Origin of the sequence: Micromonospora sp. NPDC049175 (genome assembly GCF_043197345.1) — a bacterium.
Classification (GTDB): Bacteria; Actinomycetota; Actinomycetes; order Mycobacteriales; family Micromonosporaceae; genus Micromonospora.
Genome location: NZ_JBICSY010000008.1, coordinates 218,369 through 276,039 on the forward strand (window position 1 = coordinate 218,369; position 57,671 = coordinate 276,039).

General features: G+C 71.8%; 48 protein-coding genes (1 of these 48 cut by a window edge). 35 read left to right on the forward strand and 13 right to left on the reverse strand.

Annotated features, from left to right (window positions below; translation table 11 throughout):
- Positions 1–817: 817 nt before the first annotated feature.
- The gene (locus ACGFH8_RS28420; protein WP_393372934.1) at positions 818–1,414 is read right to left on the reverse strand and encodes a TetR family transcriptional regulator; all 597 of its coding nucleotides are present in this window, start codon (positions 1,412–1,414) and stop codon (positions 818–820) included.
- Between the two features lie 139 nt (positions 1,415–1,553).
- Here ACGFH8_RS28420 and proS point away from each other — a divergent pair, with 139 nt between their 5' ends.
- The 18 genes from proS to ACGFH8_RS28510 all read left to right on the forward strand — a co-directional run bounded on the left by proS (position 1,554) and on the right by ACGFH8_RS28510 (position 19,307).
- On the forward strand, positions 1,554–2,960 hold the full coding sequence (proS, locus tag ACGFH8_RS28425; RefSeq protein ID WP_393372937.1) for a proline--tRNA ligase: 1,407 nt from the start codon (positions 1,554–1,556) through the stop codon (positions 2,958–2,960).
- Position 2,961: 1 nt separating this feature from the next.
- The gene (locus ACGFH8_RS28430; protein WP_393372940.1) at positions 2,962–3,618 is read left to right on the forward strand and encodes a DUF402 domain-containing protein; all 657 of its coding nucleotides are present in this window, start codon (positions 2,962–2,964) and stop codon (positions 3,616–3,618) included.
- A 103-nt stretch (positions 3,619–3,721) separates the two neighbouring features.
- The gene (locus ACGFH8_RS28435; RefSeq protein ID WP_393372943.1) at positions 3,722–4,294 is read left to right on the forward strand and encodes a hypothetical protein; all 573 of its coding nucleotides are present in this window, start codon (positions 3,722–3,724) and stop codon (positions 4,292–4,294) included.
- Between the two features lie 111 nt (positions 4,295–4,405).
- Positions 4,406–8,212 carry a PKD domain-containing protein gene (locus tag ACGFH8_RS28440; RefSeq protein ID WP_393372945.1) on the forward strand — a complete coding sequence of 1,269 codons (3,807 nt, stop codon included), beginning with the start codon at positions 4,406–4,408 and terminating at the stop codon, positions 8,210–8,212.
- Positions 8,205–8,441 (forward strand): hypothetical protein, encoded by a 237-nt coding sequence (locus tag ACGFH8_RS28445; protein ID WP_393139936.1) that lies wholly within the window; start codon positions 8,205–8,207, stop codon positions 8,439–8,441. The genes ACGFH8_RS28440 and ACGFH8_RS28445 overlap by 8 nt, the downstream gene beginning before the upstream one ends.
- Positions 8,442–8,474: 33 nt before the next feature.
- A complete protein-coding gene (locus tag ACGFH8_RS28450) occupies positions 8,475–10,064 on the forward strand; it encodes a hypothetical protein (protein WP_393372948.1) in 1,590 nt (529 codons plus the stop codon).
- Positions 10,061–11,050, forward strand: a complete 990-nt coding sequence (locus ACGFH8_RS28455; protein ID WP_393372951.1) for a polyprenyl synthetase family protein — start codon at positions 10,061–10,063, stop codon at positions 11,048–11,050. The genes ACGFH8_RS28450 and ACGFH8_RS28455 overlap by 4 nt, the downstream gene beginning before the upstream one ends.
- Before the next feature lies 1 nt (position 11,051).
- On the forward strand, positions 11,052–13,124 hold the full coding sequence (locus ACGFH8_RS28460; RefSeq protein WP_393372954.1) for a geranylgeranyl reductase family protein: 2,073 nt from the start codon (positions 11,052–11,054) through the stop codon (positions 13,122–13,124).
- A 233-nt stretch (positions 13,125–13,357) separates the two neighbouring features.
- A complete protein-coding gene (gene rpsP / locus ACGFH8_RS28465) occupies positions 13,358–13,873 on the forward strand; it encodes a 30S ribosomal protein S16 (protein WP_393372957.1) in 516 nt (171 codons plus the stop codon).
- On the forward strand, positions 13,848–14,108 hold the full coding sequence (locus ACGFH8_RS28470; protein ID WP_172862164.1) for an RNA-binding protein: 261 nt from the start codon (positions 13,848–13,850) through the stop codon (positions 14,106–14,108). The genes rpsP and ACGFH8_RS28470 overlap by 26 nt, the downstream gene beginning before the upstream one ends.
- On the forward strand, positions 14,108–14,665 hold the full coding sequence (gene rimM / locus ACGFH8_RS28475) for a ribosome maturation factor RimM (protein ID WP_393372959.1): 558 nt from the start codon (positions 14,108–14,110) through the stop codon (positions 14,663–14,665). Before ACGFH8_RS28470 ends, rimM begins: the two co-directional genes overlap by 1 nt.
- A 10-nt stretch (positions 14,666–14,675) precedes the next feature.
- Positions 14,676–15,449: a tRNA (guanosine(37)-N1)-methyltransferase TrmD gene (gene trmD / locus ACGFH8_RS28480; protein WP_393372960.1), complete on the forward strand. Its 774-nt coding sequence runs from the start codon at positions 14,676–14,678 to the stop codon at positions 15,447–15,449.
- 143 nt (positions 15,450–15,592) lie between these two features.
- Entirely contained in the window at positions 15,593–15,949 is a 357-nt protein-coding gene (gene rplS / locus ACGFH8_RS28485) for a 50S ribosomal protein L19 (RefSeq protein ID WP_030487486.1), read from the forward strand.
- Between the two features lie 183 nt (positions 15,950–16,132).
- Positions 16,133–17,002: a signal peptidase I gene (gene lepB / locus ACGFH8_RS28490; RefSeq protein WP_393372963.1), complete on the forward strand. Its 870-nt coding sequence runs from the start codon at positions 16,133–16,135 to the stop codon at positions 17,000–17,002.
- Positions 17,003–17,012: 10 nt separating this feature from the next.
- Positions 17,013–17,648, forward strand: coding sequence for a signal peptidase I (gene lepB / locus ACGFH8_RS28495; protein ID WP_393372965.1), 636 nt, complete (start codon positions 17,013–17,015; stop codon positions 17,646–17,648).
- Between the two features lie 47 nt (positions 17,649–17,695).
- On the forward strand, positions 17,696–18,181 hold the full coding sequence (locus tag ACGFH8_RS28500; protein ID WP_393372967.1) for an NUDIX hydrolase: 486 nt from the start codon (positions 17,696–17,698) through the stop codon (positions 18,179–18,181).
- The gene (locus ACGFH8_RS28505; protein WP_393372970.1) at positions 18,175–18,987 is read left to right on the forward strand and encodes a ribonuclease HII; all 813 of its coding nucleotides are present in this window, start codon (positions 18,175–18,177) and stop codon (positions 18,985–18,987) included. Before ACGFH8_RS28500 ends, ACGFH8_RS28505 begins: the two co-directional genes overlap by 7 nt.
- The gene (locus ACGFH8_RS28510; RefSeq protein WP_007075222.1) at positions 18,984–19,307 is read left to right on the forward strand and encodes a DUF2469 domain-containing protein; all 324 of its coding nucleotides are present in this window, start codon (positions 18,984–18,986) and stop codon (positions 19,305–19,307) included. The genes ACGFH8_RS28505 and ACGFH8_RS28510 overlap by 4 nt, the downstream gene beginning before the upstream one ends.
- A 111-nt stretch (positions 19,308–19,418) precedes the next feature.
- Here the strand turns inward: ACGFH8_RS28510 and ACGFH8_RS28515 are convergent, their stop codons facing one another.
- The gene (locus tag ACGFH8_RS28515; protein WP_393372972.1) at positions 19,419–20,561 is read right to left on the reverse strand and encodes a sulfite oxidase; all 1,143 of its coding nucleotides are present in this window, start codon (positions 20,559–20,561) and stop codon (positions 19,419–19,421) included.
- Positions 20,562–20,816: 255 nt separating this feature from the next.
- Here ACGFH8_RS28515 and ACGFH8_RS28520 point away from each other — a divergent pair, with 255 nt between their 5' ends.
- Entirely contained in the window at positions 20,817–21,479 is a 663-nt protein-coding gene (locus tag ACGFH8_RS28520; protein ID WP_393372975.1) for a murein hydrolase activator EnvC family protein, read from the forward strand.
- Here ACGFH8_RS28520 and ACGFH8_RS28525 read toward each other — a convergent pair.
- Together ACGFH8_RS28525 and ACGFH8_RS28530 are read right to left on the reverse strand one after the other, a co-directional pair.
- On the reverse strand, positions 21,400–22,581 hold the full coding sequence (locus tag ACGFH8_RS28525; protein ID WP_393372977.1) for an aminotransferase class V-fold PLP-dependent enzyme: 1,182 nt from the start codon (positions 22,579–22,581) through the stop codon (positions 21,400–21,402). The genes ACGFH8_RS28520 and ACGFH8_RS28525 overlap by 80 nt on opposite strands.
- Before the next feature lie 85 nt (positions 22,582–22,666).
- Positions 22,667–23,653 carry a tyrosine recombinase XerC gene (locus ACGFH8_RS28530; RefSeq protein WP_393372980.1) on the reverse strand — a complete coding sequence of 329 codons (987 nt, stop codon included), beginning with the start codon at positions 23,651–23,653 and terminating at the stop codon, positions 22,667–22,669.
- A 1,288-nt stretch (positions 23,654–24,941) separates the two neighbouring features.
- On the opposite strand from ACGFH8_RS28530, the gene ACGFH8_RS28535 reads away from it, so the two are divergent.
- Positions 24,942–27,125, forward strand: coding sequence for a hypothetical protein (locus tag ACGFH8_RS28535; protein WP_393372983.1), 2,184 nt, complete (start codon positions 24,942–24,944; stop codon positions 27,123–27,125).
- 1,150 nt (positions 27,126–28,275) lie between these two features.
- Here ACGFH8_RS28535 and ACGFH8_RS28540 read toward each other — a convergent pair.
- The 3 genes from ACGFH8_RS28540 to ACGFH8_RS28550 are packed head-to-tail and all read right to left on the reverse strand — an operon-like array spanning position 28,276 to position 31,375.
- A complete protein-coding gene (locus ACGFH8_RS28540; protein WP_393372986.1) occupies positions 28,276–29,466 on the reverse strand; it encodes a DNA-processing protein DprA in 1,191 nt (396 codons plus the stop codon).
- Entirely contained in the window at positions 29,463–30,983 is a 1,521-nt protein-coding gene (locus ACGFH8_RS28545) for a YifB family Mg chelatase-like AAA ATPase (protein ID WP_393372988.1), read from the reverse strand. The genes ACGFH8_RS28540 and ACGFH8_RS28545 overlap by 4 nt, the downstream gene beginning before the upstream one ends.
- Positions 30,984–31,015: 32 nt before the next feature.
- On the reverse strand, positions 31,016–31,375 hold the full coding sequence (locus ACGFH8_RS28550) for a YraN family protein (protein ID WP_393237946.1): 360 nt from the start codon (positions 31,373–31,375) through the stop codon (positions 31,016–31,018).
- A gap of 348 nt (positions 31,376–31,723) precedes the next feature.
- On the opposite strand from ACGFH8_RS28550, the gene ACGFH8_RS28555 reads away from it, so the two are divergent.
- From ACGFH8_RS28555 to frr, 5 genes are all read left to right on the forward strand, one after another.
- Complete coding sequence (locus tag ACGFH8_RS28555; RefSeq protein WP_393372991.1) at positions 31,724–32,791, forward strand: hypothetical protein; 1,068 nt, start codon at positions 31,724–31,726, stop codon at positions 32,789–32,791.
- 500 nt (positions 32,792–33,291) lie between these two features.
- On the forward strand, positions 33,292–34,218 hold the full coding sequence (gene rpsB / locus ACGFH8_RS28560; RefSeq protein WP_393372993.1) for a 30S ribosomal protein S2: 927 nt from the start codon (positions 33,292–33,294) through the stop codon (positions 34,216–34,218).
- Positions 34,219–34,353: 135 nt separating this feature from the next.
- Positions 34,354–35,181, forward strand: coding sequence for a translation elongation factor Ts (tsf, locus tag ACGFH8_RS28565; protein ID WP_357801546.1), 828 nt, complete (start codon positions 34,354–34,356; stop codon positions 35,179–35,181).
- Positions 35,182–35,342: 161 nt separating this feature from the next.
- Complete coding sequence (gene pyrH / locus ACGFH8_RS28570) at positions 35,343–36,110, forward strand: UMP kinase (RefSeq protein WP_088946657.1); 768 nt, start codon at positions 35,343–35,345, stop codon at positions 36,108–36,110.
- Between the two features lie 83 nt (positions 36,111–36,193).
- Positions 36,194–36,751: a ribosome recycling factor gene (gene frr / locus ACGFH8_RS28575; RefSeq protein ID WP_393372996.1), complete on the forward strand. Its 558-nt coding sequence runs from the start codon at positions 36,194–36,196 to the stop codon at positions 36,749–36,751.
- 82 nt (positions 36,752–36,833) lie between these two features.
- On the opposite strand, the gene ACGFH8_RS28580 is transcribed toward frr, so the two are convergent.
- Positions 36,834–37,277, reverse strand: coding sequence for a hypothetical protein (locus ACGFH8_RS28580; protein WP_393372999.1), 444 nt, complete (start codon positions 37,275–37,277; stop codon positions 36,834–36,836).
- A 441-nt stretch (positions 37,278–37,718) separates the two neighbouring features.
- On the opposite strand from ACGFH8_RS28580, the gene ACGFH8_RS28585 reads away from it, so the two are divergent.
- From ACGFH8_RS28585 to ACGFH8_RS28595, 3 genes are all read left to right on the forward strand, one after another.
- Complete coding sequence (locus tag ACGFH8_RS28585) at positions 37,719–39,134, forward strand: phosphatidate cytidylyltransferase (protein ID WP_393373003.1); 1,416 nt, start codon at positions 37,719–37,721, stop codon at positions 39,132–39,134.
- Between the two features lie 104 nt (positions 39,135–39,238).
- Positions 39,239–40,396: a 23S rRNA (adenine(2503)-C(2))-methyltransferase RlmN gene (gene rlmN, locus ACGFH8_RS28590; protein WP_393373008.1), complete on the forward strand. Its 1,158-nt coding sequence runs from the start codon at positions 39,239–39,241 to the stop codon at positions 40,394–40,396.
- Between the two features lie 31 nt (positions 40,397–40,427).
- Positions 40,428–41,711 (forward strand): DivIVA domain-containing protein, encoded by a 1,284-nt coding sequence (locus ACGFH8_RS28595; RefSeq protein WP_393373011.1) that lies wholly within the window; start codon positions 40,428–40,430, stop codon positions 41,709–41,711.
- Between the two features lie 77 nt (positions 41,712–41,788).
- Here ACGFH8_RS28595 and ACGFH8_RS28600 read toward each other — a convergent pair whose 3' ends face one another.
- Complete coding sequence (locus tag ACGFH8_RS28600; protein WP_124776315.1) at positions 41,789–42,010, reverse strand: DUF2631 domain-containing protein; 222 nt, start codon at positions 42,008–42,010, stop codon at positions 41,789–41,791.
- A 290-nt stretch (positions 42,011–42,300) separates the two neighbouring features.
- Here ACGFH8_RS28600 and ACGFH8_RS28605 point away from each other — a divergent pair, with 290 nt between their 5' ends.
- Positions 42,301–43,881, forward strand: a complete 1,581-nt coding sequence (locus ACGFH8_RS28605) for a Rieske 2Fe-2S domain-containing protein (protein WP_393373014.1) — start codon at positions 42,301–42,303, stop codon at positions 43,879–43,881.
- A gap of 142 nt (positions 43,882–44,023) precedes the next feature.
- On the opposite strand, the gene ACGFH8_RS28610 is transcribed toward ACGFH8_RS28605, so the two are convergent.
- The 3 genes from ACGFH8_RS28610 to ACGFH8_RS28620 are packed head-to-tail and all read right to left on the reverse strand — an operon-like array spanning position 44,024 to position 48,236.
- Complete coding sequence (locus ACGFH8_RS28610) at positions 44,024–45,619, reverse strand: phytoene desaturase family protein (RefSeq protein ID WP_393373017.1); 1,596 nt, start codon at positions 45,617–45,619, stop codon at positions 44,024–44,026.
- Positions 45,620–45,679: 60 nt separating this feature from the next.
- A complete protein-coding gene (locus ACGFH8_RS28615) occupies positions 45,680–47,545 on the reverse strand; it encodes an ATP-binding protein (RefSeq protein WP_393373020.1) in 1,866 nt (621 codons plus the stop codon).
- Positions 47,535–48,236 (reverse strand): response regulator transcription factor, encoded by a 702-nt coding sequence (locus tag ACGFH8_RS28620; protein ID WP_393373021.1) that lies wholly within the window; start codon positions 48,234–48,236, stop codon positions 47,535–47,537. The genes ACGFH8_RS28615 and ACGFH8_RS28620 overlap by 11 nt, the downstream gene beginning before the upstream one ends.
- A gap of 113 nt (positions 48,237–48,349) precedes the next feature.
- Here ACGFH8_RS28620 and ACGFH8_RS28625 point away from each other — a divergent pair, with 113 nt between their 5' ends.
- From ACGFH8_RS28625 to ACGFH8_RS28640, 4 genes are read left to right on the forward strand one after another with little or no spacing between them, the layout of a single operon-like run.
- Positions 48,350–48,961 carry a hypothetical protein gene (locus tag ACGFH8_RS28625; RefSeq protein ID WP_393373024.1) on the forward strand — a complete coding sequence of 204 codons (612 nt, stop codon included), beginning with the start codon at positions 48,350–48,352 and terminating at the stop codon, positions 48,959–48,961.
- Positions 48,948–50,075 (forward strand): efflux RND transporter periplasmic adaptor subunit, encoded by a 1,128-nt coding sequence (locus ACGFH8_RS28630; protein ID WP_393373027.1) that lies wholly within the window; start codon positions 48,948–48,950, stop codon positions 50,073–50,075. Before ACGFH8_RS28625 ends, ACGFH8_RS28630 begins: the two co-directional genes overlap by 14 nt.
- A complete protein-coding gene (locus ACGFH8_RS28635) occupies positions 50,072–50,764 on the forward strand; it encodes an ABC transporter ATP-binding protein (RefSeq protein WP_393373029.1) in 693 nt (230 codons plus the stop codon). Before ACGFH8_RS28630 ends, ACGFH8_RS28635 begins: the two co-directional genes overlap by 4 nt.
- The gene (locus tag ACGFH8_RS28640) at positions 50,761–51,972 is read left to right on the forward strand and encodes an ABC transporter permease (protein WP_393373032.1); all 1,212 of its coding nucleotides are present in this window, start codon (positions 50,761–50,763) and stop codon (positions 51,970–51,972) included. Before ACGFH8_RS28635 ends, ACGFH8_RS28640 begins: the two co-directional genes overlap by 4 nt.
- Here the strand turns inward: ACGFH8_RS28640 and ACGFH8_RS28645 are convergent.
- A complete protein-coding gene (locus ACGFH8_RS28645; protein ID WP_393373035.1) occupies positions 51,940–52,803 on the reverse strand; it encodes a YhjD/YihY/BrkB family envelope integrity protein in 864 nt (287 codons plus the stop codon). The two genes, ACGFH8_RS28640 and ACGFH8_RS28645, sit on opposite strands and share 33 nt — an antisense overlap.
- A gap of 50 nt (positions 52,804–52,853) precedes the next feature.
- Here ACGFH8_RS28645 and ACGFH8_RS28650 point away from each other — a divergent pair, with 50 nt between their 5' ends.
- Both ACGFH8_RS28650 and ACGFH8_RS28655 read left to right on the forward strand, forming a co-directional pair.
- Positions 52,854–53,405 carry a GNAT family N-acetyltransferase gene (locus tag ACGFH8_RS28650; protein WP_393373037.1) on the forward strand — a complete coding sequence of 184 codons (552 nt, stop codon included), beginning with the start codon at positions 52,854–52,856 and terminating at the stop codon, positions 53,403–53,405.
- A gap of 426 nt (positions 53,406–53,831) precedes the next feature.
- On the forward strand, positions 53,832–57,671 hold the 5' portion of the coding sequence (locus tag ACGFH8_RS28655) for a CARDB domain-containing protein (RefSeq protein WP_393373039.1). Its footprint extends 126 nt past the window's final position; the window shows 3,840 of its 3,966 coding nt (coding positions 1–3,840); the start codon lies at positions 53,832–53,834; the stop codon falls past the right edge of the window.

Consider the following 57,671-nt stretch of genomic DNA (forward strand, 5'->3'; position numbering starts at 1 on the left):
CGTCGGCTGGGCTGCGCCGCGTCGGCTGGGCTGCGCCGCGTCGGCTGGGCTGCGCCGCGTCGGCTGGGCTGCGCCGCGTCGGCTGGGCTGCGCCGCGTCGGCTGGGCTGCGCCGTGTGCGTCGCAAGATCGCGCTCGAACCAGGATGTAGTGGCCTCGGCGTTGGGGGGATGCCACTACATCCTGGATTGAGCGCGATCTTGGCGTGCGGCGAGATCAGGGCACACCCAAGACGAAGATCCCACCGCAACATCAGGGATGTTGCTGCCTCAGGCGCGCAGCAGGCAGCAACATCCCTGATGTTGCTCGGATCTTGGTGCGGGGTGCGGGGTGCGGGGTGCGGGGTGCGGGGTGCGGGAGGTAATGCGGGCGCCCGGCGGGCGTTTGCCCACGGGGCGGGCGCACGGGCGCACCAGCGTGCGGGCACGGGGCCGGCAGGGACGTGCGGGTGCGGGGCCGGCAGGGACGTGCGGGTGCGGGGCGTGCGGGCACGGGGCGAGCGGGCACGGGGCGTGCGGGCGCGGACGTGCGGGCGCGGGGCGCGCGGGCACGGGGCGGGCGTGCGTCAACGGGGCCGGCACGGGCGTGCGCCAACAGGGCCGGCACGGACGTGCGGGCACGGCACGGGCGTGCGCCCACGGTGCGGGGCACGGACGTGCGGGCGCGGCACGGGCGTGCGCCCACGGTGCGGGGCACGCGGGCGCACGCGGTGCGGGGCACGCGGGCGCACGCGGTGCGGGGCACGCGGGCGCGCGCGGTGCGGGGCACGCGGGCGCGCGCGGGCGGGCGCGCGTCGGTCGGTGGGCGGGTGCGCGGGGTCAGGGGGCTGGGCGGGCGGCGGCGCTGAAGAGGGTTACGGCGAGGTCGGCGAGGACCGTGGCGGTCTGCTCGATCGGTTCGCGGGGGAGCACGATGTGACTGACCACCAGGCGGACGATGGTGTCGGCGGCGAAGGCCAGCGCGGCCGGGTCCGCTCCGGGCAGGTGGTCGCCGGCCCAGTCGACAAGCGCGCCGGACGCCTCGGTGAGCACCATCCCGGCCCGGGTGGTGAGGTACGGCAGTAGCTCGTCCGAGCCGCCTCGGGCGCTTGTCAGGATGGCCTTGACCAGGGGGTTTTCCGCCGCCGTGGTGAGGGTGTGCGCGATGGCCGCGTAGGCGCCGGCCCGTACGTCGGTGTCGTGGGCGAGCAGGGCGGTCCGGACGGCGCCGACGAAGCGGTCCACCTCGGCGCGGGCGAGCGCCTCGGCCAGCCCTGCCTTGCTGCCGAACTCGTTGTACACGGTCTGCCGGCTCACCCCGGCGGCGTCGGCGACGGTACCCATCCGGACGCCGTCCCATCCGGTCGCGACGGTGAGCGCGCGGGCCGCGTCGACGATGCCGGTCCGTACCGGGGTGGGGTCCCTCTGCTCAATCATTCTGGTCGAAGTGTAGGTCGGCTCGGTGCGCCTCGATCTCGGCTCCGCGGTGCGGATTGAGCAAGGTCGTGACGGCGGATGATGACGATGCCGCGCCCGAGCGCACTGCCCCGACGAGCGGCGCATAGGATATGCGGTCATGGCACGCGTGCTCACTCCCCGTGCGGAGGATTTCCCCCGCTGGTACCAGGACCTGATCGCCAAGGCGAAGCTGGCCGACAACGGCCCGGTTCGCGGCACCATGGTCATCCGACCGGCCGGCTACGCCATCTGGGAGCGTATGCAGGCCGAGATGGACGCCCGGATCAAGGCGGCGGGTGCGGAGAACGCGTACTTCCCGCTCTTCATCCCGGAGAGCTACCTCAAGCGGGAGGCCCAGCACGTCGAGGGCTTCTCGCCGGAGCTGGCGGTCGTCACGCACGGTGGCGGCAAGCCCCTCGCCGAGCCGGTGGTGGTACGTCCCACCAGCGAGACGGTGATCGGCGAGTTCATGGCCAAGTGGATCGACTCGTACCGGGACCTGCCCCTGCTGCTCAACCAGTGGGCGAACGTGGTCCGGTGGGAGCTGCGCCCGCGGATCTTCCTGCGTACCAGCGAGTTCCTCTGGCAGGAGGGGCACACCGCGCACGCCACCCGCGAGGACGCCCGGGCGTACGCGCGGCGGATCCTGCACGAGGCGTACGAGGACCTGATGGTCAACGTGATCGGCATCCCGGTCGTGGTGGGCCTGAAGACGACGCGGGAGCGGTTCGCCGGCGCGACGGCCACGTACACCTGCGAAGGCATGATGGGTGACGGCAAGGCCCTCCAGCTGGGCACCAGCCACGAGCTGGGCCAGAACTTCGCCAAGGCGTTCGACATCAGCTACTCCTCGAAGGAGGGCGGCCGGGAGCACGCCTGGACCACCTCCTGGGGCACGTCGACCCGGATGCTCGGCGGCCTGATCATGGCGCACGGCGACGACAACGGTCTGCGCGTGCCGCCGAGGCTGGCGCCGATCCAGGCGTACGTCATGGTCGTCAAGGACGGCGACGGTGTGGGCGAGGCGGCGGCCAAGCTGCGCGACGGCCTGCGCGACGCCGGTGTCCGGGTGGCGCTCGACGACCGCACCGACACCCCGTTCGGCCGCCGGGCCGTCGACGCGGAGCTTCGTGGTTATCCGGTACGCGTCGAGGTCGGCCCGCGTGATCTGGCCGTCGGCAACGCGACCGTGGTGCGCCGGACCGACGGGTCGAAGACCCCGACGCCGGTGGCGGACGTGGTCGCCGCGGTGCTGGCCGCGCTGGAGACCGACCAGCAGGTGCTGCACGACCAGGCTCTGGCCAACCGCGAGTCGCGCACGGTGGAGGTGGCGACCCTGGCCGAGGCGATCGAGGCCGCCGCGGCCGGCTGGGCCCGGGTGCCGTGGTCGGCGGTCGGCGTGGCCGGCGAGGCCGAGGCGAACGGGCAGGGCGTCACGGTGCGGTGCCTGCTGCGCGCCGACGGCTCGGTGCCGGACTCGGAGGACGAGCCCGACCTGGTCGCCATCCTCGCCCGCGCCTACTGAGGTGCTCGTCGACCGGTTCCAGCCGGGTCGGCTGATCCTGCACCGCAACGTGCGGCACGGCCGGCTCGGTTGGGTCCGGCCGGGCCGGGTGGTCAGCGACGACGAGCGCGGTCTGCTGGTGTGGATCGCCCGGGACTCGCCGGTGGCCCACGAGGTGACCGAGGCCGGGCTCACCATGCGTGCGGTGCCGTTCGCCCAGTGGGTCGCCTCGGACTACCGGATGGCGCACGGGCGCTGGAACGGGCCACCGCTGCTGAAGTTCCTGCCCACCGGGGCGGCGCACTCCGTCTGGTGGTTCCGCGACGCGCAGGGCCGGTTCACCCACTGGTACGTCAACCTGGAGGAGCCCGGTGTCCGCTGGGACGACGGCCCGGTGGCCGGTGTCGACGTGGTGGACCAGGATCTCGACGTGGTGGTGCGCCCGGACCTCGACTGGGACTGGAAGGACGAGGACGAGTTCGTCGAGCGGCTCGCCTTCGGCGCCGACTACTGGGTGACCGACGAGAAGGCGGTCCGCGCCGAGGGGGAGCGGGTGATCGCGATCGCCGAGGCCGGTGAGTTCCCGTTCGACGGCACCTGGTGCGACTTCACCCCGCCCGCGGAATGGGACGTACCGGCGGGGCTGCCGGCCGGCTGGGACCGTCCACCAGTCCGCTGACCTGCGCCGATTACTCTGTGTCATCCTGCGGACATAGAGTGTGGTGGAAGCGGTGTGGCGGCCTAGGGTTCAGGCAACGACACCACCAGTGGTGGGAGGCCCGATGGCCGACCAGATCAACACCTTCTCCGACCTCCAGGCTCGCGCCGGCGTGATCCTCGCCCGGCTGAATGCCGATCCCGCCGTCGCGATCGCGGCAGCCACGAATCCGCTGCTGGCCGTCGAGCACCTCGGCTACCAGTTCAACCCCGACACCCGTACCGGCATCGGTGACCGCATCCGGCTGGGACCCACGGCCGCCGAGAAACTCGCCGACCTGCGTACGACGATCGCCCGGCTTGTCGATCGCCAGGTCGACCCCGACGACGGCCCTGCGGTCCGCCGGCTCCTGACCGACCTGGGCGTGCTCCCGTGCTCCGACGGCGATGAACCGGACACCGACCCGCCGCGCTGGCAGCCCGGCGGCGCCGGTGCCGACCCGCTGGAACCGCTCCGGGACCGGCACCCGGTGCTGGGCCCGCTGCTGGAGTACCGGCGGATTTCCGCCCGCCGGCCGAGGTTCGCGCCCCCGCGCGCCTTCGCCGCGATTCTCAGCGGTGCGGTGACCACGCCGTTGACGGCCGTGAGTGGCCGGCTCCAGTCGCCGGACCCGGCACCCGACACCCACCCCCGCTGACCAAACGGGCTGCCCATCGCGGCGACGGCCCAGGCAACTCCTGACGTCCGGCCCGGCATCCGGCCGTCCACACTCTCCGGCCTCCACCACACCGGCCCCGAAGGGGGACCAATGGCCGACACCCATGGCTTCGAGGTCGTCGTCGAGGCGACTTCGCCCGTTCTCCGCAAGGCGCTGCAGGGCGCCTGGAAGTCCGCCGAGTGCGGCGACACGAGCACCGACGAGGGACGCATCCCGCAATTCCTGCCGGTCCCGGCCGGCCTCGGGATCGGCGGTTTCACCACGGCCGGCGGCCAGGTGGAGATCCCCCGCGACCAACTCGACGCCACCCCACGACCCGACATCGACGGCTGTGAACTCACCTTCGGCCTGGTCATCCAGGTGACCGTCGCCGACCCGCCGGTGCCGTCCGCGCAACTGCTGGATCTCACCGCCATCGCGCACGCCGCCGTGCCGATCGGGGTGCTGCCCGACTCGAAGAACGTGGGGCTGCGCTTCGACGGCCTGCCCCGCAGCGCGGTCACCGCCACCCTGACCAGCGGCGACCCTCTCGCCCCGAAGCTCGTTCAGATCCTCGGCGAATACATCCACTTCGCCTACGAGAACGGTGGCCTCGGGGGCGTGCTGCATCCCGGTATCCCGGCGATCCCGCACGAGCAGGACGACACCGGGGTGGTGTTGGGCCTCGGCGTCGGCAGTTACACCCTCGACACCCACCTGGAGATCTACGACGACCAGGCCGACCCCGCCCACCGGATCGACGTCAGTCGGCCCGATCCGACGCACGTCCTCATCAGCATGCCGATCTACCTGCGGATGTTCCACATCGTGGGCAGTGGCGCGGCGCCCTCGCTGGCCGACCCGATGGCTGTGGAAACCCGGCTCGCCATCACCGTGCCGTTGGAGACCCCACCGGGCGCGTACACGTTGCGCTTCGACACCGCGACAGTTGCGGCGGGGCCGATCAGCCCGGCGCCCGGCATCGAGGGCACCCACTTCACCACCAACAACGCCACCCTCTTCGGTTTCCTCGACAACGCGCTGCAGGCCCAGCTCAACCAGCAGGGGGCAACGCTTGTGCACGGCTTCGGGTCACAGAGCATCGTGGTGCCCACGGTGGCGCAGATCGAGACGGCCATCGGTGACCTGCTCTTCGACGACCTGACCGGGCGGGGCTTCCTCGCCCTGTGGACGCCGGAGGTCGGTGGCGATGTGTTCGAGGCCGACAACGTCGCCAGCCGGGTCTTCGCCGACCTCCTGGTGATCGCGATCAACGCCGGCGAGGGCGCCGACATCGGGGCGGTGACGAACGTCGTACCGGCCGGGCGGGACTTCGCCATCCTGCTCGACGGGACGATCGTGCAGCAGAACATCGACTCCGCCCGGGTCAGCAACGGTTGGGCGGACAGCGACCTGCCGCGCCGCGTCGACCAGGGCGACGACAAGGCGGACGTCCGGGAGTTGGACGTCGAACTCCGCGACGGGTCGATCCGGATGACCGGGGAGTTGACGGTCATCGACGCGATCCTCGGCAGCATCGACGTCGACGCCAGCTTCCGGGCCGACGTGGGCCTGCACTGGACCCCGAACGGCGATCTCAACTCCGACGGCGTCCAGCGGATGGACAACCACCTGATCGGCGACCCGGACGTCGACCCCGAGGAGTCGGTCCTGTTCTGGGTCATCGCCATCATCCTGGCGATCATCAGCTTCGGCGCCGGGAGCATCCTGATCGGGATCATCATCATCGTGGTCGCCGCGGTGATCACGGCCGTGGTCAACAACATCGGCGGGTCGCGCCTTGTCGACCCGATCACCGGAGCGGTCAGCGGCATCACCGGCTGGCCGCCCGAGCTGGCCCGGATCGGGCGGGTCAGGGCCGTCTTCTTCGACCCGGTCGTGATCAACGCCGACGGGCTCGTCCTCGCCGGTGACCTGGAGGTGCTCAGCCCCTGTGAGAGCACCGAGGTGCTCGCCGCCCGCAGCAGCGGACCGTACACCGGGACGGCCCAGTCGGCCCTGCTGCTGGCCGCCGGGCACACCAGCGCCGCGGCCGGCTACACCTGGCTGACCGGCGACGGCGCGCTGCCGGCCGCCACCGCGGACGTCAACCACGTCTACGCCGCCAGCGGCACCTACCTGGCGGCGCACTCGTTGACGATCAACCAGCCCGGCGGCGCCACCAGCCGCCACTTCGCGTTGGTGTACGTCGCCAACGTGCCGCCCACCGTCGACGCCGGCCCGGACCTGACCGTCGACGAGGGTGAGATGGTCACCCTCGTCGGCCGTTTCAGCGACGTCGAGTACGTCGACACCCACGAGACCACCTGGAACTTCGGCGACGCCCAACCCACCGAGCCGGGCACGGTCGTGGAGACCAACACCCCGCCGTGGGCCGAGGGCACCAGCACCGTCCAGCACGCCTGGTGCGACAACGGTGTGTACGAGGTGACCCTGCGGGTCCGGGACCAGAACGGTGGGATGGCGACCGACACCCGGACCGTGACGGTGCGCAACGTCCCGCCGGTGGTCGACGCCGGCCCCGATCTGTTCACCTATCCCTGCACGGTCCTCACCCTCACCGCCCGGTTCACCGATCCCGGTTGGTGTGACACGCACACCGCCGTCTGGGATTTCGGCGACTGCACCCCGCCGCTGCCGGCCGTGGTCACCGAGACGCACGAGCCGCCGGCCGGCCGGGGGACCGCCGTGGTGTCCCACCGTTACCCGGACTGCGGCACGTTCCTGGCCCGGTGCACGGTGACCGACGACGACGGCGGGACCGGTGTCGACGAGGTGGTGGTTCGGGCCGTCGACGTGGTCAACAGGCACTTCGAGGACGGGTTCGCCCAGCGCACCACCGGACAGGTCGCCAACGGCTGGGAGCCGTACGTGCTGGCCGGCTCGGCGGCCGGCGGCACCGGCCAGCACGCCGCGAGCAACTTCGTGGTGCACGGTGGCCGCCGTTCCCAGGGGCTCGTGCCCGGCCCACGGCAGCGGGTCGGCGTCCGGCAGCAGATCGGGGCAAATCCCGGCTGGGCCTACCAGCTCACCGCCTGGTACGACCTCGACCAGGCCGAACCCGCGACCGCGCGGCTCGGCGTCGACCCCACCGGCGGCACCGATCCGACCTCCGCCGCCGTCGTCTGGAGCGACGGCACGAGCGCCCAGCGGTGGAGCCCGCTGACGGTACGCGTCGCCGCCCAGGCCGTCGCGGTGACCGTCTTCCTGGAGGCCGCTGCCGACGGGGCCGAACCCCGAAGGGACGGCGGACGGGTGTGGTTCGACGACGTGGACCTGTTGGCCGCGCAGCCGTACTGCCCCACGGAGCCCCCGCCGCCACGGCCGCGCGACTGCCTCGACTTCGCCGGTCGTCAGCCCGGTACGCAGTACCCGGCGGAGTGGCCGGACGGCGACTTCCTCATCCGTTCCCTGGACGGCGCCGGCCGGGTGGTCGTCGCGGTCGGCCTGCCCACCGGCGGCGCGGCCCTCCAACTCGGCGCCGGCGTCCGGGTCGTACTGCCCCACCCGGCGGACCGGGTCGTCGTCGCCCTGGCCAACCAGGGCGGCAAACCGGTCGAGCTGACCGCGTTCGACGACGACGGTGCGTCACTCGACCGCGTCGACGTGCCGGCGAACTCACCACCGGGCCCGGCGACGGTGACGCTCGCCGGTCCCGGCGTCGTCTCCGTCCGGATCGTCGGTCGCTCGGCGGAAGGGCTGCTGGTCCGGCTCTGCGCCGAGTACGCCGACGACAGCGGGCCCGACGACAGCGGGCCGGACGACAGCGGGCCGGACGACAGCGGGCCGGACGACGAACATGGCGACCCCACGTCGCACCCGGTTCCGATCGACCCCGGTGCCACCGGTCCGACGCGCCGGCCCGACCCGCCGATTCGTGGCGGCTGCTGTGGCTGAACCCGACTCGCTCGACGCCGTCCGTGCCGTGCTGGCCGCGCACCGGGCCGACCTCACCAGGCGGTTCGCCGCCGTCGGCACCGGCATCGGCCGGCCCGACCCGTCCGGCCCGTACGTCATCACCGTCTACGTCACCGATCCCGTGTTGGTGGCCCTCACCAGCGAGCGCGTCGACGGTGTCGCGCTGCGCTTCGTGCTCACCGGGCCGTTCGAGGCCCGCCGAACCTGATCCATCACCTTGTTGCACCGGCAGGAGGCGGCCATGTCCAATCCGAACGACAGCTACGTCAAGGCCCGTGCGTTGGCTCGGGCGGCCCGGCAGGGACCACTTGCCGGGTTGCTCGGCGACCCGAACGTCAGCGGGCTCGCCTACGGGCGGCGGGAGGTCAGCGGGCGCCGCACGGACGAGCCGGCCCTGGTCGTGTACGTGGTGCGCAAGGTGCCGAGGCAGTTCCTCCCCACCACCCGGCTGCTGCCGCGGAGGGTCTACTTCGGACCGGACTTCGTCGAGGTCGACGTGGTGGAGACCGGCCCGTTCTTCGCCCAGGAGTTCACCGCCCGGGAACGTCCGGCGCCCAACGGGGTGAGCATCGCGCACATCAACGTCACGGCCGGCACGCTCGGCGCGCTGGTCACCGACAACACCGACGGTTCGCTCTGCGTCCTGAGCAACAACCACGTGCTGGCGAATTCCAACGCCGGGGCGATCGGCGACGCGATCGTGCAGCCCGGCGCGTACGACGGTGGCACCGCGCCGGCCGACACCATCGCCACGCTCAAGCGGTTCGTGATGATCAACCCGGCCGGCAACCGGGTGGACTGCGCGATCGGCCAGGTCTCCCAGTCCAACGACGTGATCGACCAGGTCAAGGACAACATCTACCCGGTGGCCAACGGCAACCATCCGGCGATCGGTCTGCTCTTCGCCGGCTCGTGCAACCGGACCCTGATCAACCCCATCGACGAGGTGCTGCGCCAACTCGACGTGACGTTCCTGAGCGGCGCGGGCGCCATCGCCGGCGTCGACATCGGCAGCAACGTGGAGAAGGTCGGCCGGACCACGGAGTACACCACCTCCACGGTGACCGAGCTGGATGTCAGCGCGAGCATCGACTACGGTCCCGGCGTCGGCGTGGCCACCTTCGAGGGCCAGATCGCCACCGCCCACCTGTCCGAGGGTGGCGACTCCGGGTCGGTGGTCTACCTGGGCGGCGAGGGTGGCAACGAGAGCGCCTGCGGTTGCGCCTCCAGCAGCACCGCCCGCCGGGTCCTGGACCGGGACGTCGACCTCGACGTGGCGGTCGAGAAGGAGTTCCGGCAGCGCTACCTGCAGCAGACCAGGGTCGGCCGGTTCGCTGTCGACACCTACTTCGCCAACGAGGACGGGCTGGTGGCCCGGGTCCGGGCGACGAAGCTCTCCGACGCCGACCGGCGGCACCTGCAGAAGCTCTACGACACCTACGCCGAGACGGCCCGTGCGGCACTGCTCCAGCCGCAGCGTTCCGAGGCGACGCTCACCACCGAGCACCTCGACGAGGCCCGCAAGACGCTGCGCCGCTTCGCGGACCGGTTGACCGCCGAGGAGATCTCCGCCGCCGAGGAGGTGCTGGCGCTGGCGAACGACGCTGTCGGTCGTACCCCGGTGGAGATCCTGCGGATGCTCGACGACGAGCAGCTGCTGCACAAGGCGCAGGAGTTGGTCGAGCGGGTGCCCACCCTGTGTGCTCCCGGCAGTGGGCGGCGCGGCGACGGTGGCTGTGGCTGCGGTGGCGGTGGGAGTGGCGGTGACGCCGCCCAGCCGGCTGCCGAGAAACCCACCAAGCCGAAGCCCAAGCCAAAGCGGAAGCGGTGACGGTGAGCAACGCCACCGACCCGGACTGGCTGGCCAGCGCCCGTGCCCGGGAGGCGCTGGCCGGCCTGGACCGGCGGATGCGGGAGGCCGTCGCCGCGTCCGACCCGGTGCTGTGGGCGATGGCGACGGCACTGCAACGCCGGGGCGGCAAGCGGATCCGTCCCGCGCTGCTGCTGGTCGCGGCCGAATTCGGCACCGTCCGACCGGCACACCTGCTCGACGCCGCCGCGGCGTTGGAGTTGCTGCACCTCGCCTCGCTCTACCACGACGACGTGATGGACCGGGCCGTCACTCGGCGGCACGGCCCCAGCGTCAACGCCGAATGGGGCGAGCCGGCGGCCGTGGTCGCCGGGACCTTCCTGGTCGCCCGGGCCATCGCCCTGCTCGCCGTCTTCGACGACCGGTACGGCCGGGAGGCGGCCGCCGCGCTTGTCGCGCTCTGCACGGGCCAGCTCCGCGAGACGGAGAACGCGTTCTACACCGGCCTGACCGAGGCCGAGCACCTGGAGATCGTCGCTGGCAAGACGGCGACCCTGTTCGAGTTGCCCTGCCGGTTGGGCGCGCTGCTCGCCGGGGCGCAGCCGGCGACCGTCGAGGCGCTGGCCGGGTACGGCCACGACCTCGGAGTCGCCTTCCAGCTCACCGACGACGCGCTCGACGTGCGCGGCAGCTACGCGGCTCTCGGCAAGCGGCCGCTGACGGACGTCCGGGAAGGGGTCTACACCATGTCGGTACTGCGGTTGCTGGCCCGCGACACACCGGCGGCCGGCCGGGTGCGCGACCTCCTGGCGGTACGCGAGCCCACCCCGGCGGAGCTGGCCGAGGTGGCGGAGCTGGTGGTCGCCTCGGGCGTGGTGGACGAGGTCCTCGCCGAGGCCCGGAGCAGGGCCGCACAGGCCGCCCGGCGGCTGGATTCGCTACCGCCCGGCCCGGCCCGGGACTCGCTGGTCCGGCTCGCCGACTTCGCCGTCACCCGGGCGGGCTGAGGTGGTCACGCCGGCCCCGACGCTGGTTCCGGAGCGGCTCGACGGCTTCGACGCGGTGGTGGTGGGCGCCGGGCCGGGCGGTGCGGCCGCGGCGTACCGGCTGGCGGTCCTGGGCCGCCGGGTTCTGCTGATCGACAGGCGCGAGTTCCCCCGCGACAAGTGCTGCGGCGACGGCCTGACCCGCAGCGCCGTGCGTCTGCTCGCCGAGATGGGGGTGCTCGACGAGCTGACGGGTGCCCAGCGGGTGGGTGGGGTGCGGATCCGGATGCGTGGGCGAGGCAGTCGCGACTTCCACTACGAGGAGCCCGACGGCACCGGGTACGGCATGGTGGTGCCCCGGCTGGAGCTGGACGCGGTGCTGTGCCGGCGGGCGGTGCGTGCTGGCGCGGTGCTCTGGACCGGAGCCCGTGCCACCCGACTGCTGGGCGGTGCCGCCGGGGTCCACGGTGTGCAGGTCGAGTACGAGGGCCGCCGGTTCGCGCTGCGCACCCCGGCTGTGGTCGCCGCGGACGGGGCCTCCTCGCGGCTGGCTCACCAGGCCGGGTTGCGGAGTCCGGACCGGGAGTGGACCGGGTTCGCCGCCCGGGGCTACTTCACCGAGGTGGCCGACCTCGACGAGCTGCTGGAGATCCACCTCCCGCTGGCGGACGTCACGGACCGGCGGGTGCTGCCCTCCTACGGCTGGGTGTTTCCGGTCGGCGACGGGACGGCGAACGTCGGCGTGGGCCTCTTCGACCCGACCCACCGGGAGAACGTGCGGTTGCTGTACGAGCGTTTCGTTGCCGAGCTGGCAACGACCGACCACCGGTTCCGGGCGGCCCGTCCGGTCGGACCGATGACCGGGGCGCCGCTGCGGCTGGACTTCGACCCGTCCCGGTGCGGTGTGCCCGGGTTGCTGCTGGTCGGCGACGCGGCGGGTCTGGTCAGCCCGTTCACCGGTGAGGGCATCAGCTTCGCCCTGGAGTCGGGTCTGCTCGCCGCGGACCGGATCGACACGGCGCTTCGTCGCGCCGGGGCGGGACCTGTGGATCCAGCTCCGTACGCCCGGCAGTTGGCCGCCCGGCAGTCCGGCTATTTCGAGACCGGCCGGTACTCGGTGCGCCGGTACCTGCTCGCCTGGCGGGTGCTCGACGCCACCTTCGACGACGACCGCCCGCTCTTCGCCCTCTGCCGCCGGCTGGCGCTCTTCCCGGACGGGGCGCGGGCCGGTGTCCTGCTGGACCCGCTGCCCCAGCCAACTCCGGAACTCGCCCGCGACCTGCGGCGCGATCTCCTCGCGGTGGGCGAACTGCTGGCCGGTTGTGTGCGGGAGGACTGGCCGATGTTCGTCCGGCTCGCCGGGGTGGACGAGGACCTGTCGACCCTCTCGCTGCGTCCGGCGGTGCTGCTGCTTGTCGCCGCGGCGGTCGGGGGCCGGGAACACCCGCTGCGGCACGCCCTCGCCGCGGCGGTGGACCTGGGTCTGCTCGCCGGCTTGGCGGTGGAGAGCGCCCGGGAGGAGGCCCGGTCGACCGGGCCTCGGCCGACGCCGTGGGGCAACCGGTTCGCGGTGCTGGTCGCGGACTTCCTGCTGGCCCGGGCGTACGAGTTCGCCGCGCAGGGCGGTGGCCCGGTCGTCGCCGAGTTCGCCGAGGCACTGACGGTGGCCTGTGAGGGTCGGGCTCTGGAACTGCGTGACGACCCGTCGCCCGGCGGGGGCGCCGGTGGTGCCGTCCTCGCCGGGCGGGCCGCCATCGCTTTCGAGTTGCCGTGTCGGCTCGGCGGTCGGCTCGGCGGCGCCCGGGTTCCGGTGGTGAACGCGTTGGCCGCGTACGGTCGCGAGATCGGCGCGGCCCATACCCTCGGCGAGCAGCTTCGGGACCTGGTCGGGGCGTCCCGGTGGGGTGGGTCGGCACAGCCTGGGGCGGCCGCGCGCGACGACCCTCGGGTCGCCGCGTTGCTCGGCCTGGTGGCCGAGCATGCCCAACGGGCGCGCGAGGCGCTGCGGTTGGTGCCTGCCGGCCCGGCCCGCGAGCTGCTGGCTCGGCTGGCCACCCCGGGCTGCCGGGTGCCGTGGACCCCGACGGCAGAGTGATGTCGGTCACGTAGTGGCGTTCGACGGGCACGTCTGGGGCTCCGGTGCGAGTGATCGGCGGCCGATCTGGCAGAATGGGTCGCTGGTATCCGGCGCGCGTCCGGCGCCCTCTAACCCGGGCACGTCGCTAGTCCACCGAGTAGTCTCCGGCCCAACCCCACGGGTCCGGTCGGCGCTCACCCATGCACACCGCCCACACGGGCCGGTGAGATCGCAACAGGAGCGAAACAACTGTGGCCGTAAAGATCCGGCTCCTGCGGATGGGCAAGATCCGCAACCCGCAGTACCGCATCGTCATCGCTGACTCGCGCACCAAGCGTGACGGTCGGGCGATCGAGTTCGTCGGGATTTACCAGCCCAAGGAAGACCCCTCGATCATCGAGGTCAAGTCGGAGCGGGTCCAGTACTGGCTGTCCGTCGGCGCTCAGCCGAGCGAGGCGGTGCAGCGTCTGCTGGAGCTGACCGGTGACTGGCAGAAGTACAAGGGCCTGCCGGCCCCGCCGCCGCTCCTGGTCGCCCCCGAGCGGGCCGACCGCAAGGCCGCGTACGAGGTTGAGGCGAAGGCCGCCGCCGGGCTGGCCCCGGAGACCCCGGCCAAGCCGGCCAAGAAGGCCGCCAAGGCTGCCGAGGCCCCGAAGACCGAGGCTGCGGCCGAGGCCCCGAAGACCGAGGCTGCGGCCGAGGCGCCGAAGACCGAGGCCCCGGCCGAGGCTCCCGCCGCCACTGCCGACGCCGGTGAGCAGGCCTGACATGCCTCTGCGTCCGGCGTTGGAGCACCTGGTCAAGGGCATCGTCGACCACCCGGACGACGTCCGGGTGCGGATGGTCGATTCCCGTCGGGGCAAGCGGCTCGAAGTCCGCGTGCACCCCGAGGACCTCGGCACGGTGATCGGGCGGTCCGGTCGGACCGCCAAGGCGCTGCGCCAGGTGATCGGCTCCATCGGCGGGCGCGGGGTACGCGTCGACATCGTCGACTCGTACTGATGCAGCTCGTCATCGGAAGGATCGGCAAGCCGCACGGCGTCCGCGGTGAGGTCACCGTGGAAGTGCGGACCGACGAGCCTGAAGCACGGTTCGTCCCGGGTTCGGTGCTGCGCACCGAGCCCGGGACGGTTCCGCCGCCCGCGCCGGCGACCGGTCCGGGCGTGCCGTTCCGCGTTCCGGCGGAGCTGACCATCGAGGAAGCCCGCTTCCACCAGGGTCGGGTGCTCATCGCGTTCGAGGGCATCCCGGACCGCAACACCGCCGAGGCGCTGCGCGGGACGCTGCTCGTGGTGGACAGCGCCGACGTGGACCCGCCGGACGACCCGGAGGAGTTCCACGACCACCAGCTGGTCGGGTTGGCCGTGGTGAACCCGGCCGGCGAACCGCTGGGCGAGGTCGTCCGCATCGACCACGCGCCCTCCTCGGACCTGCTGGTGCTGCGACGCCCCGAGGGGCGTACCGCGTTGATCCCGTTCGTCCGGGCGATCGTTCCGGAGGTCGACCTGGCCGGTGGACGTGTGATCGTCGACCCGCCGGCCGGACTGCTCGATCTTTAGGACCACCCCCATGCGCGTCGACGTCGTGTCGATCTTTCCGGAGTACTTCGCCCCGCTGGACCTGTCGCTGATCGGGCGGGCGCGGGCCAACGGCGTACTCCAGCTCGCCGTGCACGACCTGCGGACCTGGACCCACGACGTGCACCGCACTGTCGACGACACCCCCTACGGCGGTGGGCCGGGGATGGTGATGCGTCCGGAGCCGTGGGGGGAGGCGCTGGACGCGCTCGCGCCGGCCGAGGCCCCGCCGCCCCGGCTGCTGGTGCCGTCGCCGGCCGGCGCCCCGTTCACGCAGGCCATGGCGTACGAGCTGGCGGCCGAGTCGCACCTGCTCTTCGCCTGCGGCCGGTACGAGGGCATCGACCAGCGGGTGTTGGCGCACGCCGCCACCCGGATGCCGGTCACCGAGGTGTCGCTCGGTGACTACGTGCTCTTCGGCGGCGAGGTCGCGGTCCTGGTGATGCTGGAGGCGGTGACCCGGCTGCTGCCGGGGGTGCTGGGCAACGCGGGCTCGCTGGACGAGGAGTCGCACGCGCACGGGCTGCTGGAGGCGCCGATCTACACCAAGCCGCCGAGTTGGCGCGGGCACGACGTGCCGGAGGTGCTCCGCTCCGGTGACCACGGCAAGATCGCCCGCTGGCGGCGCGAGGAGGGTCTGCTGCGAACCGCGGCCCGCCGCCCGGATCTGCTCGCCGCGCTGCCCGGAGATCGGCTCGACAAACGGGACATCGCGGCCCTGGACCGGGCCGGATTTCAGCTGCCACCGGGGGATGTGGCAAAGTAGGGGGGTTGCCGCATCCGTCCGCGCCCGCGGGCGGCTGCGAGGATCACCGACCGGGGTCGGTCCGCCGACCACCACCCGGGGATCAGAATCACCCACCCGCGCACCGAGTGACGGTGCGCCGTGAGCCTTACGAGGACGCAGCGATGAACATCCTGGACGCCCTTGACGCCCAGTCGAAGCGGACCGACCTTCCCGACTTCCGGGCCGGTGACACCGTCAAGGTGCACGCCCGCGTCGTCGAGGGCAACCGGTCCCGTGTCCAGATCTTCCAGGGCGTCGTGATCCGCCGCCAGGGTGACGGTCTGCGCGAGACCTTCTCGGTCCGCAAGGTCAGCTTCGGCGTCGGCGTCGAGCGGACCTACCCGATCAACGGCCCGGGCATCGACCGGATCGAGGTCGTGACCCGCGGTGACGTGCGTCGCGCCAAGCTGTACTACCTGCGCGAGCTGCGCGGCAAGAAGGCCAAGATCAAGGAGAAGCGGGAGAAGCAGCCCAGCTGACTTCCCGCTCGCCACGCCGCCCGAGCTGCGCGTATGCCGTAACGACCAGACCGCACTACCCTGGTCGTCACGGGCGCAGCACGGCGGCGAGCCCGCCCACGTGGGCGGGTAGCTGTCCACTGCCGCCCGTGGAGCCTCGACGAGGCTCCCGGGCGGTGGTGTTTCTGCGGACCGGGGAGTGGCGTGGTGCAGACGCTTGACGAGGACGGCACCGTCGATCCGTGGCGCCGGCGCGCGCGCCGTGGCCGCCGGCAGATGCCGCTGTGGCAGGAGCTCCCGCTGCTGCTGGTGGTGGCGTTCTGCCTCGCGGTGCTGATCCGCACCTTCCTGCTCCAGGCGTTCTACATCCCGTCCGGCTCGATGGAGGACACGCTTCTCGTCGATGACCGGGTGCTGGTCAACAAGGTCGTCTACGACGTCCGTGACCCGGCCCGCGGCGAGGTGGTGGTCTTCCGGGGCACCGACCGCTGGGCGCCGCAGGTCGACGACCAGCCGGAGCCGGGCTTCGTCGGCAAGCTGACCCGCACCGTCGGCGACCTGATCGGCGTGAGCCGCCCCGGTGAGAAGGACTTCATCAAGCGGGTGATCGGCGTCCCCGGCGACCGGGTCAAGTGCTGCGACAGTCAGGGGCGGGTGACGGTCAACGGCATGCCGCTCGACGAGCCGTACGTCCTGCGGGACTCCCCGCTGGACCTGCCGCCCAATCCGTCGGAGTGCCGCTCCCGACGCTTCGACGAGGTCGTCGTACCGCCCGGTCAGATCTTCGTGATGGGCGACCACCGTGAGGTCTCCCAGGACGCGCGCTGCCAGGGCCCGGTGCCGATCGACAACGTGGTCGGCAGGGCCTTCATGGTGGTCTGGCCCTCGTCGCGATGGAACCCGCTGCCGGTGCCGGCGACGTTCGACGACGTGCCCGGGCCGGGCGTGGCCTCCTCGGGCGCACCCCCGGCGCGACCGAGCCCGCAGGGCGGTGTGCTGCTGATCCTCCCGTTGGCGGCCGCGCTGCGTGCTTCCCGCGCGTTCCGGTCGGTGACGTCCAGTTCGGCAACGTAGGCTCCTTGGCGTGATTGACGAGCAGACCGACAAGCCGCGCAGCTCCTTCTGGAAGGAGCTGCCGATCCTGCTGGGTGTGGCGATCCTGGTCGCGGTGCTGGTCCGCGCCTTCGTGCTGCAGACCTTCTTCATCCCCTCCCCGTCCATGGAGAACACTCTCAAGATCGATGACCGGGTGTTGGTCAACAAGCTGGTCTACGACTTCCGGTCGCCGCACCGCGGTGAGGTGGTCGTTTTCAAGGCGCCGATCGAGTGGAGCGGCAACCCCGACGGCGAGGACTTCATCAAGCGGGTGATCGGCATCCCCGGTGACCACGTGGTCTGCTGCGACCCGCAGGAACGGCTGATGATCAACGGCAAGTCGCTGGACGAGCCGTACATCTTCTCCCTGGACGGCGTCCGCGACAAGGCGGCCGACCAGGAGTTCGACATCACCGTGCCGAAGGGTCGGCTGTGGGTCATGGGTGACCACCGCTCGGCGTCCGGTGACTCGCTGGAGCACTGGCAGCAGTCCGGGCAGAACATCACCGAGGCCACCATCCGCGAGGACGACGTGGTCGGGCGGGCGTTCACCGTCTTCTGGCCGGTCAACCGGGCCACCTGGCTGACGGTGCCCGACGGGTTCGACGGCATTCCCAAGCCGTAGGCCGACGGGGCGTGGGCGATCCGCCGTCGGTCTGGCAGGCTGGTGCGGTGACCGTCTACACCCCTCGACGCGCGGCCCGGGTGCTGCTCGTCGACGCGGCTGGCCGGGTCCTGCTCTTCGAGGGCTTCGATCCGGCCCGACCAGGGCACCGCTACTGGTTCACCCCGGGCGGTGGGCTCGATCCGGGGGAGTCGCCGGCAGTGGGCGCTGCCCGCGAGCTGGCCGAGGAGACCGGGCTGCGGCTCGACCCGGCCGAGCTGGGCGAGCCGGTCTGGTCCGACACGACGGAGTTCACGTTCGACGGGGTGTGGTACCGCCAGGCGCAGGATTTCTTCCTCCTCCGGGTGGCGTCCTGGCAGGTGGACACCGCCGGCTTCAACGACATCGAGCAGCGCAGCATCGCCGGCCACCGCTGGTGGCTCCCCGACGATCTGGCGGCCAGCGGTGACCGCTTCTACCCCGCCGAGCTGCCCGCCCTGCTGAGCCGATTGGCGCGGTCGACCGCCACCGACCGGAACGAGGCGTCGTGCTGACCCCACCGCGCACCGTCGTGCGCCGCGAGGCGGGCCTGTACGCCCTGGAACGGGCGCTGCAACGGCGCGGCTTCCGACACGTCGCCGGCGCCGACGAGGCGGGCCGGGGCGCCTGTGCCGGTCCGCTCGTCGCCGCCGCCGCCGTGTTGCCCGAAGGTCGGCGCGGCGAGATCGAGGGCCTGGCCGACTCGAAGCTGCTCACCCCGGCCAGCCGGGAACGGGTGTACGCCGAGGTGGTGGATCGGGCCCTCGCGTACGCCGTGGTGGTCATCCCCGCCGAGGAGGTCGACGCCCGGGGGTTGCACGTGTGCAACCTGGCCGCCATGCGCCGGGCGCTCGCCTCGCTCAGCACCCGGCCCGAGTACGTGCTGACCGACGGCTTCGGCGTGGACGGCCTGGGCGTGCCGGGGCTCGCGGTGTGGAAGGGTGACCGGGTGGCGGCGTGCGTCGCGGCGGCAAGCGTGCTCGCCAAGGTCACCCGGGACCGGATGATGGTGGAGCTGGACGGGGTGTTCCCGGCGTACGGCTTCGCCGAGCACAAGGGTTACATCACCCCGGAGCACTCGGCGGCGCTGCGCGAGCACGGTCCGTGCCGGGAGCACCGGTTCTCGTACGTCAATGTCGCAGCGGTCTCCGGCCGCGACGGACGGCCGCCGCGCGCCAGACGTCCCGGCGGCCCCGGCCGGCAAGAGCCGATGGAGCGCTCCGGGGCGTCAGGGGGTACCGTCGGCGTGGCGTTGGGCGAGCAGCCTCGGCCTCAGACGCCGGTGGGGGAAGATGTGGCCATGGAAGGCGGAGTGCGATGAGCGCGGAAGATCTCGAGAAGTACGAGACCGAGATGGAGCTGCAGCTCTACCGGGAGTACCGCGACATTGTCCGCCAGTTCTCGTACGTGGTGGAGACGGAGCGTCGGTTCTACCTGGCCAACCAGGTCGACCTGCACGTGCGCAACTCCGACGGCGAGGTCTACTTCGAGGTCGAGATGCACGACGCCTGGGTGTGGGACATGTACCGTCCTGCCCGTTTCGTCAAGAACGTCCGGGTGATGACCTTCAAGGACGTCAACGTCGAAGAGCTGGAGAAGCCCGACATCTCGTTGCCCGCCGACTCCGGCTTCGGCGGCTGACCGCAGCCCTGCCCTTCGGCGGCTGACCGCAGCCCTGCCCTTCGGCGGCTGACCGCGGCCCTGCCGCTCGGCCGCACCGCGGGCCCCCACCCGCGGCGTGACGCCAACCGGTCACTCGGCCGGCACCACGACCTCGACCCGCTGCACCAGGTTGTTGGCGAAGCCGCCACGGTTCCACGGCTGCTCGACCGGCTGGGTCCGCCCGGACGCGTCCGTCGCCCGCGCGCCGAGCACGTACCGGCCCGGAGTCGCCGTCCACTCGTACCGCCAGCGCCGCCAGGCGAAGTCGCCCCCGTCCGCCGGGTCCAGCTCGGCCGACTCCCAACTCTGCCCACCGTCGGTGGTGACCTCCACGGCGACCACCGGCGCGTGCCCCGACCAGGCCCGACCGTCCACCGTGCACGGCCCGGCCCGCAGCACCCGGCGGCGGGACATGAAGTCGGGAAAGCCGGGCGGTCGGACCAGCGCACGCGGCTCGATCCGGGTCACCGGCACGCCGGGGTCATCGGCGTCGGTACGCACCCGGTAGGCGACCGCGTTCTGATAACCCTCGAACGGCTCGGTCCGGACCTCGACGGACTGGACCCACTTCACGTGCGCCATGCCGTACCAGCCCGGCACGATCAACCGCAGCGGCGCGCCGTGCTGCGGCAGCAGAGGAGCGCCGTTCATCTCGTACGCCAGCAGCACCTCCTCGCGCAGCGCGTCGGCGACCGGCAGCGCCCGCTGGTAGTCCTGCTCGATCCCGCGCTCGACACCGTGGTCGGCGCCGGTGAAGACCACGTCCACCGCGTCCGGCCCGAGCCCCGCCTCCCGCAGCAGCGGAGCGAGGGGGGTGCCGGTCCACTCGGCGTTGCCGACCGCCTCGACCAGCCACGGCTGGCTGACCGGCCGAGGGTGCAGCAGGGCCCGGCCATTGCCGGCGCACTCGAGCGTCACCTGGTGGGTGACCCGCGGTCGCTCGCGCAGCTCGGCGAGCGTGACCGCCAACGGCCGGTCCACCGCGCCGCCGATGGTCAGCGTGTGCGTCGCCGGGTCCAGCTCCGGAATGTCGTAGTGGATCAGCAGGTAGTGCAGCCCGGCAGGGGTGACGTCGTAGCGCAGCGCCTCCAACGGGATGCCGTGGTTGCGGGCGGCGAGCTGCAACTCCTCGGCGCTGATCGCCTCGTCGGGCGCCGCGAGCCGGGACGGACCGCTCACGTCGGCCACCGTCGGCCCGGTTGGTGGTGGCGTCCGGTCATCGACAGTGGTCATGCCTGGGCCTCCCCGGTCCACACGGCGTCACCCGCCGTACGCGGCCCAGCCTAGGCCCTCGGTCAGCACAGGAGAACGGCCCCGCCGCGCTGGCCGATACCGCGACGGTCGAGCGCCTCAGCAGCGAAGACGCGCACTCGCCCTGGCATAGCAGATCATCAAGGGCGGTGGGTGGTCGTCCACAGCACGCCCGGTTGTCCACAGCCGCGTCGGCCGGGCTGGCGGACCGTCCCGCCTCGGCGGAAGGCTGCCAGCATGCGACAGCCTCCCGCCTCCCGCCGCGCCCTGCCGCCTCACGCCGCGCTTGCCCTGGCGCTGATCGTCCAGCTCTGCGGGCTGGTCGTGCTCGTCACGGCGGAGCCCCGCCGTGCACCGCTGCCGGTCGCGGCCCTGGCGACCGTCACGGCGTCCGCCCCGGCGCCCGCCGAGCGGTTTCGTTGGCCGATCGACGGGTCACCCCGTCCGGTGCGCCGGTTCGATCCGCCGCCCCGACCGTGGCTGCCCGGGCACCGGGGCGTCGACCTGGCCGCCCCGACCGGCGCGGTGGTCCGCAGCGCCGGATCCGGCACCGTGCTCTTCGCTGGCCTGGTGGCCGGCCGACCGGTGATCACGGTGGGGCACGCCGCCGGGCTCCGCACCACCCACGAGCCGGTGCAACCGGCGGTACGTCCCGGCCAGCAGGTCACCGCCGGCACGCCGCTGGGCGAGCTGCTGCCCGGCCATCCGGGTTGCCCGGCCGCGGCATGCCTGCACTGGGGCCTGCGCCGGGGCGAGGAATACCTCGACCCGCTGGCACTGCTCGGCCTCGGCCCGGTGCGACTGCTGCCGGTCGGTCCGGTCAGCGCTGGGCGAGCAGCGCCGGCAGCCGCGCGGCCAGCCGCTCGTACTCGTCGGCGGTGTTGTAGACCTGACCCGTGAGCCGCAACCACCCACGGCCGTTCCAGCTCATCACCGCGACCTCGGTGGCGATCCGCTCGCCGACCCGCGTCTGCAACGCCCGCGCCGCGTCGATGGTGGCGGCCATGCCGGCCGGCAACGGGATGAGGCGCAGGGACACCCCCGGCCCGCCGGGGTCGGGCAGGTCGGCGGGAGCCACCCCGAGCGCGTCCCCCACCACCCGCTGGCCGTACGCGGCGAGCGCGGCGTTGTGCGCCCGCACCCGGTCGACACCGAGACTGCGCAACGTGAACAGTCCCGCCGGGGCGGCCAGCCAGGACGTGTAGTCGAGGGTTGCCTGCCACTCGATCCGGGCCGGGAAACCCGACTCCTGCTCCCAGGAGACCACAAGCGGTTCGATCCGTTCCCGCCAGCGCGGCGCCACGGTCAGCAGGGCGGTCCCGCGCGGGGCGTACGCCCACTTGTGCAGGTTGCCCACCCAGAAGTCAGCGCCGATGTCGCTCACCGGGGTGGCCAGCATTCCGGGGGCGTGCGCGGCGTCGACCAGGACCGGTACGCCGTGTTCGCGGGCTACCCCGACGATGGCGGCCGTCGGGAACAGCCTGGCCGTGGCCGAGGTGAGCTGGTCGACGACGAGCAGCCGGGTCCGTCCGGGGCGCAGGCCGGCGCGGATGATCTGCACGATCTGCTCGTCGGTGGCGGCCAGCGGGATCGGCAGGACCTGGCCGACCGCCCCGGTACGGCGACACTCGCGCTGAACGGCCAGGCTCACCGCCCCGTACCCGTGGTCGGTGCTGAGCACCTCGTCGCCGGGTTGCAGGCCCAGTGACTGGAGGACCACGGCGACGCCTGTGGTGGTGTTGCCGACCAGGGCGCTGCCGTCCGGGTCCGCGCCGAGGAACCCGGCGAGGTGCCGGCGGGTGTGCGCGATCCGGTCGACCAGGCCCTGGGTGAAGAAGCGCAGCGGGTTCGCCTCCATCTCGTCGCGCAGCCGCTGCTGGGCTCGCTGCACGGCGATCGGGACCGCGCCGAACGAGCCGTGGTTGAGATGGCTGACCGCCGGGTCCAGCGAGAAGAGCAGGCGGGCGCCCGGGATCGGCTCAGGGGGCTGCGGGACGCTCACTCGATGATCGTAACCGCCGGGCGTGCTCGGACCCGGTGCTTGATCGGGTGCGCCTGTCGGTAGGCGGCACGCACCCCGTTGGACGTCAGGCGCGTGGGTGCGCCTGTCGGTAGGCGGCGCGCAGGCGCTCCACCGAGACGTGCGTGTAGATCTGCGTGCTGGCCAGCGACGAGTGGCCCAGCAACTCCTGCACGGCGCGTAGGTCCGCACCACCCTCCAGCAGGTGGGTGGCCGCGGAGTGGCGCAGACCGTGCGGGCTGGTCCGGGGCAGGCCGACGGCCTCGGCGTAGCCGCCGACGATCTGACGCGCGGTCGTCGGGTTGAGCCGTCCGCCGCGGGCACCCAACAGCAGCGCGTCGCCGGAGCGGGCAACCACAAGCGCCGGGCGGCCCCGGCGCAGCCAGTCGTCAAGCGCCCGTTGGGCGGGCACCCCGTACGGCACCGAGCGCTCCCGCCCACCCTTTCCGAAAACCCGGATCACCCGCCTGCCATGGTCGACGTCGCCGACGTCCAACCCGCAGACCTCGCTGACCCGTACCCCGGTCGCGTAGAGCAACTCCAGGAGCACCCGGTCGCGCAGCGACACCGCCTCGGCCTCGGCCGCCGCGCCCGATCGCGGCGCGGCCGTGAGCGGGACACCAGGCCGGGCCGGTGCCTCGACCAGGGCGGCGGTCTGGTCGGCGCGCAGCACGGAGGGCAGCTCCCGGTGCGCCCGAGGGCTGGCCAGCGCGGCCCCCACGTCGGCGGGGAGCAGCCCGGCCCGGTGCGCCCAGGCGCTGAACGCCCGTGCCGACGCGGCCCGCCGGGCCAACGACGTGCGGGCCGCACCTGTGGTGCGCTGCTTCGCCAACCAACTGCGCAGCACCGACAGGTCCAGCTCGGCCAGGTCGACGCAGCCCATCCGTACGGCGTGGTCGAGCAGCGAGACGAGATCGGTGACGTACGCGCGGACGGTGTGCGCCGAGCGGTTACGCACCCGGGACAGGTGCTCGGCGAAGTCGTCGACGGCGTTGCGCAGCTCGGGCGGCAGCGCCTGGTGCATGGCCCGGGTGCCTCGGTCGGGCCGGCTCATCGTGGCCGCGCCAGTCTGCGGACCGGTCCACCGGCCCAGGCTCCTGCACGGACAGCTGGCACGGCACCAGCCTACGGCCCAGCGTCGTGGATCACCGGCTCCGTCGGTGCCGGTGATCATCGGCCCGGATCACCTGCGGTTGCCCCTCTTGAGCAGGAGCGCGATCAAGCCACCGATGAGTGCGGTGGACGTGACGAGACACAGCAGGACCGCGATATGCCACGGCTTGATAGCACCCATGGCCGCGCACAGTACCGTCGTCATCGGGTGCCTGGGGGTCGTGCAGCTCCGTGCGCGAGCGCGGGCAGATATACGAAGAAGGTCTCCCGCGCCAACGGGAGACCCCTCCAAAGTCGAGCGGTCTGGCCACAGACACTGCTTCGACGGAGACGGGGAAGCCCCATCTCGATGGCGCAATCTTGGGCCGGCACCTGACGGCCCTGCAACTCCCTCGGACTGTTTCGGACGAAGCAAGTCATACGAGACCTGCTTTAGCTCAGAAAACGAGGTTGTCCGCCGTCGGTTGACCGGTGTCTACGCCGGACAACCAGCAAACTTCGAACAGTCGATCGAGGCGTGCGAGTGCCCGGATGGTGGCACTAGGTCACCCCCAAGGTGTTGGGGTTACAGCGTTAGTGCACCATGGACCCCACGTTCGGCAGAAGAGGGATGCGGCCGCGCCAACGGCCGCGTGTCATGAGCGACTTTCGCGGAGCGTGGAGCGTCTGGCCACAAGACCAAGGAGGGCGTTATGCCCGGCTTCGCTGTTCACTCAGGTACACACACGGTCCGCGGGAAGGCCCGATCGGGTCAAGCCGGGATCCACCGTCGCCCCCGGCTGCCCAGCCGGCGACGCGCCGCGCGCTGACGAGGCCCGGTTCTCGAGTCGGAACGGGAGCTGATCATGCCCCGCCCCGAACGGCCGATCGATCCGCGTGGGGGACCACTCGCGGCGTTCGCCCATCAACTACGTCAGGTGCGGGCGAAAGCACAAAATCCAACGTACCTACAGATGGCCAAGGCAACCGGGCGATCGAGGACGGCCCTCGCCGAGGCCGCTGGTGGTGATCACCTCCCCGCCTGGGAGACGGTCGAGGCATACCTTCGTGCCTGCGGCGAGCCGTCTGTGGAGTGGCGGTCCCGGTGGGAGCGCTTGCGGGACCTGACAAGGACCTCGCCGGTCGACGCCGGTCACCGCGAAACCGAATCCGTTCGGTTCACCGGTGTCCGGCGGGACGCCAGCGTCCCTTCCCCGCAAACATCGGCCGCCGCCGTGGATGTAAGAGCAGTGCAGACGCCAGCGGAACTGGCCGCCGCACTGGAGACGCTCCGTCGCCGCCTGAGTCTGTCGTATAAATCGGTCGAGAAGGCTGCCACCAAGCCGGGGACGCGAGGTGCGCACCTGAGTAAGAGCACCGTCGGTGAGATGGTCACAGGCATTCGGCTGCCCACCAAAGAGAGGCTGCTGACGTTTCTGGCGGCTTGCGGGGTCGCCGGAGCAGCCGAGACGGCGCCGTGGTTGGACGCGTGGGAACGTGCTTCCTCTGTTCAGCCCACCCAGTCGTCTGGAGCCTTGCGCGTGCGCGAGGCGTGGCCCCATCAGCTCGGTGTGCACCTCGCAATGTCGGGCGAAACGCTACCCGAGTACGTCGGGCGAAAGTTCGACCAGGACGTCCGCGATCTACTGCGCCGAAGCAGTGAGCAAGGTGGCCTAGTCCTGCTGGTCGGACCGGCGGCCGCGGGCAAGAGCCGGTCGTTGTACGAGGCGGTGCATACCGAACTGCCCGAATGGTGGTTGATCCATCCCGCCGACTCCGACGAACTCGCTGCGCTGGTTGAGCACCGAACCATGCGCACAGTGGTCTGGCTCGACGATCTCGACCGTTTTCTCGGCCCTCCCGCCATACCCGGTGCCATCCGAAAACTGGTCCATCGGGGCACCGTGGTCGTGGGCACGATGCGGGCTGAGCAGTACGCCCGACGACTCGTCGTTCCGCGGTCAGGCTGGGATGACCTGTATACCGCGGACCGGCAACTCCTGGGCCTCGCGTCGGTGGTCGACGTGCCCGCGCACCTCACGGCTCGGGAGGTAGAGGGGGCAGAGGTGATCGCGGCACGCGACCACCGAATCCGGGCCGCACTGCGCAGCGGCGAGACCAATCTGGTCCAGGAACTCGCCCATCTGCCGCAGATCATCAACCGTTGGAGGCACGCCAACTCGTACGCAAGGGCGGTGATCTTAACGTTGGTGGAGGCACACCGCCTTGGGGTTCAGGGTCCGGTCAATCGCACGCTGCTCGCCGCCGCCGCACCGGGCTACCTCACCCTGGAGGACAGGGCTGCTGCTCCGTCCGACTGGCTCGATGCCGCTCTCGACTACGCCAGCGCACACGTCTCCGCTGGCCCGGGGCTACTGGTACCCGTAGCAGAGGAAATGGGTGCCGTAACCGGGTACCGTGTTGCCGATGCGCTGGTGGGAGAGGCCGCGGCGTACGCCGTGGCCGTCCCAGAGGTTGTCTGGAGGGCGTTCCGTCGCCACCTGACGGACGCGCATGACCTGCTCTCCGTCGGTCATGCCGCTCGGAAGCGGATGAGACTGCGGCATGCTGAGGCCCTGTACACGGCAGCCCTGGCGCAGGGGTTGCACCAAGCGGCCGCCTGTCTCGTCGAGATCCTGCACCTTCAGGGACGTGTAGGCGAGCGGGACAGGTTGGCCCGATGCTTCGGGGCGCAGGTGCCGCAGACCCGCCCTACTCGGCTGGTCGGCCCCCTCGCACATCCTGCCGACCTGCAGGCGCGAGTCGAGGCCGCTGACCCGGCCGCAGCAGTACACCTGGTCGAATCTCTGATCCAAGGCGGCCTGGTCGCGGGTGCGATCGAGGCCCTGAGCGGCAGGGTCGAAGCTGGCGACACCATCGCGGCTTCCCGCATGGTCGACGTCTTGGTGCACCGCGGGCACGCTGGTGAAGTGGGCGAGTGGCTTCGCGAGTTCGCGGAGTTCTACCCCTCTGCGGCGGTGGCAATTGCGGACGACTCGCTCTACTCGGGTCGCTTCGATGAGGTGGCCCGGATTCTGGCACCTCATTTCCACGCCGGTGACGCAGCCGCTGTGAGCCGGGTCGCCGAACTGCTGGCCGTCGAAGGTCGGATCGATGACCTGCGTGCCCTAGCCGATAGCGGCCTACCGATCGCGGCCGGGCAACTGGCCTGGCTACTGGCCGAGCGGGGCGAATTCGAGGAGCTCAGGGCCCGAGCCGCCGCCGGCGACAGTTGGGCCGCTTCCCGACTGGACGGGCAGGAGCCGCGCCTCGCCGAACGCCCGCCGGACCAGCGCGAGAGCTTCGGGGCCGATCGCGACTTCTACCTTCGGCGGGCCATGGCCCGCGCTGCTCGTCGACAGGAACCACGACGAACCTCTGTTGACGCCTACGCCGCCTATGCCTCTTCCCTTCACCGCAGGAGTCGGCCGTGACGACGAACAACGACCGTTCGACTGGTCACGGCGGAGGCCGCGATGCCGTTCCGGCCGGTCAACCCCCTCGACAGGGGCGTGCCGTCGGCCGCCAACGACGGTCGACGCAGACGCGGCCTGCGGGCCAGACACCCGAGGCCCCACTCGTGCCGGATGATGTCCTGCCCGCGCAGGCCAGCGCGCCAACGTCGAGCACAGTGAACCGGCTGCCTGACGTTGGTCCCCTGGACCGGCCGCTGACGGAGGCACGGCAGGCAGCTTCCTCGCAGTCGTCCTCGGAGGGCGACTTACCTTCCCAAGGCGGCGTGGTGTGGCTTATCGCCAGGATGTGGAAGGACTTGGACACCGAGCGGAGCCAGAACCTCTCCCGCATCATCCTCGCCGCCGGCGTGGCAGTGGCCATGATGCTCGCGGTGCTGGCGGTCGTCGCATACTTCTTGGCGAGCATCCCAGGCGTCGTGACGATGACCGGCGCGCTTCTTGCCGGCACCGCTGGTGCGACTGGCGCGGCGGCCGGAGCCCGCGCGCTGCGGCGCCACCGGCAGCGGCGGGCACAGCGAGCGGCTCCTCGCGGCGGGCGGCAAGGTCGTGGCCAACAAGGTCGGAGTCGCGGTCAACGGCGAGGTTGATACGCCCGACTCGCTGACGGTGTGGCTGGCCGACCGGAGCCGGACTCCAGTCGGAGCAGTAGCGGGCCTCCGGCGACTGCGGCCGCGGCGGCCGTGGCACCGACCGCGACGAGGAACACCGTCAGCGCGGCGGTGCCGCCGTCCGAACCAACCATGACACGCGTGACCCCGATCCCGATCGCCGCAGCCACCAACCCAACGAGTGCGCCGTACCCGGCGACGAGGGTGATCCAAGACCGACGGGCCAACCGGCGGTCAGCCGTGCTGCCGTCCTCGTCGGAGGGGGCACCGTGATCGAGACGGGTGGTATCCGGGTCAGCCATTCTTCGGTCCCTGTCGGTCGCACATCGGTCGGCGCCTCCGACAGTGGGCCGACCGGATCCGCGACCTCCGCAGCAGTCAAGAGCGGCTATAGCGGCTGTGCGCACGTCATCGCGTACCCGTGAGCCTATCGTCGATGACCCCCGGGAGCACGTGCGTGTCGTACCGAAGTCCGTTCAGCGACGTCAGCAAGATGAGTGTCATCGAGCCTGCGCCTTGATCGCAGGTGGGGCGAGGGTGTAGCCGTTGTCTCGACGGACCACCATGGACAGCTCCTCCAACAGGGACAGCTTGCGCAACGCGGTCCGTACGTCGACACCGGCGCGGGCGGCGAGCCGGTCCACACCCATCGCGCCTCGGCGGGGTAGCGCCTCCAGCAGCGACCGCGTGTCGTCGTCCAGCGCGTCGGTGGCCCGCTGTGGTCCACGCGCCAGCGGGGCCAGGTCGGCGCCGATCCGACCCACCTCCTCCAGCACGTGTGCCACCCCGGTGACCAGCCGGGCCTTGTCGGGGTACTCGCGGAGCAACTCGTGTGCGCCGACGGACATCGCCGAGGTCACCGGCCCCGGCACCACCATTGCCACCCGATGGGTGTGGATGGCCCGCCGAGCGGTCTGCGTCGCGCCACTGCGCGCCGACGCCTCCACCACGACGGTGCCGAGAGTGCCGGCGGCGATCACCCGGTTGCGGATCAGAAACCGGGGCCGCAGCGGTTCGGCCCCCGGCGGCCACTCACTGACCAGCAGCCCGGTGTCAGCGATCCGGTCGAAGAGCGCGGCGTTGCCCATCGGGTACGGACGGTCGAGCCCACACGCGAGCACCGCGACGGTCAGACCGTCCGCCGTGAGGGCGCCCCGGTGGGCGGCGGCGTCGATGCCGAACGCGCCACCGGAGACGACAGTCCAGTCCCGTTCGGCAAGTCCGTATCCCAGCTCGGTCGCGACGTGCTGGCCGTAGCCGGTGGCCGCCCGCGCCCCGACCACTGCCACCGAGCGGTCCAGCGCCTCACCCAGCGGCCAGGCCCCGCGTACCCAGAAGCAGAGCGGTGGGGCGGTCTCGCCGTCCACCCGGCGGCTGACGTCCGGCAGGCGCAGCGCGGACAGGCCGGCCACCCGCGCCGGCCACTCCTCGTCGTCAGGTGTGACCAGGCGGGCACCGAGCCGGTCCGCCCGCTCCAGCGCCTCGGCCGCCACCGCACGGGCGTCGCCGGCCGCCGATCGGGCGGCCACCGCGGTCTGTAGCCGGCTGTCCGGGCTGCCGCCGTCGAGCAGCAGGTCCAGGGTCGCCGCCGGACCGAGCCGTTCGACGAGTTGGTGCACCACGCGGGTGCCCGGCTCGGCCAGCCAGGTCAGTGCGACCCGGGCCATCCTGCGTTCGTCATCGGCGCTCACGTCGCCTCTCCCGTCCGTAGTTGAAGCGCCTCCCGGACGTCGTCCAGGTCTGGTCGGTCCCGGCCGTCCAGGTCGGCGATGGTCCAGGACATCCGGATCACCCGGTCGAAGCCGCGGGCCGACAGCGAGCCGGAGTCGAGCCGGCCGCGCAACTCGGCGGTGACCCGGGCGGGCAGCCGCCACGGCGGTCGGCGCAGGTGCGGGCCTTCCACCTCGGCGTTGAGCCGCCGGCCGAGGCCGGCCCAGCGGGTGGCCGCCGCCTGCCGGGCCGCCGCTACCCGGGCGGCGACCGTCGCCGAGGACTCGACGCCGCCGTCGGCTGCCAGCAACTCCGCCGCCCGCACCGGCCGCAACTGCACCTGTACGTCGATCCGGTCGAGCAGCGGCCCGGAGAGCCGGCCGAGGTAGCGGCGGCGGGCCAGCGGGCTGCACTCACAGTGCGCGTCGCCCGCTGGCTTGGCACACGGGCACGGGTTGGCGGCCAGCACCAACTGGGTTCGGGCCGGATAGACCGTGCCGCCCCCGCTGCGGGTGAGCCGAACGCGGCCGTCTTCGAGCGGTTGGCGCAGCGCCTCCAACGCGCCCTTGCTGAACTCGGGGGCCTCGTCGAGGAACAGCACGCCGCGATGTGCCAGCGACACCGCGCCGGGTCGGGCCAGCCCCGAGCCACCACCGACGAGCGACGGCACGGACGCGGTGTGGTGCGGCGCCTGGAATGGTGGGCGACGCACCAGCCGGCCACCCGGCGGCAGCAGCCCGGCGACCGAGTGCAGCGCGGTGACCTCCAGTGCCGCGTCGTCGTCCAGCTCGGGCAGGATCGACGGCAGCCGCTCGGCGAGCATCGTCTTGCCGGCGCCCGGCGGCCCGAGCAGCGCCACGTGATGCCCGCCGGCCGCGGCGACCTCCAGTGCGCGGCGGCCGAACTGCTGCCCGGCGACCTCGGCGAGATCCGGCCCGTCGACGGCCGGCGCCGAGGTGGCCTCCGGCGGCTCGATCAGTGGGGCGCCGTCGCGAACGAATGCCACCAGCCGGTGCAGGGAGTCCACCGCTCGCACCCGTACCCCGGGGATGACCGCGGCCTCGGCGGCGTTGCCGACCGGGACGATCACCCGCGCGATGCCGGCCTGGGCCGCGGCGGCGACCATCGGGAGTACGCCGCGCACCGGCCGGACGGTGCCGTCCAACCCCAACTCGCCGAGGACCACCACCCCCTCCAGTGGGAGCAGCGGCAGCTCACCCGAGCCGCCCAGGAGAGCCGCGGCGATGGCCAGATCGAAGGCCGAACCGGATTTCGGCAGCGTCGCGGGCAGCAGGTTGAGAGTGATCCGCCGGTTGGGCCAGCGCTGGCCGGAGTTGACCACGGCCGCGCGGACGCGGTCGCGGGCCTCGTGCAGGGCGGTGTCCGGCAGACCGGAGATCACCACCGCGGGCAGGCCGGCGGCCAGGTCGGCCTCCACCTCGACCAGGTGGCCGGTGACCCCGACCAGCCCGACGCAGAGCACCTTCGCGTAGCTCACGGCCGCGTCACCGATCCCTCGGGTCGCGCATCTCAGAACGCGCCCTTGAGGTGGTCGACCTGCGCTGGACCGGCGTCGGGCAGCCGCACCGACAGCACGTCGAAACGCACCTCGTCGGCGGTCGTGCCGGTCTCGGTGAGCCAGCGCGCGGCGAGCCCTCGCAGCCGACGGGCCTTGGCCGGCACGACCGCCTCGGCCGGGGTGCCGAAGTCGTCGCCCCGGCGGGTCTTCACCTCGCAGAAGGCGAGCACCGGCCCGTCCCACGCGATGATGTCGATCTCCCCGGCGGGGCAGCGCCAGTTTCGGGCGATCGGGCGCAGTCCCGCCTCGGTCAGGTGCTGGGCGGCGCACCGCTCGCCGTACGCGCCGACCGCCTGGTTCCGCTTCGTCATGGCCGGAACCGTGCCCGCCCGGCGCCATCGTGGCTACTCCAACGGTTGCCGAACTGTGGACAACGGGGTCCCTGTGGACAGTCGACCGATCATGCCCACGGTGTGCTAGCGGCGTTGGGCCTCCCCACCCGAGGCCAGCCGCGCTCCCGGGCGGGGCCGCCATGATCAGGTGATGAGAAGTAGGTGTCCGGACCGCCGTCGACCTACTTTTCATCACCTGATCACGGTGCCGGCCCGCGTCGGCGCCACCTCGACGCCACTCCTGCCCCGCGCTGGCGGGGACCGGTGGCGCGTGGCGCGACGGGACTGAAATGGCGCGGGCGTGGCCGGTCGCATACGGTGCCTGACGTGGACGGACGACGGAGCTTTCCGGAAGATCAGGAGTCGCGCTGGTACCCCGACGAGCGGGGTCGCGGTTACGACGAGTCGGAGTGGCGCGGCGCGGGCGAATCGCGGTACCGGGACAGCGAGATCCCCGAGCAGCGTGGCGCCGAAGACGCCCGCTCCGTCGAGGACACCGGCGTTCGCCGCCGCCGCGAGCCGGACTCGGGACGCTTCGGTGCCGTCGACGCGAGCCGCTTCGGCGCTGCGCCGGAGTCCGACTCGGGTCGGTTGAGTGCGGTGGACTCGGGTCGCTTCGGTACGCCGGAGTCGGACTCGGGCCGCTTCGGCGCCTTGGACGACCAGACCGGTCGGTTCGGGGCAAGTGAGGCTGACTCAGGGCGTTTCGGCGCGGTCGACCCGTTGGGTGCCACACGGCCGGAGGCGGACGGTTATCGGGCCACCCGGTCGCGGCGGGCGGACCGGGACCCCTCGGAGACCTCCGGTGAGCTGCCCGGACGCCGGGCCGCCCGCGAGACGACCGCAGCCGGGTCCCCGCTGACCGGCGCCGCGCCGGAGACCGCCCGCGACACCACGGCGGCTGTCGCGCCGGCCGGTGTGCTCGCTGATCAGGTTCGTCCCGCTCCGCTCGCTGGGTACCCGATCATCGAACCGACCCGGGGCGGCGACGCGCCGCACCCGCTGGAGATGCCGACCGGTCCGATGCCGGGGATCGGTCCTCGTCCGGACCTGCCCGTAGCCGACCCGCCGGTGTATCCGCCGCCTGCCGACGGTGTCTATCGGACCCGTCGACCGGTGCTGGCCGTACTCTTCGCGGTGTTGGTGTTGATCTTCGAGATCCCCGCGCTGCGCGTGCTGCTGGCCGGCGTGACCGGTGATCCGGTGGACGCCGGGAACGTGGTGGTGGGTATCGCCCTGGTCGCCGGACTGCCGATCTTCGCGACCGGGCTGTACGGGCTGCGAACCGGAGGTCTGGCGCTCGCCGACGGTGGTCGGGCCTGGCTGCGCCCACCGACGGCCTACCTGACCGTCGGCCTGGTGCTCTTCGTGGCCGCCGCGCTCGCCGCCGGCTGACCCTGGCGCGCAGCCGGCTACCGTCTCCGCCACCACCGTCGCGGCCAGGCCTTCTCGTGCGTCCCGCGCCGGGTGTGCCGCCCCAGCGCCATGACCGACTCGGTTTCCATAATGTCGCGGTGTCCGGATCGGGTGGACGCGCCGATTTCCAGGAATCCGAGTCGATCATGGCGCGATGCCGCGCCGAGCGGCGTCGGTGCCGGACGTCGCGCTGGGTCGGAGGTCGCGCTGCGCCGGACGCCGCGCTGAGGGTGCGCCCCCGACGGGCCTGCGCGTACCCGCGCACCCCGGGGCGGCTGGACGGGTGAGGGGCGTACACTGGCCAACTGGCGACCGCCTCGTGCGGTCGACCTCGCGCGCCCTCTTCACGAATCGTCGTGGAGCGACGGCCTCCCTGGTCCCGATCTTGATCGGGTCCACCATGGGTCGGCGACCAGGCGCCAGGACGCCCGGCCACCGGCCGGGCGTGACAACCAGGGATCTTGAGGAGTACCCCAACCATGGCCGTCGTGACCATGCGCCAGCTGCTGGAGAGCGGTGTCCACTTCGGGCACCAGACCCGGCGCTGGAACCCGAAGATGAAGCGCTTCATCATGACCGAGCGCAACGGCATCTACATCATCGACCTGCGCCAGACCCTCGAGTACATCGAGAAGGCGTACGAGTTCGTGCGTGGGACCGTCGCCGAGGGTGGCAGCATCCTGTTCGTCGGCACCAAGAAGCAGGCCCAGGAAGCGATCGCCGAGCAGGCGACCCGGGTCGGCCAGCCGTACGTCAACCACCGCTGGCTCGGTGGCATGCTGACCAACTTCCAGACGGTGTACAAGCGGCTCCAGCGGATGAAGGAGCTGGAGGGCCTGGGTGACCTCAGCGGCACCGCCGCCGGTTACACCAAGAAGGAGACCCTGCAGCTCTCCCGCGAGAAGATCAAGCTGACCCGCACCCTCGGTGGTCTGCGGGACATGCAGAAGCTTCCCGCCGCGGTCTGGATCGTCGACACCAAGAAGGAGCACATCGCCGTCGACGAGGCCCGCAAGCTGGGCATCCCGGTGATCGCGGTGCTGGACACCAACTGTGACCCGGACGAGGTCGACTTCCCGATCCCGGGCAACGACGACGCGATCCGCTCGGCCGAGCTGCTGACCAAGGTCGTCGCCGCCGCCGTCGCGGATGGTCTGATCGCGCGTTCCGGCCGTCGCCGGGGCAACGACGAGAAGCCCGAGGGTGTCGCGAGCGACGAGCCGCTGACCGAGTGGGAGCGCGAGCTGCTGGAGCCGAAGAAGGCCGACGAGTCGGCCGCCCCGGCCGAGCAGCCGGCCGCCGAGGCGACCGAGCAGCCCGCCGCTGCCGCCGCCGAGCAGCCCGCCAGCCCGGAGCAGCCGGCGCAGGCCGCCACCGAGCAGCCGGCGGCCGCCACCGCGGAGTGATCGCACCGTCGCTGTCCCACCGTCCGTTTTCGCAGACGGTGGGACAGCGGCGGTACGCCGGGCACGATCCGCCCGGATCCGGGTAACCGGCACCTCTGACCATCCACACGCCGTCTCAACACCGAAGAGAGAGCCATGTCCCAAATCACCGCCGCGGACGTCAAGAAGCTCCGCGACCTCACCGGCGCCGGCATGATGGACAGCAAGAAGGCGCTGACCGAGGCCGAGGGCGACTTCGACAAGGCCGTCGAGATCCTGCGCGTCAAGGGCGCCAAGGACGTCGGCAAGCGGGCCGGCCGTACGGCCGCCAACGGCCTGGTCGCCCACTCCGGCAAGGCGCTGCTCGAGCTCAACTGCGAGACCGACTTCGTCGCCAAGACCGAGTCGTTCATCGCGCTGGCCCAGCAGCTGGTCGAGCACGGCGAGCGCGCCGGCGTGAACAGCGCCGAGGAGCTGCTCGCCACCGAGCTCGACGGCAAGGTCGTCGCGGACCTGATCCAGGAGCAGTCCGCCAAGATCGGCGAGAAGCTGGTCCTCAACCGGTTCGCCCGGGTCGAGGGCACCACCGCCGTCTACCTGCACCGCAAGGCCCAGGACCTGCCGCCGGCCGTTGGTGTGCTGGTGTCGTACACCGGCAAGAGCGACGAGGCCGGCGACGCCGACGCCCGTGGTGTGGCCATGCAGATCGCCGCGATGCGGCCGAAGTACCTCACCCGGGACGAGGTTCCGGCCGAGGTCGTCGAGTCCGAGCGGCGCATCGCCGAGCAGACCGCCCGCGAGGAGAACAAGCCCGAGGCGGCCCTGCCGAAGATCATCGAGGGTCGGGTGAACTCCTTCTTCAAGGACTTCGTCCTGATCGAGCAGGCGTCCGTCGCCGACAACAAGAAGTCGGTGAAGCAGCTGCTGGCCGAGGCCGGCATCGAGGTCACCCGCTTCGTGCGGTTCGAGGTCGGCCAGGCCTGAGCCGCCACCGGGCGCCGCGTGCGCCCGTGGGCAGAAGACGTCAACGAGGAGGCCGCCGGTGTACGTGACAGGCACCGCGGCCTCCTCGTCACATAGGGTCGGCAGCGGCAGGTTCGCGGTACGCGCCGCACGGGGCGTGCGCGTGGGGAAGGGCGGGGCGGATGACGCAGGTTGTGAGTGACCGGACGCTGGCGGTGGACGATCCGACGGCACCGCCGCCGGGGCGGGCCCGCCGGGTGGTGCTGAAGCTCTCCGGTGAGGTGTTCGGCGGCGGCGCGATCGGCGTCGACCCGGACGTCGTCCAGGCGATCGCCCGGCAGATCGCCACGGTGGTGCGCCGCGGCGTGCAGGTCTCCGTGGTGGTCGGCGGCGGCAACTTCTTCCGCGGTGCGGAGCTGCAGAAGCGCGGGATGGACCGGGCCCGCGCCGACTACATGGGCATGCTCGGCACCGTGATGAACTGCCTCGCCCTACAGGACTTCCTGGAGAAGGAAGGCATCGAGACCCGGGTCCAGAGCGCCATCACCATGGCCCAGGTCGCCGAGCCGTACATTCCGCTGCGGGCGATCCGGCACCTGGAGAAGGGCCGTGTGGTCATCTTCGGCGCGGGCGCGGGCATGCCGTACTTCTCCACCGACACGGTGGCCGCCCAGCGGGCTCTGGAGATCCGGGCCGACGTGGTGCTGATGAGCAAGAACGGCGTGGACGGCGTCTACACCGCCGATCCCCGGATCGATCCCACCGCCAGCAAGCTCGACTCGATCACCTTCTCCGAGGCTCTGCGCCGCAACCTGCGGGTGGCCGACGCGGCGGCGTTCAGCCTCTGCATGGAGAACGGCCTGCCGATGTTGGTCTTCGGCGCGCAGGGTGACGACACCATCATCCGCGCGGTGGGTGGCGACAAGATCGGCACCCTGATCACCGCCTGAGCCCCGCCGACGGCGACGGCGACGGCGGTCCTGACGACTTTCAGCAGAGCCCACCACGAGCACAGAAGGAGGCGAGGAGACCGGTGATCGACGACACCCTCCTCGAGGCCGAGGAAAAGATGGATCGTGCGGTTGAGCACGCCAAGGAGGAGTTCGGCGCCATCCGTACCGGTCGCGCCAACGCCGCCATGTTCGGCAAGGTCATCATCGACTACTACGGCACGCCCACGCCGCTCACCCAGATGGCGTCCATCGCGGTTCCCGAGCCGCGGATGGCCATCATCAAGCCGTACGACAACTCGCAGATCAATGCGATGGAGAAGGCGATCCGCGACTCGGACCTCGGGGTGAACCCGAACAACGAGGGCAACCAGTTGCGCATCCTGCTCCCGCAGATGACCGAGGAGCGCCGCCGCGACATGATCAAGGTGGCCCGGCACAAGGGCGAGGAGGCCAAGGTGGCGATCCGTAACGTCCGCCGCCGTGGCAAGGAAGAGCTGGACCGGATCGTCAAGGACGGCGAGGCCGGCGAGGACGACGGCCGCCGCGCCGAGAAGGAACTCGACGACCTGACCCAGCGCTACGTGGCCACCGTCGACGACCTGGTCAAGCACAAGGAAACCGAGCTGCTGGAGGTCTGAGGCCCCACCCGGCGTCCGCCGGGACAGCAGCCGACGTGAGGCCCGCCCCCGATTCGGGGACGGGCCTCGTGCTGTTCGAGCGTCAGCGGGGGATCCGGACGGTACGGGTCGTCTCGGTCAGGGTCGTTCCGACGTACGCGTCGTGCAGCTCGAAGCGCACGGTCGCCCGACCCGGGTGCACCACCGGGCCACTCCGGTAGAAACCCATCGAGATGCTGGCGGTGCCGCCGTCGCAGACGATCTCGCCGGCGCCGAGGCCGCTGGTGGCCCAGGAGGTCGGTAGGCCGTCCTGGGTCAGTGACGCCGACAGGAAGTACACGCCGACCGGGCAGTTGCGCACCTCCCCCCGGGCGATCGTGGCCGGGAACGCCGGCCCGGTTCCGTCGGGGCTCCCGTCGTACAGGTAGATCTCGCTGGTGCGGTGGTCGATCCTGATGCTGGCGTTCCGCGTCGCCGCGGTGGCCGGTGTGGCCGCCGTCAGGACGAGGGCGACCATCGTCAACACCGCCAGGCTGATTCTGCGCACGAACGCTCCTTCTCCGCTGTCATGCTGGAAAGCTCCGGCGGACGCCGGCACACCGACAGCCGACCATCGATGGGCAGTGCGGGTCATCCCCTGTTCGCCCGGATGCACGGTCGGATAGGCGTCGGTGCGCCGTCGGCGCTCGTGCGGGCGGCGGGCGTGATTCTCCGGATGCCGGCGGGCCACACCCGCCCCGGCCAGCGCGGCGACTCGCCGTATCCCGCCCACCGCGACCCCCGCAGAGGGCCCGACGGGCAGGGGCGCCATCGTCCGCCTCGCCCCGGCGGCGGGTGCAGTAGGCTCGGCAGGATTCCCGGCCACCGGGTGGTGAACACCGGGAATCGACCGACCGTCGGGGCGGTCAATCGGAGGAACATCGCACGTGTAGGGGATGCTTGTGGTCTTGCGTCATGTGGTGGTTCTCGCGCCCCGTCGCGGTGCGTGATGTCCCACCCCGACCCCTACGGCGGCGAGCCTCGCGGCTGGGACCGCCCGGAGCACCCGGTGGCACTGCCCTGGCCCGAGCAGGACCTGGACGCCGGCCAGTGGCACCGCCGTCCCACCGCCGGCCCTGAGCTGTACGCCGACCCGCACCCCCGGCCGCACGTCGACCCGCAGCCGTCGGACAGGTACGACGAGCGTGGCCGCGCCCCCCGCCCGGACGACCGCTTCGACGACCGCGACCGCTACGAGGACGACCGGAACCAACCCGACAGGTACGACGATCGGGGTCGCGCCGGCCGGTACGGTGATCGTCCGCCCGCGGCCCCGGAGGGCGTCCCGCCCCGCCCCGGCGGCCCGCAGCGGCACGACGAGCCCGGCCGTTACGACGGCCCGCAGCCGTTCGACGGCCCGCAGCCGTTCGACGGTCCGGTCCGCTTCGACGAGGACGCCGGTTACCCGACCGCGCAGCTCGCGCCCATCGGGGCCGAGGTGGCGCCGGACCTGCCGCCGGTGACCGAGCCGGAGCCGCCGGGCGGCCGACGGCCGAAGGGCCGACGCCGGGCCAGCGTCGACCGACCGGCCACCCAGCAGGTGGGCAACGGGCGGGCCGGTCGCAACCTGCCGGCGGCGATCGGCGTGGGGCTCGGCCTCGGCGCGCTGATCGTGGTGCCGCTGATCTTCTACCCGTTGGCGTTCCTGCCGGTGATCGCCGCCGCCGTCGCCGTCGGTAGTTGGGAGATGGCGCGGGCGGTCCGCCGCAGCGGCGCGCACCCGCCGCTGGTGCCGTTGCTCGCCGGCGGGGTGCTGACCGTGGGTCTGGCCTGGTTCGCCGGCCCCGACGCGCTCAGTCTGGGACTGCTGGTCACGGTGCTCGGCACCATGGTCTGGCGGCTGGGTGACGGTCCGGCCGGCTTCCAGCGGGATGTCACCGCGGCCACGCTGATCGCCGTCTACGTGCCGTTCCTCGCCGGCTTCGCGGCGCTGCTCGCGGCGGCCCCCGACGACGGTTGGATGCGGATCCTGGCCACCCTGATCGCGGTGGTCCTCTCCGACACCGGCGGGTACGCGGCCGGCGTCTCGTTCGGTCGGCACCCGATGGCGCCGTCGATCAGCCCGAAGAAGTCCTGGGAGGGCTTCGCCGGTTCGGTCACGGCCGCGGCCGTGGGCAGCGCGTTGCTGCTGTGGCTGATGTTCGAGCTGGCGCCCTGGTGGGGTGCCCTGTTCGGGGTGGCCATCTCGTGCGCCGCGGTCCTCGGCGACCTGGCCGAGTCGATGATCAAGCGGGATCTCGGTGTCAAGGACATGAGCAACCTGCTGCCCGGCCACGGTGGCCTGATGGACCGACTGGACTCGATCCTGTTCGCCGTGCCGACCGCCTACCTGCTGCTGGCGATCTTCGTGCCGGTGGTGAACTGAGGTATGAATCACGGCGTCCTGGTCATCCGGCTCCGGCTGCCGCGGCCCGCCCGACACCTCCGCACCGGCGGCTGCCGCCGAGGGCGTGACACACTGGACCAGCCATGACGAGCCTGCCGTTGATCCCCGCCCTCTCGGACGCCCCCGCCGCGCGCCGGGCCTCCATGCCGCCCCGACACCTCGCCGATCTGGACCTGGCCGGCCGCCAGGCGCTGGTGACCGAGTTGGGTGAGCCGGCATTCCGCGCCAAGCAGATGTCGAACCACTACTTCGGGCGGCTGGTCCGCGACCCGCAGGCCATGACCGACCTGCCCGCGGCGACCCGGCAACGGTTGTCCGAGCAGTTGCTGCCCACGCTGCTCAATCCGGTGCGCGAGTTGGCCTGCGACGACGGCGCGACCCGCAAGGCGCTCTGGAAGCTGCACGACGGCGCGCTCGTGGAGAGCGTGCTGATGGGCTATCCGGACCGGGTGACGGTCTGCATCTCCAGCCAGGCGGGCTGTGGCATGGCCTGTCCGTTCTGCGCGACCGGCCAGGCCGGGCTGACTCGCAATCTGTCCACCGCCGAGATCGTCGACCAGGCGGTCTATCTGGCCGGTGTGGCGGCCTCCGGCGCGGTGTCCGGCTCCCCGCCGCGGCTGTCACACGTCGTGTTCATGGGCATGGGTGAGCCGCTGGCCAACTACAACCGGGTCGTCGCGGCCATCCGTCGCCTGGTCAGCCCAGCTCCGGAGGGGCTCGGTCTGTCCCAGCGGCACATCACCGTTTCCACGGTGGGCCTGGTTCCGGCCATCCACCGACTGGCCAGCGAAGACCTCTCAGTGACCCTTGCGCTGTCGTTGCACGCCCCCGATGATGATCTGCGCGACGAACTCGTGCCGGTAAACCAGCGCTGGAAGGTAGCTGAGGTGCTGGACGCAGCGTGGGACTACGCCGCCCGGACGGGCCGTCGCGTGTCGATCGAGTACGCGATGATCAAGGACGTGAACGACCAGCCGTGGCGAGCCGACCTGCTCGGGCGGCTGCTGGCCGGCAAACTGGCCCACGTGAACCTCATCCCACTCAATCCGACGCCGGGCAGCCGCTGGGACGCGAGCCCGAAGCCGGTTGAGCGGGAGTTCGTCCGTCGGTTGCGCGACGCCGGGGTGTCCACCACCGTACGGGACACCCGAGGTCGCGAGATCGACGGCGCGTGTGGTCAGCTCGCCGCCGCCGAGGACAACGACACAAACACCGACCGCGCCGGAGAGGCACCGGCGTGACCGGGCGTGGCGAACGAGACCAGGAGACATAGTGGCGAGTCAGGGTCAGCGTTTCCGGCGCAAGGCGCTCCGCCGGGGATACAAGGTCGACGAGGTGGATGCCTTCCTCGACCGGGTCGAGGCGACGCTCGACGGCCGCCAGGTCGGCGCGCCGGTGGCCTCCCAGGAGGTCCACGACGTCGTCTTCCGGGTCCGCTTCAACGGCTACGACGAGTGGCAGGTCGACCTGCACCTGGACCGGGTCGAGCGGCAGTTGGCCGAGCTTGAGGAGCGCACCAGCGCCGGTCGCGGTGGCGACCCCCGGATGGGTGACCGGATGGGCCCGCCGGACCGCATGGGGCCACCGATGCGCGATGACCGGGGCATGGTCCCGCAGCCGATGCCGCCCCGGCCGATGCCCGCGCAGGCCGGCCCGCCCGCCGATCGCTACGGCCGCTACGACGAGCCGACCGGTGCCTTCACCGGTGGGTACGACGCCCCCCGGGGCGGCTACGACGCGCCGCGAGGCCCGGCCGGCCCCGGCCCGATGGGTCCCGGCGGCCCGATGGGTCCCGGCCCGATGGCGGGCCACGGCGCTCCGCCGCGCGGCCTGCCCGCCGGCCCCAGCGGTTACGGCCTCGACGACCAGCGCTCTCCCGGTGGGTACGGCCCGGACGACAAGCGCTCTCCCGGTGGGTACGGCCCGGACGACCAGCGCGCGCCCGGCGGCTACGGCCTGGACGATCACCGCTCTCCCGGTGGGTACGGCCCGGACGACCAGCGCGCGCCCGGCGGGTACGGCCCGGACGACAAGCGTTCCCCCGGCGGCTACCCCCCGGAGGAGCCGCGCTTCGACGGCTTCGAGGCCGGGCGGCACGGCCGCAGCGACATGACCGCGGAGATCCGGATGCCGGAGCGGGACCTGCGCGACATGCGCCGTGGCCCCGCCGGCCCGCCCGCGCTCCCGCAGCAGGGCATCGGTGGGCCGCCGATGGCCGGTCCGCCCGCCGTCGCCGGTCCGCCGATGGGTGGCCCCCCGGTGGGCGGTCCGCCGATGGGTGGCCCTCCGATGGCTGGCCCGCCCGGCAGCGATCTCTACCGGGTCGACCAGATCCGCCGGAGCTTCCAGGTGCGCCGCTTCGGCAGCGGGTACGACCCCGACCAGGTGGACCGGTTCTTCGACACCCTGCTCGGCGGCATGCAGCGCCGCAACCCGATGCCCGTCGACCCGAAGGACCTGGACACGCTCCGGTTCGGCCTGGTGCCCGGTGGCTACTTCGAGGCCGAGGTCGACGCCGCGCTCAAGGACGTGCAGGACATCCTCTTCGGGCGCTGACCCCGACGCGTACGGACGAGGGCCCGTCCCCCGGGTGGGGGCGGGCCCTCGGCGTTGTCGTCCGGGTGTGGGTCGGGTCAGGAGCGCAGACCGTTGCGCCGCAGCACGATGTCGCCGATCACGATGATCAGCAGCAGCGCGGCCAGGCCGATCAGCCAGATGTCCTCGACCTTGCCCTCGTGGTTGCCGCAGATCATCGCCAGCAGCGCCAGTGCGGAGAGCACGGCGCCGATCTGCCCGGCCTTGCGGTGCCCGGGCTTGTGCTGGTCTGGCGACGTTACCGGCTCGCTTCCTGCCACCGTTGGTCCTTCCCTCGCGATCGGATCTTTGGTTAGTCTGGCACGCCTCGTGCCGGCCCCGGCGCAGGGTCCGACCAGAAGAACCCCCCGCTCCTGAACGGGTGGTGCGCGGCCCGCGTCGGCGCGGCGGGGCAGGACGTCGCCGGCCGTGTCCGGACGGGCGGTGCGCCCGCTGTCTCCGCCTCTTCCTGGCTGGTCGAACGGCACTACCGGCGTCGCGGGGTGGCGGTCAGAGCCACTCCGGTAGCGTTTGGCGTACACCTGATTGTCTGTTTGAGGGGGACTGTGCGGTGCGAGTGACCGGAACCGGGCACGCCAGCATGCGGATCGACACGGCCGCGGGCAGCATCCTGTGCGACCCGTGGGTCAACCCGGCCTACTTCGCGTCGTGGTTTCCCTTCCCGGACAATTCCCTGCTCGACTGGGGCACCCTGGGCCAGGTCGACTACCTGTACGTCTCCCACCTGCACCGGGACCACTTCGACGCGAAGCACCTGCGAGATTTCGTCTCCAAGGACGCCACCGTCCTGCTCCCGGAGTTCCCCACCTCCGAGATGGAGGACGAGTTCCGGGCGCTGGGCTTCACGAAGTTCCTGAAGACCCCCAACGAGCAGGTGGTGGAGCTGCCCGGCGGTCTGAAGATCATGATTCAGGCGTTGACCAGCCCGACCGACGGACCGATCGGTGACTCGTCGCTCTGGGTCGAGTACGACGGGGTGCGGCTGCTCAACCAGAACGACGCCCGCCCGACGGACCTGAGCGTCTTCGCCGAGTTGGGGCACGTGCACGCGCACCTGCTTCAGTTCTCCGGGGCGATCTGGTACCCGATGGTCTACGAGCTGCCGCAGGCGGCGAAGACCGCGTTCGGCAAGCAGAAGCGCGACCGGCAGTTCGACCGGACCTGGCGCTACATCGACGACCTGAAGGCCGACCACGTCTTCCCGATCGCCGGCCCGCCGTGCTTCCTCGACGACGCGCTGTGGCAGTTCAACGACATCCACGGCGACGAGGGCAACATCTTCCCCGACCAGTCCGTCTTCCTGTCCGAGTACGCGAAGGTCGGCGGCACCAACGGCATCGTGCTGCTGCCGGGCAGCGTCGCCGAGGTCACCACCGAGGGCGCGAGCACCACGCACCCGGTGCCGGTCGAGGAGTTCTTCGCGAACAAGGTTGCCCACCTGGAGGAGATGCGGGAGCGCAAGCGCCCGGTCATCGAGGCGGAGAAGGCGTCCTGGCGGCACCCCGAGGTGGACGTCCTGGGTGAGATGAAGCGTCGGATCGAGCCGCTGCTCGACGAGTCGATCTACCTGGCCAAGGGCGTGGGCGGTCCGGTTCGCTTCGACCTGGTCGGCTACGACGGCGAGAGCGTCGAGTCGATCGTGGTGGACTTCCCGGGCAAGGAGGTCCGGCCGTACGCCGACGAGAAGGTCCGCTACCGGTTCCGTACCGAGCGGTCGCTGATCGAGCACCTGCTCTTCATCGACGAGGTGGACTGGGTCAACTCGCTCTTCCTGTCCTGCCGCTTCTCGGCGGCCCGGATCGGCCAGTACAACGAGTTCGTCTACGCGTTCTTCAAGTGCCTCTCCGAGGAGCGACTCCAGTACGCCGAGGGCTGGTACGACGAGCACGAGCGCAGCACCGACGCCGAGGACATCACGCTGGGCGACTGGGTGGTGCAGCGGCGCTGCCCGCACCTGAAGGCGGACCTGACCCGCTTCGGCATCGTCGAGGGTGACCAGCTCACCTGCCAGTTGCACGGCTGGAAGTTCGACCTGCCCTCCGGCCGCTGCCTGACGAGCGTCGGCCACAAGGTGCGAGCCCACCGCGTCGACGCGGAAACCCCAGCCCCCGCCGGCGAAGCGGCAATTTAACCCCCACCCTGCCCCGCGCCCAGCCTCACTTTGCCCCGTTGATCATGGAGTTATCGCCGACCGCAGCGGCGTGTCGTGACAATAACCTCATGATCAACCGCCTCGGGCGGGGGCGGGGGCGGGGGTCGGGGTGGGGGTGGGGTTAGGGCGTTAGGTCGGAGAGGATTCGGCGGGCGGCGTTGTGGCCGGCTGCGCCGATGACGCTGCCGGCCGGGTGGCAGCCGGCGCTGCCCGCGTACACGCCGTCGATGCCTGTCGCGTAGGGCATCCGGTCGGTGAACGAGACGGTGTTGTCGACGTGGTGGATGTGCCCGCCGGTGATGCCGAAGTGCGCCTCGATGCCGGGCGGGGGGAGCGGCACCGCGTCGGCGATCAGGTCACCGGTGCCGGGGGCGTACCGTTCGACGATCCCGATGAGCCGGTCGACGTAGCCGGGCAGCGCCGCGTCCCAGGTGGTGTCGGCCAGCTCGTAGGGGACCGACTGGACGAAGAGCGCCGACGAGTGGTGCCCGGCGGGGTCGGAGAGCGACGGGTCGACTGTGGTGTGCAGGTACCACTCGATTGTCGGCTCCGCCGGCAGCCGCCCGGCGCGCACGTCCGCCCACATGTCGCGCAGCGCGGTCATCGGCGAGGTGGCGTCCCCGCCGACCAGCGAGGCCGAGCCGGGCAGCAGGTGGATGGTCGAGCCGAACGGGCTCGGCGCGCCGGCCGGCAGGCAGGAGAACCGTGGCAGCCCGCTGAGCGCCAGGTTGAGTTTCAGTGTGGTGCCGGGGCGGCGGACCGCCGCCATCCGTTGGCCGAGCGGCGCCGGCAGCGCGCCGTCGGGCAACAGGTCGATCAGCCGGTACGGGTCACACGCGCCGAGCACCACACGCGCGGCGACCTGCCGACCGTCGGCCAGCACCACTCCGCTGGCCGCGCCGCCGTCAAGCGTCACCGCGCTCACCGGCGTACCGGTCAGGATCGTCGCACCGGCGGCGCGCGCGGCCTCGGCGAACGTCCGGGAGACCGTGCCCATCCCGCCCTCGGCGATCATCCAGGTGCCGCCGGAGCCGGGCAGCCGGCACATGTTGTGCACGAGGAAGTTGTGGCCGGTGCCGCTGTCGTCCGGGCCGGCGTTGAGCCCGGACAGGCCGTCGGTGACCGCGTACATGCTGACCAGCAGCTCGGAGCGGAACTCGAACCGGGCCAGGTAGTCGGCGACCGAGCCCCGCACGAGGTCGACGAAGACCTGCCGCAGCGCCGGGCGGACGTGCCGCTCGGCGGTCTCCTCGACGCTCAGCGGTTCGGCCAGCCAGGCCGGGGCGAGGTCGTCGCGCAGCGCGGCCAGCTCGGCCTGCATGGCGTCGTCGGCGGCCACGTCGGCGGGGGAGAAGAACTCGGCGAGCTGCGCCCGGGTGGCGGCGGTGTCGCGGCCGAAGAGCAGGTACGGCGAGCCGAGGCCACCCGGGGTGGGCAGGAAGTAGTGCGGGTCGCGGCGCAGCACCGGGATCCGGACGTCGAGCGTGGCGAGCAGCTCCGGGGGCATCAGCCCGAGCAGGTACGAGCCGGTGGAGTGCCGCAGCGCGGGCACCTTCGGGAACGGGTTCTCGGTGCGGGTCGCGCCGCCGAGCACGTCGGCGGCCTCCACCACGAGCACGTCCAGGCCGGCGCGGGCCAGCAGCACGGCGGAGACCAGACCGTTGTGCCCGGCACCGATGATCACCACGTCGGCGCGGGCCGGAATCGCACTGCTCATGCCGCCGCAGCCTAGTCCGGGCCACCGGTCCCGGTCACCCCTCCGCAGGCCGGCCAGTTCTTACGAAACAGGCCGTGAACCTTCAGGAGTAGTGGGGAGGCGGAGGGTGAAGGTGGAGCCTCGGGTGGGGGCGCTGGTGGCAGTGATCGTGCCGCCGTGGGCCTCGACGAGTTTGCGCACGATGGCGAGGCCCAGGCCGCTGCCGCCGGTCTGCCGGCTCCGGGACTTCTCCGCCCGCCAGAAGCGGTCGAACACCCGGGGCAGGTCCTCGGCGCTGATTCCACTGCCGGTGTCGGTGACGGTGATGACGACCTCGGCGTCCGTCGCGTCGGCGCCTATCGTCACGCGCCCGCCCGGCGGGGTGTGTCGTACCGCGTTGCCGACCAGGTTGCCGACGGCCTGGCGCAGCCGCACCGGGTCGGCGTCCACCTGCGGGTCGGCGTCGGTCCGCAGCAGCAGGGTGACGCCGGCCCGGTCCGCCTGGACCCGGGACGCGTCGGCCACCTGGGCCAGCAGGTCGGCGAGGTAGACCTGCTCGCGGTGCAGCCGCAGCGCGCCGGCGTCGGCCTGGGCCAGGTCCTGAAGGTCGGTGATCACATGTTGGAGGAGGGTGGCCTCCTCCAACAGTGAGGAGAGCAGTCGGCGGTCGGGGGCCGCGACGCCGTCCTCGACCGCTTCCAGCCAGCCGCGGATGTTGCTCACCGGGGTCCGCATCTCGTGGGCGATGTCGCTCACCATCGCCCGGCGTAGCTGCTCCAGCCGCTCGCGCCGTTCGGCCATGTCGTTGAAGACCTCGGCGAGCCGGGCGATCTCGTCGCGGCCGGTGACCCGGACCCGGGCGGAACCGTCGCCGTCGCGCATCCGCTGGGCCGCCCCGGTCAGGGCGTGCAGCGGCCGGGTCAACCGGATGCCGGCGAGGACTGTGCAGCCGACCGCCACCAGCAGGACCAGACCGGCGACCGCGACGATGCGGGCCTGGTTGGCGCGGGACAGGTCGAAGGTGGTCGACGGGGCGCCACCCGGGTTGGTGACGAAGAGGGTTGCCGCCGGGGCCACGTAGGGGAGCAACTGCTCCCGGCGACTGGTGCCGACACAGGCGCTGACCGCGAGGTTGTGCTCCTGGTCGACCTCGGCCGCGCCACGGGAGTCGTCGGCGGCGCTGGCCGCCGGCTGCCTCGTCCAGGTCCAGTTCAGGTCCACCTGTACGGGGGGCAGGCGCCGCCGCGCCAGGCAGGTGTTGACAAGTGCGTTGAGCTGGGCGAGCGCCTTGCCCTCGGTGGCCGTACGGCTCGCGAGATCATCCCTTTGCTGCACGCAGGCCGCACTGTCGGCGAGGTCGGTGCCGGGGGTGTCGATGCGGGGGCGGCCGGTGGGCCCGTCCACGACTGTGGCGTCGATCTGCGCCCGCAGGCGCAGGCACTGGACCGCCTCGGCCGCCCTGGCGCGCAGCGCGGCGCGCTCCTCGGGCCGGAGCAGGTACGGGCCTGTGGTGCGCGGGTCGATCCGGCTGGTGCCGCCGTCCGCTCCGGTCGCGGGGGTGGTGCCGGGCATCAGGGTGGTGTCGACGGCGAGCGCGTCGACGGTCGCGGAGGACGTCGTCGGGAGCGGGCCCGCCCCGGGCGCCGAGTCGGCGATCGGCGCGCCGGCCTCGGTGGTCAGGGCGATTCGCCGGTCGACGGACTGCGCGAGCGGTCGAAGGGTCTCCTCGACCCCGTCCCAGCTGGGGTGGGTGGCCGCGTACGCGAGCAGCGTGTCGTAGACGCGGGCGTCGTCGGCGAGGGCCTGGCCCTGCTCCTGGCGGATCGCCCCGGTGGTGGTCCGGACGGCCAGCCAGGCGGTGGCCGCGATCGACCCGACCGCGATGAGGACGGCCAGGGCCAGCAGCCGGAGCAGCAGGCTGCGGCGTAACGGCACCTCACGCGCCACGGTGTGGCTCCTCGACCAGCTTGTAGCCGACGCCGTACACGGTCACCAGGCGGGTCGGCTTACGCGGATTGGGCTCGATCTTCCGGCGGAGGTTCATCACGTGCATGTCGACGGTCCGGTTGGTGATGTACCTGTCGAACCCGTGCAGGTAGCCCAGCAGCTGATCCCTGGTGAACGCCCGGGCGGGCTGGGCGGCCATCGCCTGGAGCAGTTGGAACTCGCCCGGGGTGCAGTCGACGACGTGTCCGTCGCTGCGTACCTCGTGGCGGACCGGGTCGACGTGCAGGGCGCCGACCCGCAGCACCGGGTCGGTCTGCCGCATCGTCCGCTGGGTCCGGCGCAGCAGGCTGCGGGCCCGCGCGACCAGCTCACGCGGGCTGTACGGCTTCGTCAGGTAGTCGTCGGCGCCCAGGTCGAGGCCGAGCAGCAGGTCGTCCTCGGTCGATCGGGCGGTCACCATGAGCACCGGCAGGTCGGACTCCCGGCGCAGGATGCGACAGACGTCCAGCCCGTCGACCTTCGGCATCATCACGTCCAGGACCAGCAGTGCCGGCGGCCGTTGCCGGATCTGCTCCAGCGCGGCCCGCCCGTCGCCCACCACGAGCACCTCGTGCCCCTCGCGTTCCAGGTAGCGGCGAGCCAACTCCGCCTGCTTCTGGTCGTCCTCGGCTACCAGCACGTACGCGCACACGGCAGCGACTGTACGTGACAGTGGTGGCCTCCTCCGGTGCCGCTGAGCTGGGACTACCGGATCACGACCGGATCTTGACAGGTCTCTGACAGGTACGCGTGAGGCTGCCTGTCATGACGAAGGCAACCAATCGAGTCGCGGCCGGACTCGCCGCGGTGACCCTGCTCGCCGCCCTGACCGGCTGCGGCGGGGCGTCCGACGCCGACCAGGGCACCGCCAGTGGTGCGGGCGACGTGGCCTCCCTCACCACCCCGTCCGCCCCGACGAGCGGGACCCCCACCGGGGGTGCCGCCAACGGTCGGCCGCAGCTCCGCCTGGACACGACCGAGGAGGAGGAGCAGCAGTTCTGGATGACCTACAACGTCTGTCTGCGAGACCACGGGGTGCAGGAGAACAAGGGACGGTCGGCCGGTGCGGTGGGCGACGGCCCGGGGCTCTCCCTGGACCAGAGCGGGGAGCCGAAGGCGGCGTACGTGGCCTGCGCCAACAAGCTGCCACTCCAGCCGCCGGAGCTGGACCGGGACAAGAACCCGAACTACGTGAGCCAGTGGAACGACTACGTGCAGTGCCTGCGCGGGCGCGGGATGAAGATCCACTCGCTGCCGGACGGCTCCGGGTGGACCTACGACGACGGTGTCGCCAACCCGTCGAACGGTCTTGACGGTCCCGCGCTGGCCAAGGTCGACAAGGAATGCACGATGGAGGTCTTCGGTGCCCACAGGTAGCCCGACCGACGGACGCGGTCCGCGGACGACCAGGCGTACCGCGCTCGTCGTGGCGACGGTGACACTCGTGGTCGCCGTCGGCGTCGGGGTGTTGGCCCTTCGCCACGAACCTCGCGGTGACGCCGCGACCGCCGCACCGACGCTGACCACGACGACTGTGACCCGCGCCGACCTGTCGGACAGCCGCTCGCTCGGCGGGGCGCTCGGCTTCGGTCCGGAGCGGCTGGTGAAGGGGGCCGGGGAGGGCGTCGTCACCCGGCTGCCGAAGGTGGGCGACACGGTGGCGCGGGGCAAACCGCTCTACTGGGTCAACGACCGACCGGTGCCGGTGCTGTTCGGCGGGACTCCGCTGTTCCGCACGCTCGACAAGCCCGGCCTGGTGGGCAGCGACGTACGAATCGTCGGGGACAACCTGAAGGCGTTGGGCTTCCACACCGGCGCGCAGCCGTCGCGGGGTAAGGACGGCACGAAGATCGGCGCGGGCCAGGCCGTGCTCACGGAGAGCCTGATCGCCTCGATCAAGAAGTGGCAGCAGTCCGTCGGTCTGGAACCGACAGGCACCATCGGGGTCGGGCAGGTGGCCGTGTTGACCGGGCCGGTCCGGGTCAGCGCGGTGCAGGCGCTGCCCGGTGACCCGGTCGCCGGCGCGCTGCTGTCGGTCACCGAGAAGGTCAAGCTGGTCACCGTGCCGGTCGGGGCCACCGAGGTGGGCGCCATCGCGGTGGGCGCGACGGTGTCCGTCGCCCTGCCCGACGGCTCCGAGATCCCGGCCAAGGTCGCCTCCGTCTCGCACACGGTGCGGGGCGGAGGGTCGGACGATGGGACGGGGCAGAACAGCCCGCCGACGGTGGACGTCCTCGTCGCGCCGGTCCGGGCGGCGGACGTGGCCAAGCTGGACGCGGCGGCAGTCCAGGTCCGGTTCACCACCGCCGTCCACAAGAACGTGCTCACGGTGCCGGTCGGCGCACTCGTGGCGCTTCGCGAGGGCGGCCACGCGCTCCAACTGCCCGACGGTCGGCTGGTGGCCGTGGAGACCGGGATGTTCGCCCGGGGCCTGGTCGAGATCACCGGCGCGGGTGTGACCGAGGGCCTCGACGTGGTGACGGCGTCATGATCGCGGAGCCGGTGCTGAGCGTCGAGCGGGTGAGCCGGACGTACCCGGGCGGGGTGACCGCCCTGGACGACGTCTCCCTGACCGTCCGCGCCGGGGAGATGCTCGCCATCGTCGGGCCGTCGGGGTCCGGCAAGTCCACCCTGCTGAACATCATGGGCACCCTCGACCTGCCGAGCAGCGGTCGCGTCCGGATCGCCGGGCAGGAGGTCACCGCGCTGTCCGACCGCCGGCTCTCCGCGTTGCGGGGTCGGTGGCTCGGCTTCGTCTTCCAGCAGTTCCACCTCACCGACGGTTTGGACGCCGCCGAGAACGTCGCCACCGGTCTGCTGTACGCCGGGGTGCCCCGCCGTCGCCGCCGTCGTACCGCCGTCGAGGCGTTGGGCCGGGTGGGTCTGGCGCACCGGGTCGGCCATCTGCCGAACCAGCTCTCCGGCGGCGAGCGGCAGCGGGTGGCGATAGCCCGCGCACTCGTCAACGAACCGGCGTTGGTGCTGGCCGACGAGCCGACCGGCGCCCTCGACACGGTCACCGGTGAGGCGGTCCTGTCCCTGCTCACGGATCTGAACGCGGAGGGAACCACAATCGCCGTGATCACCCACGATCGCGATCTCGCCGCCCGTACGCCTCGACAGGTGGAGATCCGCGACGGCCGGATAGTCGCCGACACCGGTGCCGGGAGCCGGGAGTGAACGCCACGCCGGGTGGTGGTCGGCCGACCCGGCTCGCCCCTGTCGACGTACTCCGGCTTGGTCTGCTCGGGATCACCACCCGCCGGATGCGGGCGGTCCTCTCCGCCCTGGGCATCTCCATCGGCATCGCCACGCTCGTCGTCGTGGTGGGTATCCCTGCGTCCAGCCACCGTGACCTGATGGATCAACTCTCCGCCCTCGGCACCAACCTGCTGCGCGCGGAGCCGGTGCCGGACCAGAACCCGCAGGTGCTGCTGCCCGGGGACGCCGACGCCATGGCGAAGCGGATCGGCCCGGTCCTGACCGCGAGCGCTGTCGCGAACACCCACACGGTGGTACGCCGCAACGATCTGGTGGACAGGTACGACACCTCCGGGCTCAGCGTGCTCGCGTCCCGGCCCGGCCTGTTGGAGACGGTGAACGGCCGGGTCCGCAGCGGCCGGCCCCTCGACGCGGGAACGGCCGGGCTGCCGACGGCCGTCCTCGGGTACGTCGCGGCGAGCCGGCTCGGATTCGACAGCGTGGACCCCCGGCAACCACCCCAGGTGTTCATCGGCGAGCGCTGGTTCACCGTGATCGGCATCCTGGACCCGTTGCCGCTCTCCCCGGATCTCGACCGCTCGGTGCTTGTCGGGTGGGACGCCGCCACGGCCATGCTCGGCTTCGACGGTCACCCCACTGTCGTCTACCTGCGGGCCCGGGAGGACGCGTTGGAGGACGTCCGCGCGGTGCTGCCGGCCACCCTCAACCCGCAGCTTCCCGGGCTGGTGCAGGTCAGCCGCCCCTCCGACGCGCTCGCCGCGAAACGGGCCACGGAGAACAGCTTCTCCGCGCTGTTCCTCGGGTTGGCGGCGGTTGCCCTGCTGGTCGGCGGGATCGGCGTGGCCAACACGATGGTCATCTCGGTGCTGGAGCGCCGTCGGGAGATCGGCCTGCGCCGGGCGCTCGGCGCGAACCGTGGCCAGATCCGGGTGCAGTTCCTCACCGAGTCGGTGCTGCTCAGTGCGCTCGGCGGCACGGCCGGGGCGGCCCTCGGGCTGCTCGCGACAATCGGCTACGCCAGCTATCAGGGCTGGCCGCCCACGATCCCGGCGACAGCGGTGCTGGGCGGAATCGCCGGCGCGCTCCTGGTCGGCGTGGTCGCCGGCGTCTACCCGTCCATCCGAGCCGCCCGCCTAACCCCCACCGAAGCCCTCACGTCCTCCTAACCCCGCCCCCGCCCTCCCCCGCCAGCGGGAGAGGGCCAGGGTGGCGGAGTAGCCGGCCAGGACGATCACGTGGAACAGGTAGAGCCAGAGGAGTACGGCCACGCCGGCGCCGATCTCGTCGAAGCCGCCGAACGGCACGCCCAGGTCCAGTGGGAGGGAGGCGAAGAGCACGAAGCCGTGCAGGAAGCCGGAGAGGTTCGCCGCGGTGAACGACCCGACCGCGAGTGTGGAGAGCCAGTCCGGCGATGCCGGGCCGACCACCCGGAACACCCACACCAGCACCGGCGTGAGCACCAGCCAGACGGCCAGGAACGACAGCACCACACCGAGCACGCCGAGCCAGCCGCCCTGGCGGACGAGACGGGTGGTCAGCGGCAGCGCGAGCAGGATCGACAGCAGCAGGGCGGGGGCCGGCGCGAGCAGGGGCAGCAGCAGCAGCCGACCCCGCCAGCCGATCAGGTGCTCGTCGGAGCGGGGTGCGGCAACCGAGACGAACGCCCGGCGCAGACCCTCGCCGTACAGCGACGCGGGCAACAGGGAGGCCAGTGCCAGCAGTGGGGTCAGCTCCACCCCGGCGCCGACGAGCGCGTCCACCGCCCGCGGTGCGCCGATCGCGGTGGGCAGGGCTTCCACGGCGTACGAGGTGAGCCGGCGTACCCGATCGGCCCCGGCCACGAGCGCGGTGAGCCAGATCGCCAGCAGGGCGACCGGCACCACCGCGATCGCGCCGTAGAACGTGATCGCGGCGGCGTGCAGCGACAGGTCCCGTCCACGCATCGGACGGAACGCGGCGCTGGTGATCCGCTTCGCCCGCTGCCAACCGCTGCCCATCGTGATCCTTTTCCCCCTCGTCGGGTCCGCCACTCCTAAGATCGCCTGTCATGACTGTTCTCACCACCGACCGTCTCATCCTGCGCGACTGGACCGACGATCCGGCCGACCTGGCCCGGATCTACGACATCTACTCCCGTCCCGAGATCACCCGGTGGCTGGCCGTGTCGCCGGACCTGCCGATGACCGACCCGGCCCAGGCCGTCGAGCGGTTGCGGTTCTGGCGCGACCGGCACGCCGACGACGGCGGCCGGTACGGCACCTGGGCGATCGAGGTACGCGAGACCGGGCTGGTGGCGGGCACGGTGTTGCTCAAGCCGCTGCCGGGTACGCCCGAGACGGAGCTCACCGAGGACATCGAGACGGGCTGGCACCTGCACCCGGACTCGTGGGGTCACGGCTACGCCACCGAGGCGGCCCGGGCGCTCCTGGCGCGGGAGTTCGCCACCGGCACCTCGGAGATCTACGCGCTCGTGTCGCCGGGCAACGAGCCGTCGATGGCCGTCGCCCGGAGGCTGGGCATGACACACGTGGGCGAGCGGTCCGACTGGTACGGCGGGGAGCTGCTGGAGACCTTCGTTCGGAGGTCTACAGACGCCTGATCGTTCCCGTACGACCTGACGCAAGATCCGAGCAGCCTAGGGGAAGGTGTGGCCTCCAGTCGTCGGGAGGCGGCACCTTCCCCGACGTGTGCGCAGGTCAGCGCGGGCAGTGGCCCGCAGGGCAGGCAAGCCCATCAATAGTCACGGTGGTCGAAGTGTTGACGCTCCCGTAGCACATCAGTAACCTTTGGCCAAAGTAACGCAAGATTTCGACAATCGCATGCACGGTTCTGTGCATGTCCTCGGAAGATTCAACGGGCCTCCATGGGGGGCCCGGTTTTGCAGGTCGAGCGGCACCCCCGCGCCGCCCGTGCCACCCGCGTCTCCCTCGACACCGGCCTCGCATCTGCCGGCGCCGCACCGCCGCACCCCCACCCCGTGGTCCCGCCACCGCGCGGCAACCGTCCCCCGACGACAAGGACAGTGATGAGACGAACGAATCTGTTCAGGATGGTGGCGGCCACGGCCGCCGCCACGCTGATCGCCACGGCCGGAGCGACAGCTCTCGCGAACCCGGCCGCCGCCCGCCCGACCGCCACCGCGGCCGCACCGAGCAGCGGGTTCGCCGCGGCGGCCACAAACCTCGCCCAGGGCCGCCCCACCCAGGAGAGCGGCCACACCGACGTCTACGACTCGTCGAAGGTCGTCGACGGCAACGCGGGCAGCTACTGGGAGAGCCTCAACAACGCGTTCCCGCAGTGGGTGCAGGTCGATCTCGGCTCGTCGCAGAGCGTCAACCAGGTCGTGCTGAAGCTGCCGACCTCCGGTTGGGCCACCCGGACGCAGACGCTGAGCGTGCGGGGCAGCACCAACGGTTCGTCCTTCACCGACCTGGTCGGGTCGCAGACGTACACCTTCAACCCGGCGACCGGCAACACGGTCACGATCAACTTCGGTGCAACCTCCACCCGCTACGTCCGGATCACCATCACCGCCAACAGCGGCTGGCCGGCCGGACAGCTCTCCGAGCTGGAGGTGTACGGCAGCGGCGGCACCACCCCGGACACCACCGCGCCGAGCGTGCCGAGCAACCTCTCCTACACCCAGTCGGGCACCACGATCGGCCTCACCTGGGTCGCCTCCACCGACAACGCGGGTGGCAGCGGCATCGCCGGCTACGACGTCTACCGCAACGGCGCGTTCCTCCAGTCCATCGGGAACGTGACCACCTTCAACGACACCCAGCCGGCGACGGCGACCGTGTCGTACTACGTCCGGGCCCGCGACGCCGCGGGCAACCTCTCCGGCAACAGCAACACGGTGACCCGTACCGGCAGCGGTGACACCACCGCGCCGAGCACCCCGGGGACGCTGTCGCAGAGCACGTCGGGCAGCACGATCACGCTCACCTGGGGCGCCTCCACCGACTCCGGCGGCAGCGGGCTGGCCGGCTACAACGTCTACCGGGGCGGCAACCTGATCGCGACGCTGGGCACCGTCCTCACGTACCAGGACACCCAGCCGGCGACCGCCACCGTGTCCTACTACGTCCGCGCCCGCGACGGAGCTGGCAACCTGTCCGGCAACAGCAACACCGTCACCCGGACCGGCAGCAACCCGCCCGCCTGCACGAACGTGGCAGCGGGCAAGGCCATGACGGCGAGTGGCTCCACCTTCAGCTTCACCCCGGACAAGGCGAACGACGGGCAGCTCGGCACCTACTGGGAGGGCGCGGCGAGCTACCCGCAGAACCTGACCGTGGCGCTCGGCGCCAACCACTCGATCTCCGGCGTCACCGTGCGGCTCAACCCGGATTCGGCCTGGGGCACCCGTACCCAGACCATCCAGGTCCTCGGCCGCGACCAGGCGTCATCCTCGTACACAAGTCTGGTGTCGGCGGCGGCCTACCAGTTCGTCCAGGGCACCAACGCGGTGACCATCCCGGTCAGCGCGAGCACGGCGGACGTGCAGTTGCGGTTCACCGGCAACACCGGCGCACCGTCCGGCCAGGTGGCCGAGTTCGAGGTGTGCGGCACCCCGGCGCCCAACCCGGACCTGGTGGTCGGCTCGGTGACCTGGTCGCCGACGTCGCCCAGCGAGGTCAGTGCGATCACGCTCTCGGCAGTGGTGCAGAACATCGGCTCGGCGTCCGCAGGCGCGACCACTGTCAACTTCAGTCTGGCCGGCGCGGTCGTCGGCAGTGCCACGGTGGGCGCGCTCGCCGCCGGTGCCTCGACCACCGTGTCGGTGAACGCGGGCACCCGCCCGATGGGCAGCTACGCCGTCACGGCGGTGGTGGACCCGACGAACACGATCGTCGAGCAGAACAACGGCAACAACAGCCTGACGGCGGCGTCGCCGCTTGTGGTGGCGCAGGCCCCGGGGCCGGATCTGCAGGTGCTCGGCATCGCCTCGAACCCGCCGAACCCGGCCGTCGGGGCATCGGTCACCTTCGCCGTGACGGTTCGCAACCGGGGCACCACCGCGACCGGCGCGACAACTGTCACCCGGTTGGTGGCCGGCGGCACCACGCTCAACACCACCACCGCCTCGATCGCGGCCGGCGCGACGGCCACCGTGGCCGTCAGCGGTAGCTGGACCGCCACCAGCGGCGGCGCCACCATCACCGCCACCGCCGACGCCACGAACGTGGTAGCCGAGACCAACGAGACCAACAACGCGTTCAGCCAGTCGATAGTGGTCGGGCGCGGCGCTGCCGTCCCGTACGTCTCCTACGAGGCGGAGGCCGGCCGTTACCAGGGCACGCTGCTGGAAACCGACGCGCTGCGCACCTTCGGCCACACCAACTTCGCCAGCGAGTCGTCCGGCCGCAAGTCGGTACGGCTCACCAGCACCGGCCAGTTCGTCGAGTTCACCTCGGCCAACCAGGCCAACTCGATCGTGGTGCGCAACTCGATCCCGGACGCGCCGGGCGGCGGTGGCATCGAGGCGACCATCAGCCTCTACGTCAACGACGTGTTCTCCCGCAAGCTGACCCTGTCGTCGAAGCACAGTTGGCTCTACGGCAACACCGACGGGCCGGAGGCGCTCACCAACACCCCGCAGGCCGACGCCCGACGGCTCTTCGACGAGTCGAACGCGCTGCTGGCGCAGTCGTACCCGGCCGGCACCCGGTTCAAGTTGCAGCGCGACTCGGGTGACACCGCGTCCTTCTACGTCATCGACACGATCGACCTGGAGCAGGTGGCCCCGGCGGCGAGCCAGCCCGCCGGCTGCACCTCGATCACGTCGTACGGCGCGGTCCCCAACGACGGGCTCGACGACACCGCCGCCATCCAGCGGGCGGTGACCGACGACCAGAACGGTGTCATCGGCTGCGTCTGGATCCCCGCCGGGCAGTGGCGGCAGGAGCAGAAGATCCTGACCGACGACCCGCAGAACCGGGGCACGCACAACCAGGTCGGCATCAGCAACGTCACGATCCGGGGCGCCGGCATGTGGCACTCGCAGCTCTACACGCTGACCGAGCCGCAGAACGTGGTGGGCGGCATCAACCACCCGCACGAGGGCAACTTCGGCTTCGACATCGACAAGAACACCCAGATCTCCGACATCGCCATCTTCGGCTCGGGCCGCATCCGCGGCGGGGACGGCAACGGTGAGGGCGGCGTCGGTCTGAACGGTCGCTTCGGCACCGGCACGAAGATCAGCAACGTGTGGATCGAGCACGCCAACGTGGGTGTCTGGGTGGGTCGTGACTACGACAACATCCCCGACCTGTGGGGGCCGGCCGACGGGCTGGAGTTCACCGGGATGCGGATCCGCAACACGTACGCCGACGGCATCAACTTCAGCAACGGCACGCGCAACTCGCGGGTGTTCAACTCGTCGTTCCGCACCACCGGCGACGACGCCCTGGCCGTCTGGGCCAACCCGTACGTCAAGGACCGCAGCGTCGACATCGCCCACGACAACCACTTCGTCAACAACACCATCCAGTTGCCCTGGCGGGCAAACGGCATCGCCATCTACGGCGGCTACGACAACTCGATCGAGAACAACCTGATCTACGACACCGCGAACTACCCGGGCATCATGCTGGCGACCGACCACGACCCGTTGCCGTTCTCCGGCACGACGCTTATCGCCAACAACGGGCTCTACCGCACGGGTGGGGCGTTCTGGAACGAGGACCAGGAGTTCGGCGCCATCACGATCTTCCCGGCCACCCGGGACATCGTCGGGGTCACCATCCGGGACACCGACATCATCGACTCCACGTTCGACGGCATCCAGTTCAAGAACGGCGGTGGCAACATACCGAACCTCGCCATCACCAATGTGAAGATCGACAGGTCGAACAAC

Excerpts from the sequence above, each read along its gene's own strand:
- proS (WP_393372937.1), top strand. The coding sequence starts at position 1,554 with ATGGCACGCGTGCTCACTCCCCGTGCGGAGGATTTCCCCCGCTGGTAC.
- ACGFH8_RS28435 (WP_393372943.1), top strand. The coding sequence starts at position 3,722 with ATGGCCGACCAGATCAACACCTTCTCCGACCTCCAGGCTCGCGCCGGC.
- ACGFH8_RS28550 (WP_393237946.1), bottom strand. The coding sequence starts at position 31,375 with ATGACGAAGCGGAACCAGGCGGTCGGCGCGTACGGCGAGCGGTGCGCC.
- trmD (WP_393372960.1), top strand. The coding sequence starts at position 14,676 with ATGCGCGTCGACGTCGTGTCGATCTTTCCGGAGTACTTCGCCCCGCTG.
- ACGFH8_RS28645 (WP_393373035.1), bottom strand. The coding sequence starts at position 52,803 with ATGGGCAGCGGTTGGCAGCGGGCGAAGCGGATCACCAGCGCCGCGTTC.
- ACGFH8_RS28420 (WP_393372934.1), bottom strand. The coding sequence starts at position 1,414 with ATGATTGAGCAGAGGGACCCCACCCCGGTACGGACCGGCATCGTCGAC.
- ACGFH8_RS28450 (WP_393372948.1), top strand. The coding sequence starts at position 8,475 with ATGTCCAATCCGAACGACAGCTACGTCAAGGCCCGTGCGTTGGCTCGG.
- ACGFH8_RS28510 (WP_007075222.1), top strand. The coding sequence starts at position 18,984 with ATGAGCGCGGAAGATCTCGAGAAGTACGAGACCGAGATGGAGCTGCAG.
- pyrH (WP_088946657.1), top strand. The coding sequence starts at position 35,343 with ATGACGCAGGTTGTGAGTGACCGGACGCTGGCGGTGGACGATCCGACG.
- ACGFH8_RS28610 (WP_393373017.1), bottom strand. The coding sequence starts at position 45,619 with ATGAGCAGTGCGATTCCGGCCCGCGCCGACGTGGTGATCATCGGTGCC.
- rimM (WP_393372959.1), top strand. The coding sequence starts at position 14,108 with ATGCAGCTCGTCATCGGAAGGATCGGCAAGCCGCACGGCGTCCGCGGT.
- rlmN (WP_393373008.1), top strand. The coding sequence starts at position 39,239 with ATGACGAGCCTGCCGTTGATCCCCGCCCTCTCGGACGCCCCCGCCGCG.
- rplS (WP_030487486.1), top strand. The coding sequence starts at position 15,593 with ATGAACATCCTGGACGCCCTTGACGCCCAGTCGAAGCGGACCGACCTT.
- ACGFH8_RS28650 (WP_393373037.1), top strand. The coding sequence starts at position 52,854 with ATGACTGTTCTCACCACCGACCGTCTCATCCTGCGCGACTGGACCGAC.
- ACGFH8_RS28515 (WP_393372972.1), bottom strand. The coding sequence starts at position 20,561 with ATGACCACTGTCGATGACCGGACGCCACCACCAACCGGGCCGACGGTG.
- ACGFH8_RS28520 (WP_393372975.1), top strand. The coding sequence starts at position 20,817 with ATGCGACAGCCTCCCGCCTCCCGCCGCGCCCTGCCGCCTCACGCCGCG.
- ACGFH8_RS28625 (WP_393373024.1), top strand. The coding sequence starts at position 48,350 with ATGACGAAGGCAACCAATCGAGTCGCGGCCGGACTCGCCGCGGTGACC.
- rpsB (WP_393372993.1), top strand. The coding sequence starts at position 33,292 with ATGGCCGTCGTGACCATGCGCCAGCTGCTGGAGAGCGGTGTCCACTTC.
- tsf (WP_357801546.1), top strand. The coding sequence starts at position 34,354 with ATGTCCCAAATCACCGCCGCGGACGTCAAGAAGCTCCGCGACCTCACC.
- ACGFH8_RS28585 (WP_393373003.1), top strand. The coding sequence starts at position 37,719 with ATGTCCCACCCCGACCCCTACGGCGGCGAGCCTCGCGGCTGGGACCGC.
- ACGFH8_RS28530 (WP_393372980.1), bottom strand. The coding sequence starts at position 23,653 with ATGAGCCGGCCCGACCGAGGCACCCGGGCCATGCACCAGGCGCTGCCG.
- ACGFH8_RS28440 (WP_393372945.1), top strand. The coding sequence starts at position 4,406 with ATGGCCGACACCCATGGCTTCGAGGTCGTCGTCGAGGCGACTTCGCCC.
- ACGFH8_RS28635 (WP_393373029.1), top strand. The coding sequence starts at position 50,072 with ATGATCGCGGAGCCGGTGCTGAGCGTCGAGCGGGTGAGCCGGACGTAC.